Here is a 55864-nt window from a genome sequence, read left to right on the forward strand (position 1 = left end):
GAGAGCGGGGCCACCGTGCTTCCCGGCGTGCCGTCCGTGGCCGACCGGCTGGCGTGGCTGTTGCGGCGCGGCTCCGGCGGGGCGGCGGGCGGGCGGCTGCCGAGGCTGCGGCTGCTCACCAACACCGGCGCGGCGCTGTCGGACACCACGATGGCCGCGTTGCGCGGCGCGCTGCCGGGGCTGCGGATCCAGGTGATGTACGGCCTCACCGAGTGCAAGCGCACCGCGATCATGCCGCCCGACGGCGACCTCGCCCGGCCCGGCTCGTGCGGTCTGCCGCTGCCCGGCACCGAGGTGTTCGTCGTCGGGGACCGCGGCGAACGGCTGCCGGCCGGGGAGATCGGGCAGTTCGTGGTGCGCGGACCGCATGTGATGGCCGGCTACTGGCGGCGCCCCGACCTGACCGCCGAGCGCTTCCCGCGCGCCGAGGGGCTCTTCCCCGAACTGCGCACCGGCGACTACGGCAGGCAGGACGAGGACGGCTACCTGTACTTCGCCGGGCGCCGGGACGACCTCTACAAGGAGCGCGGCTTCCGGCTCAGCGCCACCGAGGTGGAGGCGGCGGCATCCCGTGTCGAGGGTGTCGTGTCCGCCGCCGTCCTGCCGCCCGACGGGCAGCGGTCCGCGGTGCTCGCCGTGGTCACGGACCTCCCGGCGGAGGAGGTGCGCGAGCGCATGCGCGACCTGATCGAGCCCTTCAAGATCCCCCGCCGCTGTGTCCGCCTCGACGCGCTCCCCGTGAACGGCAACGGAAAGGTCGACCGCAAGGCCCTGGCCACCCTGGTCGCCTCGCCGGACTCCCTCACCCCCGCACCGGCTCACTGAGTTCTCCCACCCACCCACCTCACCCCACCCCGAAGCCCGAACCGGAAACCCGAAACCGGAAAGCGGAAACCCAAAACCCGAAGGACAGGCACATGAACCGTCAGAACGTCGTCTCCGCGCTCGAGAACGCCCTCACCCACGTCCTCGAACGTCCCGTCACCGGCCTCCACGGCGACATCCGCCTCTTCGACGACCTGCACCTGGACTCGACCACGATGCTGGAGATGCTGATGGCCCTGGAGGACTCCATAGGCCTGGTCGTCGACCCGGAGGAGCTCGACGCGGACGACTTCGTCTCCGTGGACACCTTCACCGACTTCGTCCTCGCCTCGGGCGCCACGGCGGACATCCCCGAGCGGGCCGCCGTATGACCATCGCCCCGCCCGACCTGAGCGTCTTCGAGACCCTGGAGTCGGAGGTCCGGAGCTACTGCCGTGGCTGGCCCACCGTCTTCGACCGGGCCAGGGGCAGCCGGCTGTACGACGAGGACGGCCACTCGTACCTGGACTTCTTCGCGGGCGCCGGTTCCCTCAACTACGGGCACAACAACCCCGTACTGAAGCGGGCGTTGCTCGACCACCTGGAGCGGGACGGGGTCACCCAGGGCCTCGACATGGCGACCACGGCCAAGCGGACGTTCCTGGAGACGTTCCAGCACCTCGTCCTCAGGCCACGTGATCTGCCGTACAAGGTGATGTTCCCGGGGCCGACCGGCACCAACGCGGTGGAGGCCGCGCTGAAGCTGGCGCGGAAGGTGACGGGCCGGGAGACGGTCGTCTCCTTCACCAACGCCTTCCACGGCATGTCCCTCGGCTCGCTCGCCGTCACCGGCAACGCCTTCAAGCGGGCGGGAGCCGGAGTGCCCCTGGCGCACGCCGTACGACTGCCGTACGACAGTTACCTCGACGGACGTGGCGACGACGCTCCCGAACTGCTCTGGTTCGAGCGGCTGTTGGAGGACAGTGGCTCGGGGGTGGACACGCCCGCCGCGGTGATCGTCGAGACCGTGCAGGGCGAGGGCGGCGTCAACGTCGCCCGCCCCGAGTGGCTGCGCGCGCTGGCCGTGCTGTGCGAACGGCACGACATGCTGCTCATCGTCGACGACATCCAGATGGGCTGCGGGCGGACCGGCGCCTTCTTCTCGTTCGAGGAGGCGGGCATCACGCCCGACATCGTCACCCTCTCCAAGTCGATCAGCGGGTACGGCCTGCCGATGTCGCTGACGCTGTGCAAACCGGAGTGGGACGTCTGGGAGCCCGGCGAGCACAACGGCACCTTCCGCGGCAACAACCCCGCGTTCGTCACCGCGTCCGCCGCGCTGGCCGCGTACTGGGGCGACGACCAGACCGAGAAGCAGACCCTCGCCCGCGGCGAGCAGGTCGAACAGGCGCTGCTCGCCCTGGTCGACGAGCACCGGGACGCCGCCCACCGGGGGCGCGGCCTGGTCTGGGGCGTCGAGTTCACCGACCGGGGCCGGGCCTCGGCCGTCTGCCGGCGCGCCTTCGAACTCGGTCTGCTCCTGGAGACCTCGGGTCCCGAGGACGAGGTCGTCAAGCTGCTGCCGCCGCTGACCGTGACCCCCGAGGAACTGGACGAAGGGCTGAGCGTCCTGGCCCGAGCCGTCCGCGAGACCGTCTGACCACTGAAAGGCTGAACTCACCGTGATCGTCCGATCGTTCAAGGACATCGAGAACACCGACCGTCATGTGAGGGCGGAGTCGGGCACCTGGGAGAGCAAGCGCATCGTGCTCGCCAAGGAGCAGGTCGGCTTCTCCCTGCACGAGACCACCGTCTACGCCGGCACCGAGACGACCATGTGGTACGCCCACCACATCGAGGCCGTGCTGTGCGTGGAGGGCGAGTCCGAGCTCACCGACGAGGAGACCGGCGAGAAGCACTGGATCACACCGGGCACGATGTACCTCCTCGACGGCCATGAGCGGCACACGCTCCGCCCGAGGACGGACTCCCGTTACGTCTGCGTCTTCAACCCGCCGGTCACCGGCGCGGAGGACCACGACGCGAGCGGCGCGTACCCGCTGCTGACCGAGACGCCCGTGCCGACCGAGGCGCCCGGCCTGACCCCCGAGGGGGTGGGCCGGCCGTGACCAGCCCCACCACCACCGAGAACCGGGCGCGGCCCGTCATCCCCTCCCCCGAACCGACCCGCCGGGCCGTCTTCCGCGAGCCCCGCCCCGAAGACGGCTTCGCCGTCTGGGAGTTGGTCAAGGACACACCCGGCCTGGACACCAACAGCCCCTACTCCTACGTCCTGTGGTTCCGGGACTTCGCCGACTGCTCGCTGCTCGCCACCGTGAACGGTGAGATCGTCGGCTTCCTCACCGGCTACCGCCGCCCGGACGAGCCCGACACGTACTTCGTCTGGCAGACGGCCGTCAGCCCCCGGCACGGCATCCCGTTCCTCGGCGTACGGCTCTTCGAGGCGGCGGCCGAGCGGCAGCGCGAGCGCGGTGCCCGCCATGTCGAGGCCACCGTCTCCGCGGACAACAAGGCCATCCAGATGGTCCTCAAGCAGTACGCCCGCAAGCGGTCGGCCGAGGTCACCGAACGCGTGCTGTTCCCGGCCGCGTGGCTCGGCGACGGCCACCACGACGAGGTCCTGCACCGCATCGGCCCCCTCGCCGGCCCTCTCACGGACCCGGTCACGGGCACCCTCACCACCGGCACGACCACCCACCCCGAGAAGGAGAAGAAGGCATGACCACCGCCACCACCCCCTCGACCGCCACCACCTCTCGCACCTCCGCGAACGCCTCCACGAACGCCTCCACCGACACCTCCACCCGCCCCGACCACTACCCGACCCGGGTCACCGGTGAGGCCGTCGCCCAGCCGCGCGTCGACCCGGTCGTGTGGGGCACCCGGGAGGGGCCGCTGAGCGGGCGGGAGCTGGAGCGCTACGAGGCCGACGGCTTCCACGTCTTCGACGCCCTGCTCAGCGAGCAGGAGGTCCAGCTCTACCGCGCGGAGCTCCAGCGGCTGAGCGAGGACCCGGCGATCCTGGCGGGCGACCGCGTGGTGCTGGAGCCGGACTCCGACCGTCTGCGTTCCGTGTTCGAGGTGGAGAAGGTCAGCGAGGTCTTCGCGGACCTGCTCACCTCGCCCCGGCTGATGGACGTGGCCCGGCAGGTGCTGGGCTCGGAGGTGTACGTCCACCAGAGCCGCGTCAACTACAAGCCCGGCTTCGGCGGCGCCCAGTTCGACTGGCACTCGGACTTCGAGACCTGGCACGCCGAGGACGGGATGCCCCGGCCGCGCGCGTTCAGCGTGTCCATCGCGCTGAGCGAGAACTACGAGTTCAACGGGCCGCTCATGGTCATGCCGGGGACGCACCGGACCTTCGTCCCGTCGGTCGGCGAGACGCCCCCCGACTTCCACAAGGAGTCCCTGCGGGTGCACCGGATCACCGTCGGCTCGCCCGGCCCCGAGCAGCTGACGCGGATGGCGCAGGAGCACGGCATCCGGCAGATCGCCGGGCCCGCCGGGTCCGCGGTGATGTTCGACTCCAACCTGATGCACGGCTCGAACGGCAACATCACCCCGTTCGCGCGCTCCAACATCTTCATCGTCTACAACAGCGTGGAGAACACCCTGGAGGAGCCGTACGCGGCGCCCGTGCCCCGCCCGCAGCACCTGGGCAACCGGGAGTTCCCGCGCGGCATGTGAGCGACGGTACGACCGTACGACCTGGGGCGGCCCCTTCGTGAAGGGGCCGCCCCGCTCGGCGTCCGGCAGCTCACGCACCCAGGTCACGCAGGTCACGCAGGTCACGCAGGTCACGCTCCGCGGAACGTCGTCCGGTACGCGCTCGGGGACGTGCCCAGCGCCTCCTGGAAGTGCCGGCGCAGGTTGGCCGCCGTGCCGAGGCCGGTGCGGGCCGCGATCTGGTCGACCGGGAGGTCGGACTCCTCCAGCAACTCCCGCGCCCGCTCGACGCGTTGTCCGGTGAGCCAGTTCATCGGCGTCGTTCCCACCTCGTCGCGGAACCGCCGGTTGAAGTTGCGCACGCTCATCGCCTCCCGGGCCGCCAACTGCCCCAGGGTGACCGGCTCGTGGAGGTGCCGCAGCGCCCATTCGCGGGCGGCGGAGGTGGCGGGCGCCGCGACGGCGGGCACGGGGCGCCGTACGTACTGGACCTGGCCGCCCTCGCGGTGCGGGGGAACGACCGTGCGGCGGGCCACGTCGCCCGCGACGGCCGTGCCGTGGTCGCGGCGGATCATGTGCAGGCACAGGTCGATGCCGGAGGCACAGCCGGCCGAGGTCAGGACGTCACCGCCGTCGGTGTAGAGGACGTCGGGGTCCAGCTCGACCCGGGGGAACAGCCGGGCGAACAGGTCGGTGTACCGCCAGTGCGTGGTGGCCGTGTGCCCGTCGAGCAGTCCGGCGGAGGCGAGGACGAACGCGCCGGTGCAGATGGAGGCCATCCGGGTGCCGGGGCGGATGCGGGCGAGGGCTTCGGTGAGCGGGGCGGTGAGGTCGGGGGTGTCCTGGACGTAGTCCTCGTGGGACGAGAGGACGATGACGGTGTCCGCCTCGGCCAACGCCTCCGGGCCGTGAGGCACGTCGACCGTGAAGTCGCCGTCCGTGCGGGTGACACCGGCACGCAGCCCGCAGGTGACGACCTCGTACAGCGGCTCCCCCTCCGCCGTCGCGCCCTCTCTCGCCTGCCCGAACAGCTGGTGCACGATGCCCAGTTCGATGGGCAGGAGCATCTGACGGGCCAGTACGGCGACGCGGTGGCGTCCGGGATGGGCGAAGACAGACATGGCCACATTCTTGCGCACCTGGTCCATCTGGCCACTCGTGGGGGCGGCCCCGGCCCAGCAGGCTGGACCCATGGCTGAGCTGACGACCCGGACGACAGACCCCGAGCACGCCACCGAGTACGCCACCGAACAGGGGCCTGAACTCACTCCCGAACCCACTCCTGGACACGAGCGGACCGAGGCCCACGAGGGCGGGAGGGCCGGCCCCCCGGGCCCCCGTCTCCACCGCGCCTGGGCCGTGGCCCTCGCCGCCGGGGCCGCCATCGTCACCGCCGGGGCCTTCACCACCGTTCCCGGGCTGCTCGTGACCCCGCTGCACGAGAGCTACGCCTGGGACCGGGGCCAGATCGCCCTCGCCGCCTCGGTGAACATGGTGCTCTTCGGTCTCACGGCCCCCTTCGCCGCCGCGCTGATGGACCGGGTCGGCATCCGGCGGGTGGTCGTCGGCGCCCTGCTGCTCGTGACGGCGGGCGCGCTGCTCACCAGCGTGATGGCCCAGCCCTGGCAACTGACCGCCTACTGGGGCGTGTTGATCGGGCTCGGCAGCGGATGCCTCACCATGACGTTCGCCGCGAGCGTCACCGGCAACTGGTTCGAGCGGCGGCGCGGACTGGTCACCGGAGTGCTCAGTTCCTCCAGTCACCTGGGCCAGCTCCTCTTCCTGCCGCTGCTCGCCTGGGGCGTGGACCGGCACGGCTGGCGCCCGCCGGTGGTGACGATGGCGTTCGTCGCCCTCGCGGTGACCGCCCTGGTCCTCCTGCTGCTGCGCGACCACCCGGCGGACGTGGGCGCGAAGCCTTACGGGGCGCGGGAGTTCGTGCCGAAGCCGCCGCCGGCGTCGGGGGCGGCGCGGCGGGCCCTGACGGTGCTGTTCGACGCCGCGCGGACCGGGCCGTTCTGGGTCCTGGCCGGGATGTTCGTCATCTGCGGCGCCTCGACCAACGGGATCATGTGGAGCAACTGGGCGCCGGCCGCTCACGACCACGGCATGCGCGCCACCGCCGCCGCGTCGCTGCTCTCGCTGATCGGCGTGTTCTCCGCGCTGGGCGCGGTCTTCTCCGGCTGGCTCACCGACCGCTTCGACCCGAGCCGGCTGCTCTCCGCGTACTTCGCGGTCCGCGCGCTCACCCTGCTGGCGCTGCCGATGGTGTTCTCGTCCAACGTCACCCCCACGATGATCGTCTTCGTCGTGGTCTACGGCCTCGTCGACGTCGCCACCGTCCCGCCCGTCATCGCCCTCAGCGACCGCGTCTACGGCGAGAACGGCCCGATCGTCTTCGGCTGGGTCAACTCCGCCCACCAACTCGGCGCGGGCGCCTCCGCGTTCCTCGGCGCCACCGCCCGCGATCTCTTCGGCGCGTACGACGTCGTCTGGACCAGCCTCAGCGCGGTCTGCCTGGCCGCATCCCTGCTGGCCGTGGTCGTACGGGGGCCTCGGGGCGCCCGGCGGGTGAGGGCGCAGTAGCCTCGGGCGCGACGGACCTGGCGCAGGACACGGGAGGCAGTGATGGCGAGGGTTCCCACGGCGGCGGTGGCCGCGAGCGGGCTCATCGGCGGGTACGGGGTGGCTCGCTGGACGAAGAAGCGGCCGCTGGGCGGGGCGGTGCTCGCGGTGGCGGGTGCCGCGGCGGCCCAGCAGTGGCAGAAGGCGGCCGGGGGCAGGGCCGCGGGCGCGCTGACCGCCGGGTACGTGGCCGCGTTCGCGGGGTCGCATCCGCTGGCGAAAAAGGTGGGGGCCTGGCCGGCGGTGTTCGGGGTCGCCGGGGTGGTGGCGCTGGCGTCCTGGGTGGTGGCCGACCGGAAGGGGTAGCCGCCCCCGGAAGGGGTAGGGGGTCCGGCCGGTTGGGAGCCGCGGGTCGTCCGTGGTTGCTCGCGCAGTTCCCCGCGCCCCTGACGGGGCGGAGCACGGCCCCCGTTCATCAGCGACCCGTCGGCGTACTCCCCTCCCCCCGGAACGCCCGCCGGTACGCCTGCGGGCTCGTGCCCACCACCCTCTTGAAGCGGTCCCGGAAGGCCGTCGGGGAGCCGAAGCCGGCCTGGGCGGCGATGCGGTCGACCGTGTGGTCGGTGGACTCCAGCAGGTACTGGGACCGCCGCACCCTCGCCCGGTTCAGCCACTGCAACGGCGTCGTGCCCGTCTGTGCACGGAAGCGGCGGTTGAGCGTACGGGCGCTGGTGCCCGCGCGCAGGGCGATGTCGTCCAGGGTCAGATCCCGCTCCACGTTCTCCTCCATCCAGCGCAGCAGGGGCTCCATCGTGGCGCCGGCGGGAGCCGGAGGCTGGTCCTGCACGATGAACTGCGCCTGGCCGCCCTCCCGTTCGAGAGGCATCACGCACATCCGCGCGGTGAACGCGGCGACCGCCGAGCCGTGGTCCTTGCGGATCATGTGCAGGCACATGTCCATGGCCGCGGCGGCACCCGCCGACGTCAGGAACTGCCCGTTGTCGACGTAGAGGACGTTCGGGTCGACGGTGATTCCCGGGTGGCGGGCCGCCAGATCGGGGGCCGCGATCCAGTGCGTGGTGGCGCGCAGCCCGTCCAGCAGCCCCGTCGCGGCGAAGATGAACGCGCCCACGCAGATCGACGCGATCCGCGTCCCGCTCGCCGCCGCGGCGTGCAGCGCCTCCGTCACCCCCGGCGGCAACGGCAGGGTCGGGTCGGCCGTCCCCGGCAGGATGATGGTGTCCGCCTCGGCCAGCGCCTCCAGCCCGTACGGGGCCCGCACGCTGAACGGCCCCGCCTTCACGACCCCGTCCCCCGCCGCCGAGCAGACCCGCACCTGGTACGCCTCCCGCCCGTCCGGCAGCCGCGCCCAGCCGAAGGTGTCGACGGGGGCCGACATGTCGAAGGGGATCACGTCGTCGAGCGCCAGTACGGCCACGGTGTGCATGGCGGGAGCGTAGGCCCCCACCGGTTTCCCGCCAGCAGGACCCGGGTGTCCCCTGCCCCACCGTGACAGTGCTGGCGAGAATCAGTTGGGGCCTGGCAATCCTGCCACTCCTGTGTGGCCCTTCCCCGGCCTACCGTCCCCTCGTGACCAAGTTCCTCCTCTCCCTCCACGTCCTCGCCGCGATCATCGCCGTCGGGCCCGTCACCGTCGCGGCCAGCATGTTCCCGCCGAGCGCCCGCACGGCGCTGGCCGAGCCCGACAGCGAGCGGGCGGTGTCTGCCGTACGGCTGCTGCACCGGATCTGCCGGGTCTACGGTGGTGTGGGCATCGCCGTGCCCGTGCTCGGGTTCGCCACGGCGATGAGCATGGGGGTGCTGAAGGACGCCTGGCTGATCGTGTCGATGCTGCTGACCGCCCTCGCGGCCATGGTCCTGCTGGCGCTGGTGCTGCCCCGGCAGGAGGAGATCCTGGAGGGGATCGGGGGCACCGCCGTCGACACCCGCAGCACTGCCCGACTCGCCATGTTCACGGGCATGTTCAACCTGCTGTGGGCGACGGTCACGATCCTGATGATCGTGCGCCCGGGTTCGACCACGGGCGCCTGACTTCCCAGCACGGCTGGAGCGGGTGCATGATCCGGCCATGCATCCACAACACTCGCCCTCCCAGGCCTACCTCTCCTCCTTGGCCGCCCGTCTCGCCGCCGACGAATGCCGTACGTGGTGGGAGGAGTGGGCCGGGGTACCCGTGCTCGTCGGGCGCCGGGCCGACTTCCGGTGGAGCTGGATGGGGACCAAGCTGCACCTGTTCACGGTCGCGGCGGCGGTCCAGGAGATAACCATCCCCACCATCGAGACCTTCACCGACCAGGTGCTGACGTACGCGAAGAAGACCAAGGGCGGCCTGCCGGTCGGCCTCCAGAACGGTGTCGCCGCGTTCCCGGTGCTGGTCAGCGAGCGAGTGGACCCGGCGGCGGTCCGCTGGGCGGAGGCCCAGCAGCGCAACAAGTGGGCGTGCATGGCCCGGCCCGTGGTGGTCGACAGCACCCGTCTGTACGTGGGCTCGTACCGGGGCACCCCGGCCATCGGCCTCGTCTACTCGTCGTACTTCGAGAACAAGGCCCACCGGTACTTCTACGGCTGACCGGCGGCCGAACGACCCACCGGCCGGTCCGCCGAGCGGTCCCCCGAGCGGTCCTGGGACCGGCTGTGGATCAGCCACCGTTCGTCCACCGGGTCCGTCCGGAACCGGCGTGCGACCGAGGACACGACCAGCACCCACGCGCCCAGTACCAGCGTGAAGAAGGCCCAGGACAGAGGCCAGACAGCCGCGTCCGGCGGCTCGGTGTGGGCGTGGAAGGCGAGGTACATCAGCGCGGACGGTGGCACGGCGACCAGGAGCAGCGGCCAGGCCAGGGCGTCGCGGTGGCCGAAGTAGGCCGCCAGGACCAGCAGGACGAGGGCGAGGACGACGACCCCCGTGACGGTGACGGGGGTCGCCTTCGTGAGGGATCCCTCCAGTTCGGGCCGGTCACGCAGGTCCCAGGGGAGACAGAGGCGGTACGCGGCCGCGGCGAGCGCGGCGCCGAGCAGGCGGGTCAGCCAGCGTTCCGGCCAGGGCCGCGTGCGCAGGGGGCGGAGCAGCTTCTCGGTCATGCGTACGAGGTTTCCCGCACGGAAGCCGAGCCGACAGAGTACGGATACTCAGACCGCCCCCGCATATCCAGAAAGACGCCGGCCGAAGCCGCGCCCGTGAGGGGCGCGGGGAACTGCGCGACCAGCCCCACGGCGCCGCAGCCGACGAACAACGCACCCCGGCCGCCCCTGGCTAGGCGGAGGCGGCAGCCACGAAGAACGCAATGGCGATGAGGAAGCGGCTGGCCTCGGTGCGTCGGCGCTGTTCGGCGAGCCGCATGCGTCTGGGGCGGCTCACGGGTGTGCAACCCGGTCAGCTCGGCAACGGAGGTACCTTCGGGCCCGCGGCACACTCCCTCCTCCGCTCGCCCGGCAGCCCGGATCGGCGTCCTTTCGTGGCACGGCGACCGGAGGGCGACTCGCTCGTCCGCGCTCAGGCGGGACGGGGCGGGGCGGTGGAGTTGCGCACCACGAGTTCGGTGCCCATCTCGATGTGCCGCATAAGCAGGTTCTGCCCTTGGATGAGAGACAGCAGCGCGCGGGCCGCCTTCTGGCCCATGTCGTGCAGTGGCTGACGCACGGTGGTCAGGCCGGGGAAGCTCTGTCCCGCCTGCGGCAGGTCGTCGAAACCGACGACCGAGAAGTCCGAGGGCACGTCGAGGCCGCGCGCCCGCGCGGCGTCTATGGCGCCGAGCGCCATCAGGTCGGCGCCGGCGACGAGCGCCGTCGGATGGTGATCGTCGATCAGGCGGGTGGCAGCGCGGAAACCGCTGGCATAGGAGAAGTCACAGGACGCGACGAGGCGTTCGTCGACCTCCAGCCCGGCGAGCCGCATCGCGTCCTGGAAGCCCTGGAAACGGATGGACGTGCTGTCGAGGTCGTCCAAGCCGCGGAGGTAGGCGATACGGGTGTGCCCGAGGTCGATCAGGTGCCGGGTGCCCAACCGCATGCCGTGGTAGTTGTCGACGGTCAGCCGGGGCAGAGGTACATCCTGGCGCCGGGGATCGATGATGACGCAGGGCAGTGTCCGCCGGCTCAGCAGCTCCAGTGTCTCGCTCTCCAGGACGGGAGCGATCATGAGGATGCCGTCGACGAGACCCCGGCCCAGGAACTCGACCCGGTCCTTCTCCCGTACGGCGTCGTGATAGGTGGCGTTGACGAGCAGTTCCTGCTCCGCACTGGCCAGTTCGTCGGCGACGCCCCGCAGGATCTCAAGTCCGTACTGGCTGGTGAGGTCGAGCGCGACGAGGCCGACGAGTCCGCTGCGGCCGGCCTTGAGGTTGCGGGCCGAGACGTTCGGCCGGTAGCCAAGTCGCTTGGCCACCTCCATGACCCGGCGCCGGGTCTCCTCCGAGGCCCCCGGCTTGCCGTTCACGACATTGGACACGGTCATCGCGGAGACGCCGGCCTCCTCGGCCACCTGCGCGATGGTCACCCGCCCTGCCATCCTCCACTCCCCCTTCCGGCTGCCGTATGCGGCGCCGGCCCGTCCCGCCTACCAGTCCCCGAAACTGTAACGATAAGTCTGAGGCGGCGTCAACGAAAGAACCGTGTCAGCGGGAAGCCTGGCAGCCCGGATCCAATCCGATCGGACACGGAAAGTTACGTATAGATGTCGCCTAAGTTTTGCGTTACAGTCCCGGCCATCGGCACGTAAAGTTCGTCGCCAACCGGGTCGACTGGGCCCTTTCCATATGAGTCAGCGCTGTACCCACACGGAACCAGACTGACCGTTTCAAACCTTTCAGACATGACAAGTCGGTCGTACCGACGATGGGTGAGGTGTGCAATGAAGCGTTCCGGGAGACGGCTCACGGTCGCCACCACGGTCGCCGCCATGGCGATGTCCCTGGCCGCGTGCGGAGGCGGATCGTCCGACACCTCCGCCGACGGCAAGGTGACCATTCACGTGCAGGCGTGGAAGGGCGGCGGTGCGGAGCCCGCGAACGTCGCCGAGATCAACAAGGCGTTCGAGAAGGCGCACCCGGACATCAAGGTCGACTTCGAGTACATCACCGCGAACGACACCTACGTCCAGAAGCTCCAGCCCGAACTGCTCGGCGGCAAGGCCGGGGACGTGATCATGGTCGACACGGACAAGATGAAGAAGTGGGGTGCCTCCGGTTATCTGGCCGACCTGTCCGGGGAGTCGTGGGCGAGCGGGATAGCCCCCGACGCCAAGCCCTTCGCACAGGTCGACGGCAAGACCCTCGCGATGCCGATGGAGCTGATCGGCATCGGCCTCTACGCCAACATGGACCTGCTGAAGAAGGCGGGCATCACCGCGGTCCCCGCCGACTGGCCGACGTTCCTCAAGGACCTCGCCAAGGTCAAGAAGGCCGGCATCAACCCCCTGTCCCTGCCCGACAAGAGCGGCTGGACCGGAAGTTCCGTCTTCCAGGCGAGCGGTTCGACCCTCGTCTACCAGAAGAACAAGCAGTGGGACGCCGAGTTCCTGGACGGCAAGGCCTCGTTCGACCCTGACTGGAAGGCGTCGCTGGAGCAGTTGAAGACCCTGGAGGACAAGGGGTACGTCAACTGGAAGAACGAACTCGGCACCGACGAGTGGTCGCAGGGTCCCCAGGACTTCAGCGCCGGCAAGAGCGCCTTCTGGTACCAGGGCGCGTGGCAGGTCTCCAACATCAAGAAGGCCGGCTTCCCTGTCTCCTTCGCTCCCTGGCCGGGCGGCGCCGAGGGCACCAAGCCCAACGGAATGCTCTTCTCCGGCACGATGTGGGGCGTCAACTCCCAGTCGAAGCAGGGTGACGCAGCCCGCGAGTACGTGAAGTTCTGGTCACAGAGCGAGAACCTCGCCAAGTACCTGGAGGCCGAGAACGCGGCGTCGCCCTTCACGGACGGCACCACGCCGGAGGCCACCGAGACCACGGCCTTCACCACCGCCTTCGAGGATGGCCGTTACCGGATTCTGCCCTCCAACTCCTGGTACGCCGCCGCGCCCGAGACCGCGATCGGCTCCAAGATCCAGGCGTACCTCCTGGGCAAGGCGTCCGCCGCGCAGACCCTCAAGGACATCCAGACCGCGGCGTCCGCCAAGTAACCCACCACCCCGAGACCGCCGTGGCGGAGTACGGAAACGGCTCCCGACCTCCGCCACGGCCCCCAGGGCAAGAGGAGGACCCCCGTGTTCCACCGACGGCGCGCCACCATGGCCGCCTTCCTGCTCCCGGCGATCACCGTGTACGGCGTGTTCATGCTGTATCCGCTGGCCCGCGGCGTCTATCTGAGCATGACCGACAGCCTCGGCGGCCCGATCGCGAACTTCGTCGGAACCGAGCAGTACCGCGCCATGGCCGACGACCCGGCCGTCATCGCCGCCCTGTGGCACACCGTGCTGTACGCGGCCGTGGTCGTGGTCGTGCAGAACGGCCTGGGACTGCTCTTCGCGAGCATGCTGTTCCGCCGCCCGAAGGTCCGCAAGGTGCTCAACGTGGTGCTGCTGACGCCGACGCTGATCTCACCGGTGATGGCAGCCTTCATCTGGTCGTATCTGTTCGCCCCGAAGGGCGGCATCAACGGGCTCCTCGATCTGGTCGGCCTCGGCGGCCTCGGGCACGTGTGGCTCGGCGACACGTCCACCGCGCTGTACGCGGTGGCCGCCGTCAACATCTGGATGTTCACCGGCTACTCCTGCGCGATCTTCCTCGCCAGCTACATGAACATGCCGGCCGAACTGCTGGAGGCGGCCTCGCTGGACGGGGCCACCGGCTGGCGGCGCTTCTGGAACGTGGAGTGGCCGCTGCTCGCCCCCGCCCTCACCGTCAACGTGACCCTCAGCCTGATCGGCTCGCTGAAGGTGTTCGAGTTCCCGCTGGTGCTGACGAACGGCGGCCCGGCCGGTGCCACCGACACGCTGACCCTGCTGGTGTACCGCAACGTCTTCGGCGGCGGGAAGTTCGCCTACGGCATCGCGCTGTCGGTCGTCCTCCTCGTGACCGTGGTCGTCCTCTCCAGCGCCACCTCCTCCCTGCTCCGGCTGCGCGAGCGCCGCGTCTGACGGGGTTTCCCCCAGGAACTGACGGATCGCCACCATGACTTCAGACCTCTCCACACCCTCGGCCGCGCCCCGGCCCTCGCCCGTCCGGAAGACACCGGAACGGCCCTCGCCCCGCCCCCGTACGACGTCCGGGGACCCAGCCGCCGGGCTGCGCCGCCTCACCGGTGGCCTGGGCACCGTCCTGCTGTGCCTGGGCACGGTGCTGTTCGTCCTGCCGTTCCTCTTCACGGTCGTCACCTCGCTGCGTACCGCGGCGGACGTGGCCCGCTCGCCGCTGGGCATCCCGCACTCGCTGACGCTGAAGAACTTCTTCGACGCCTTCGGCCAGATCCACTACGGGTCCAGCACCCTCAACACTCTCCTCATCACCGGGCTGTCGTGCGCGGCCATCACCGTGATCGGCTCGCTCGCCGCCTATCCGCTGGCCCGCATCACCCAGCACTGGTCGACAGCTGTGTACCGGCTGTTCATCCTCGGTACGTCCGTCCCGGTGTTCGTCGTCGTGGCGCCGCTGTACCTGCTGATGCGTGACCTGAACCTGCTGGACAGCTACGCGGGTGTGGTGCTCATCTACACGGCCCTGAACCTCCCGGTGGCCGTGTTCTTCTACACCAGTTTCATCCGGTCGATCCCGGCCGATCTGGAGGAAGCCGCCGCGCTCGACGGCTGCGGCGCGCTGCGCACGTTCTTCACGATCATCCTGCCCCTGCTGCGACCGGTGACCAGCACCCTGCTGACCTTCATCGCCCTGCAGATCTGGAACGACCTGCTGGTTCCGCTGGTCTTCCTGCAGGACCCCGGCAAACGGACCGTCATGGTGAACGCCTACGCCTTCATCGACCCGCACACCGTGCAGCCGACCACGCTGTTCCCCGCCGCCCTGCTCGGTGTCCTGCCGCTGCTGGTGATCTTTGTCTTCTTCCAGCGCCAGGTGGTCGCCGGCATGTCCGCCGGAGCGGTCAAGTAACGACGCCCGGGTACGGCCGAGCCTCGGCCGTACCCGCGGGTCTCCACCGATGCGCGCACGTCCGTCCGCTCCCTGGAGCACGCGTGCGACGACCCCACCTCCAAGGGTGTCCCCACACCCCCACACCCCAACGCCCTCTCATCAGACATCGCGGAAGGACCGACCCACCGATGTACGTGGTCTCCTACTTCACCAGTGCCGACGAGGCACTGCACCTGGCCTACAGCCACGACGGCCGGGTATTCGCGACGGTGAACGAGGGCCGGCCGGTGCTGCGGGGCACGGTCGGCACCGGCAGGCTGCGGGACCCGTTCGTCGGGGCGGGTCCCGACGGCCTGTTCCATCTGCTGGCCACCGATGGCTGGACGAGCCCGTACATCGTCCACGCCACCTCGTCCGACCTGCTCACGTGGTCGGGCCAGGAACTCATCCCGGTGATGGCGGGGGTGGAGGGGGCCCACAACGCCTGGGCTCCGGAGTTCTTCCACGACCGAGCGAGCGGGCTGTACCACCTCATCTGGTCGTCGGTCGTCGAGTCCGGGACCACGGCGGAGGGCCGCGACTTCGAGCACAACAGTCAGAACCACCGCATCTGGCACTGCACCACCCGGGATTTCCGGACCTTTTCGGACCCCGACGTCTTCTTCGACCCGGGCCACTCCGTCATCGACGCCACTGTGCGGGAACTGGACGGCGGCGGTTTCCTCATGGCTTTCAAGGACGAACGCGGCACCAACGACCCGAGCACCGCGCACAAGGACATCCACGTGACCACGTTCGCCCACCCCGGCGGTCCGTTCGTCTCCCCCACCAGCCCGGTCACGCCCTCGTTGGTGGAGGGGCCGTCGCTGTTCCGCCGCGACGACGAATGGGTCATGATCTTCGACCATTTCCTGGAGGGGAGGTACGGGGCGGCCCGCAGCAGGGACGGTGTGGCCTGGGAGCCCATCTCCCTTGCGCTGCCGCCGGGCATGCGGCACGCCTCCGTCCTCGAAACGTCTCTCCCGACGGCCCTGCCCACATCACTCACGGAGTGCCGGGAGTCACCTCTGCCTACGGCGTGACCGTCCCCATGGATTCCGGGCAGGTCCGCTCCGGCCACCCCTGCCCGGTGCAGGAACATCCGCGTCGCAGCCCGTGACGCGGAGGGCACCTTCACTCAGCAAGGAGCGTCGCGATGAAGCGTCGCAGATCAGACCGCCCCATACACCGGGCATCCCGCGTCCTGACCCTGCTCGCCACCCTGACGGGCGCGGTCGTCCTGCCCGCTCAGGCCGCCATGGCCGCGAACACCACGTACTACGTGGACTGCTCGGCGTCGGCCAACGGCAGTGGCACCCAGTCCAGCCCCTGGAACTCCGTCAGCGGCGTCAACGGCACCACCTTCGGCCCCGGTGACAAGATCCTCTTCGCGGCCGGCACGACCTGCACCGGTCAGCTCAGTCCCGGTGGCTCGGGCGCCTCCGGCAGCCCCATCACCATGGGCGCGTACGGCACCGGCGCCAAGCCGGTGATCGACGCCCAGGGCGCCGTCGGCCCCGTCATCCACCTGCTCAACCAGGAGTACTGGGAGATCAGCGGGCTGGAGCTCACCAACGCGGCATCCTCGCCCAACTACCGCTCAGGTGTCCTCGCCGAGAACGCGTCCGGCGGTGTCCTGCACCACATCCGGGTGCACGACATGAACATCCACCACATCAGCGGCTACTCGGGCGGCTGGTACGCCACCAACGCGGGCGTCGGCGTCCAGACCAACCACACCACGCCGGAGTCCAAGTGGGACGACGTCGTGATCGAGGACAACACCTTCGACCACGTCGACCGCATAGCCGTCGCCGTCACCCCGGACGGGGACGGCCAGGGCACCGCCCAGACCACGAACACGGTCATCCGCGACAACACGATCACCTACAGCGGCGCCGACGACATCCTCGTCGTCAAGAACGACGGCGCGCTCATCGAGGGCAACAAGGCCGGCTACGGCGGCGCGAAGGAGAACTGCCCGCCCTCCGGCCAGTACTGCAACCGGGCCTCGGCCGGCATCTGGATGTCCGGCAGCAACGACACCGTGGTCCAGAACAACGAGGTCTACTGTCACGTCGACGGCGCCGACGGCACCGGCTTCGACGTGGACTGGGGCAACCACAACACCACGTTCCAGTACAACTACAGCCACCAGAACATCGGCGGCTTCATGCTGGTCATGCCGCCCTTCAGTATCGCCAACGAGCCGACCTCGACCGTCCCCAGCGACGGCACGGTGATCCGCTACAACATCAGCGAGAACGACGGCACCAACGAGGGCTGCCCCATGGCCGGCACCCCGACCCACGGCACAGGCGTCTTCCACTTCGTCGGCAACATCCCCAACAAGAGCGGAAGCGCGGTCGCCGTCCCGCAGATCTACAACAACAGCATCTACGTCAACAAGAGCGGCCTGAACACCCCGATCCTGTACTCGCGCAAGGGCGGCAGCGTCACCGGGACGCTGTCCTTCCGCAACAACGCGGTGTTCAACTACGGCACGGGCGGCTACTTCACCACCAGCTCCGGGTCCGTCTACTCCAACAACCTCTTCTACGGCAACCACCCGTCGTCCGAGCCCGCCGACACGGCGAAGGTCACGGCCGACCCGCAGTTCCGCAACCCCGGCAACGCGAACACCTCCTCCACCTTCACCGGCACCGACGCCTACCAGGTGCACCCTTCCTCACCCGTGATCCGGGCGGGCGCGGTCATCTCCGGCAACGGCGGCAAGGACGCCTTCGGCAACACGGTCTCCGCCACGGCCGCGCCCAACATCGGCGCCTACAACGGCACCGGCGGCAACCTGCTCTCCAACGCCGGTTTCGAGACGGGCTCGATGAGCCCCTGGGTGAACAGCGGGGCAGCCCCGTCCGTCACGTCCTCGAACGCCCGCACCGGCACCTACGCGCTGACCACCCAGGCCAACGGCAGCGGCGCCAACCAGAACCTGACTGGGCTGAGCCCCAACACCACCTATGTGCTCACTGGTTGGGCCAAGGTCGCGAACGCAGGCGAAACCCTCGCCCTGGGCGTCAAGAACTTCGGTGGCACCGAGACGTTCACCAACGTGGCGACGACGTCGTACACCCAGGCCGCGGTCCTCTTCACCACCGGCTCCTCCAGCACCACGGCCACCGTCTACTGCTGGAAGAACACCGGTGGCACGGGGCCCGGCTACTGCGACGACCTCGCGGTGGAGGCGCTGCCTTCCGCGACCAACAAGGTCACCAACCCGGGCTTCGAAACCGGCTCCCTGAGCCCCTGGGCGCAGAGCACGGGGACGGCGTCCAGCGTGGTCAACTCGAACGCCCGCACGGGCACGTACGCCCTGCGGACCGCGGCGAGCGCCAGCGGCGCGATCCAGACGGTGGGCGGGCTCACCTCCAGCGGCACCTACCTGCTGGCGGGCTGGGCCAAGGTGGCCACCGCCGGTGAGGAGGTGGCGGTCGGCGTGAAGAGCTTCGGCGGTACGGAGACGTACTTGCGTGCCTCGGCCACGTCCTACGCCCAGCAGCCGATCTTCTTCACCACGGGCGCCACCGCCACGTCGGCCGACCTGTACTGCTACAAGAACTCCGGCTCGTCCGCCGGATACTGCGACGACTACATGCTGATCAAGCTTCCCTGACCCCTCACCGGTGCCCCGTAAGCGGTAACTCCCCGCCTGGGCGGGCCGGGTTCACCCGGCCCGCCCAGGCCGCGAAGCGGGGGTCCCAGGTCAGCTACGCAGTGTCTGCGTGGCTGACCCTGCGCATGAGGCCCTGTGTCGACCGGGTCAAACCCACGTAACGGTGGCCTCCGGGAGGGGAATGTGCTGGGCACCCCGGACGAGGTGAACGACCTGCTCGACGGCGACGATCGGGATCCACTGCGGGTCAGGGGCAGGAGGCCGAGGCCGCTGTCCTGGGCCAAGGCGCCTTCAGCAAAGTCGGCGGTGGTCTGGTTCGTGGCGGTGTGGCTGCGTCCGGCCACCCTTGGTTCGCCCATGGGCCGGCCGCTCCTCACCGAAGCGCGTTCACTGTCTCCTGACGTCGCCAGCACCACCAGTGCGGCTGGGCTTCGGCCGATCCGGAAGAACCGATCCCATGTACATCACCACAGCCGTCCTCAGTGCACTCCTGGCGCTGGCCACTCTCTCGGTCGGGGCGCCCAAGACCGTGTTCAAGGGGCCGTACTCCGCCAGTCTCACATGGGGCTGGGTTCCGGGCTGGTCCGCTTCATCGGGCTGGCCGAGGTCGCTGGTTCCGTCGGTCTGATCATCGGTCTCTTCTGGCAGCCCCTGGGCATCGCCGCGGCCACCGGCTTCGCGGTCCTGATGGTCGGTGCGGCCGTCTTCCACGGCAGACCCGGCGACTTCGCCACCCCCGACACCCGCGCGAACGCGATGGGCCCCATGGTGCTGTGCCTGATCTCCGCCGCGACAGCCGTCGCCTGACTCTGGCCATGTGACCCCTCACCCCCGGGGACCGGGCGGGGGAGTGGCGCTACGGCCTGGCGCCGCCGTAGCCGGATCCGGACGAGCCAGTACGCGCGGGGGCTACTCCGTGAGTGCGCCCATCGCGCGGTCGACCAGCACGGCCAGCGGCACAGTGCCCTCACAGGCCACCCAGCCCGTCGAAGACACGTCGAGGCAGGCGAGGGCGGCTGCGACCAGGACACGTGGCCTGGGATCCTCCGGCTGGTCAGGACTGGTCCCGGAGTCGCCGGGCGATCTGCGGGACCCTCATGTCCTGCTCCCTCTTCGGCTGGGGCTTCGCCAGGTAACCGGGCGGAGCCCTACGCGGAGCCCTTCGCCGACAGCGGCTCCGCGATGTCCTCCAGCGACCTCCGCTCCGCGCGCACCGCGAGGAACGCCGCCACCAGCCCCGCCGCACACATCAGACCCGCGCCGATCTGGAAGGCGAGGACGGTGTCGGAGACGACGCCGGACTCCGTCAGCTCGGCGAAGATCAGCGGGCCGCTGATCCCGCCGGCGGCCGTGCCGATGGCGTAGAAGAAGGCGATGGCCATGGCCCTGGTCTCCATCGGGAAGACCTCGGAGACGGTGAGATAGGCACTGCTCGCCCCGGCCGAGGCGAAGAACAGCACCACGCACCAACAGGCCGTCAGGGTCACCCCGTCGAGCGCGCCCCGGTCGAACAGCCAGGCCGTGCCGAAGAGCAGCGCACCGGAGAGCAGATACGTCCCCGAGATCATGATCCGGCGGCCGACCGTGTCGAACAGCTTGCCGAGCAGCAGTGGGCCCATGAAGTTGCCGGCGGCGATGAAGACGAAGTAGTAGCCGGTGTCGGAGGTCGGGACGTCGTAGAACGTGGTGAGGATCGCGCCGAAGCCGAAGGTGATCGCGTTGTAGAGGAACGCCTGTCCGATGAAGAGGGAGAAGCCGAGGACGGCGCGGCGCCGGTAGCGCGAGAAGACCGTACGGGCGATCAGACCGAAGCCGACGCTGCCCCGCTGATGGATGGTCATCTCCTGGTCGGCCGCCGGCAGCGGGCGCCCCGTCTCCTGCTCGACCTGCTCCTCGACCTCCGCCACCAGCCGTTCCGCCTCCTGTTCCCGGCCGTGGATCAGCAGCCAGCGGGGGCTCTCGGGGACGTTGCGGCGCACCAGCAGGATCACCAGGCCCAGCACCACGCCGAGGGCGAAGGTCAGCCGCCAGCCGACGTTCGCCGGGAACAGGTCGGTGTTCAGGGCGACGATCGACAGCAGCGAGCCGCCGATCGCGCCGAGCCAGAAGCTGCCGTTGATGACGATGTCGACACGGCCCCGGTACTTGGAGGGGATCAGCTCGTCGATCGCGGAGTTGATGGCCGCGTACTCGCCGCCGATGCCGAAGCCGGTGAGGAAGCGGAAGAGGAAGAACCACCAGGTGGAGAAGGAGACGGCGGTCAGCGCGGTCGCCGCCAGATAGACCACCAGCGTCACCATGAACAGCTTCTTGCGGCCGAACCGGTCGGTCATGTGGCCGAAGAAAAGGGCGCCCGCACAGGCGCCGGCGACATACAGGGCGGCCGCTATGCCCGTGACCTGCGCGGACGAGATCGGCAGCCCGCTTCCCTCCTCGGAGAGCCGGCCCGCGATGTTGCCGACGACGGTCACTTCCAGACCGTCGAGGATCCACACGGTGCCGAGGCCGATCACGATCGTCCAGTGCCAGCGCGACCAGGGTAGACGGTCCAGGCGCGCCGGTACGGCGGTGGTGATCACACCCGGTGACTTCGGGGTTGTGACGGACATGGGCTGGGGCTCCCTCCACTCCGAGCGAACCCGACCCGAGTGCCCTCCCGAGCAGCGATCACGCCCGGCCGCCGCCACAGCACCCGAACTGCCCCGAACGGCACCCGAACTGCCTCGAACGGCCTACGCCCCCAGCGCCCGCGACACCGTGTAGATCAGCAGCCCGGCGAGCGAACCGACCACCGTGCCGTTGATACGGATGAACTGCAGGTCGCGGCCGATGTTGGCCTCGATCTTCTTCGTCGTGTGCTCGGCGTCCCAGCCGGCGACGGTCTCGGTGATGAGCGAGGTGATCTCGGCGCGGTAGGTGGTGACGACGTGCACGGCCGCGCCCTCCACCCACCTGTCCACCTTGGCCTGCGCGTTCGGCTCGGTGGCCATCCGGGTCCCCAACGACAGCAGGGACGCGCGGACCCGCAGCCGCAGCTCGCTGCGCTCGTCCTCGGCGGCGGACACGATCATCGACCGTACGGCCGTCCAGGCGGAGGCGATCAGGTCCTGGACCTCGCCCCGGCCCAGCACCTCGCCCTTCAGCCGCTCCACCCGCGCCCGGGTCTCCGTGTCGGACTGGAGGTCGGTGGCGAAGTCGGTGAGGAAACGGTCGAGGGCGCCGCGCGCCGGATGCGTGGGCGAGTCACGCATCTCGGTGGCGAAGCGGAGCAGCTCCTTGTAGACCCGCTCGCCGACCTTGCGGTCCACGAACCGGGGGGTCCAGCCGGGGGCGCCGCCCTCGACGGCGTCCATGACCTGGGTGTCGTGCAGGACCAGCCAGTCGTGGGCGCGGGTGCAGATCAGGTCGACGACCCGCCGGTGGCCGCCGTCGGTGACGACCCGCTCCAGCATCTTGCCGATGCCGGGCGCGATCTCCTGGGCGTTCGCCCGCCGGGTGATCGCCTCCCCGACCACGGCCTGGACGTCGGAGTCGCGCAGCACGGTCAGCGCGCCCCTGAGCGCGGTCGCCAGTTCGGCCGTCACCCGGTCGGCGTTCTGCGGCTCGGCGAGCCACGCGCCGAGCCGGCTGCCGATGCCGACGGCCCGCAGCCGCTGCCGTACGACATCCTGGGAGAGGAAGTTCTCGCCGACGAACTCACCGAGCGACACGCCCAGTTGGTCCTTCTTGATGGGGATGATCGCGGTGTGCGGGATGGGCAGGCCGAGCGGATGCCGGAACAGCGCGGTCACCGCGAACCAGTCGGCCAGCGCGCCGACCATGCCCGCCTCGGCCGCCGCCGCGACATAGCCCGCCCAGGCACCCGCACCCTCGTGCGAGGCCCACTTGGCCAGCACGTAGACCAGCGCCACGAAGAGCAGCAGCCCGGCCGCGATGAGCTTCATCTGCCGGACGCCGCGCTGCTTCTCCTCGTCGGCGGCGCTGAAGGTGGTCATGGTGCGGTGCGAGGCACGCGCCCCGGAGTTCACCGCCGCCTCGGGCTGCGCTTCTTCCGCTTTCGTACGGTCCATTCACTCCACCCGTTCCCTGTCCCCCGTACACATTGTCCGCTTCCTCATCTCTTCACCGCTCGGTGACGTGACCCACTCCATGACGTACTCCCGGAACGGAACAGGAGTTCCCCGCGTCTGTCCGGGCGGGGGAACCGATGGGGGTTCTCGCAAGCGACCCCACCCCATGCCGCATCATGGGGTGATCACATCGGAGCCTCGGGGCTCCACAGCCCGAGGAGTAACACACCGCATGACCAAGCAGCACGGTTATGCACTTCTGGCGGCCATGGCCGCCCTGATCGTGGCCATCTCGGCCGCGATATACGTCGGCGTCGGCATCGACGACGGCACCCCGCGGCAGGAGACCTTCGCCCGCGCGCCCCAGAACAGCGCCGCCCCCGCCTCCACCGGCGTGTGGGTCGGAGCCTGGGGCGCCTCGCCGAACGGGTCCGAGCCGGGTACCGAGCGGGACGGCCTCGCCGGTCGCTCGGTACGCAACGTGGTGCACACGACCGCCGCCGGAACGAGTGCCCGCGTCACCCTGTCCAATCTCTACGGCCAGCAGCCGCTGACCATCAGTCACGCCTCGCTCGCCGTCGCCGCGTCGAGCGACACCCCGGCCGCGGCGGCCGAGACCATGCGCCGCCTCACCTTCGCCGGCAACCCGACGGTCGTCATCGCGGCCGGCCGACAGGTGGTCAGCGACGCCGTACGGGTGCCGATCCCGCACGACAGCGACGTACTGATCACCACCTACTCCCCAACCCCCTCCGGCCCGGCGACCTACCACGCGCACGCGCGGCAGATCTCCTACACCGCCGAGGGCGACCAGGTCGCGGACGTCACCGGTGAGCCGTACACCACACAGTCACTGCACTGGCGGTACGTCACCGCGCTGGACGTGCTGAGCAACGAGTCGGCGGGCACGGTCGTGGTCCTCGGTGACTCGCTCACCGACGGCGTCACCTCCACCGTCGGCGAGAACCGGCGCTGGACGGACGTCCTCGCCGGACGGCTCCGCGCGGCCGCCGGCTCCTCCGACACGCCCCGCTACAGCGTCGTCAACGAGGGCATCAGCGGCAACCGCGTCCTGACCGACGGCAACGGACGGCCCGCCGAGAACCCCAGCGGCCTCAACCGCTTCCAGCGGGACGTGCTCGGCCGTACGGGTGTCAAGGCCGTCGTCATCGACCTGGGCGTCAACGACATCCTCAAGAACCCCGGCCGGACCGACCCCGAGGCCGTCACCACCGGCCTCCGCCGACTCGTCGACCAGGCCCACGCCCGCGGCCTGCGCGTCGTCGGCGCCACGCTGATGCCGTTCCACGGCCACCGCGGCTACTCCGACCAGCGCGAGTCCGTCCGCCAGGCCATCAACGCCACCATCCGCTCGGGCACCGTCTTCGACTCCTACGTCGACTTCGACAAGGCCCTGCGCGACCCGTACGACCCCCGCAGTCTGCGTCCCGACTACGACTCGGGCGACCACCTGCACCCCAGCGACAAGGGCTACGCCCGTATGGCGGACTTTTTCGACCTGGAGAAGCTGAAGGGGTCTGCACCGGCGAAGCTGTGAAGGTCGGCCCGGTTCAGGGGAGCGGCCCGTAAGGGGCGCGGGGAAGCGCGAGCAACCACGACGAACCCGCACCCGGCGGACGGCCTACCGCTCCCCACCCCTACGCCGCTCCCGCTCCCGGTCCCGCTCACGCCGCATCCCATGCACCTGCTCACGATGGGCCGCATGCAACTCACGCCGGGCTTCACGGCGTTCCAACCGCTCCTGCCGCCGGGCCTCCTTCAGCCGCTGCCGCTCGGCCTTGGGCACCTTGCGCTCGACCCCTACGCCGCCCCAGAACGCGAACCCGGTGATGATCACCCGAGGCGCCCCGGGGTCCCCCGGCACGCCCTCCTCGCTGTGGTCGAACCCGCCCATCACCCCGACGCCCCGGACCACGACCTCCACCCCGGGCGGCACGACCACATTGATCCCGCCCATGATCGCCACGCAGTTGATGGTGACCTCACGCTCCGCGAAGTACGCGTCCCGCAGGTCCAGTTCGCCGCCGCCCCAGAACGCGAAGCAGTCGAACCGCTCGGGCACGGTCCACCGCCCCTTGCGCTCGAACCCGGACATGATCGCCACACCCCAGGTGGACGACCCGTCGCCCCCGACGATCCGTTCCGGCCAACTCGCGTGCTCCGCAGGCCCCTTGACCAACGACACGGATGGCTGCGGCACGACGGCCGGCGGCGCCACGGCCCCCGCGCCGGGCAGGTCCCGGGTGATCGGCGCCAACTCGCCGTACGTCCGCGCCTTGTACGTCGCGTCCAGCCGCTCCTCGAACTCCTCCATGTCGAGCCGCCCCTCCGCGAGGGCGTCCCGCAGTTGCTCGGAGACTCGTTCACGATCGGCGTCGGAGGCACGAAGGTCCGCGGCGGCCGGAAGATCCGGCAGGTCGTCCGTCATACGGAGCAGCGTACGAGGAACCCCCCACGGCGGGCTACGACACGGCCGCCCCCGGCTCCCCCGCCTCTCCCCCCACCCGCTCCGCCTGCTGCGCGTACATCTGGGCGATCACGGCCTCGATGTCCGGCTCCCGCACGGACAGGTCCACCAGCGGATACGCGGACGCGATCCGGGCCACCAGCGGGGCCGCCGACTCCGACGCCGGGAACGCCAGCCACTGCCGGGGCCCCTCCACCCGTACGACCCGGGCCGGCGCGGCCTCGATCGGCGGCAGCTCCCGCTCCAGGTCCACGACGAGCGTCCGCTCGCTCTCGCCCACCTCGTGCAGCCCCGTCAGCGGCCCGTCGTACATCAGGCGCCCGTGGTCGATGACCATCACCCGGCGGCACAACTGCTCGATGTCCTGGAGGTCGTGCGTGGTGAGCAGCACGGTCGTGCCCCGCTCGGTGTTGAGGTCCTTGAGGAACTCGCGGACCCTGGCCTTGCTGATGACGTCGAGCCCGATCGTCGGCTCGTCCAGGTACAGCACCTCGGGGTCGTGCAGCAGGGCGGCCGCGATGTCCCCGCGCATCCGCTGCCCGAGCGACAGCTGCCGTACGGGGACGTCCAACAGCTCGCCCAGTTCGAGGAGTTCGACGCACCGGTCGAGGTTCTCGCGGTAACGGGCGTCGGGGATGCGGTACATGCGGTGCATCAACGCGTACGAGTCGATGAGGGGCAGGTCCCACCACAGGGTCGTCCGCTGCCCGAACACCACCCCGATCCGCCGGGCCAGCCGCGTCCGTTCCCGGGAGGGGTCGATGCCGGCCACCCGCAGTCGGCCCCCGCTCGGGGTCAGGATCCCCGTCAGCATCTTGATGGTGGTGGACTTCCCGGCCCCGTTCGGCCCGATGTAGCCGACCATCTCGCCGCGCGCCACCGTGAACGAGAGGGAGTCGACCGCCCGCACCTCACGCCGCTCCCGGCGCAGGAACCCGGTCTTCTTGCGGACGTCGAAGACCTTCTCGACGCGGTCGAGTTCGATGAACGCGCCGTCTGTCGCGAATGCGTTGTCCGCCACGAATGCGTTGTCTGCCACGCTCAGCTCCCTGTACTCCGATACGAACGCAGGCCCGCCCGCCAGGCCACCCCCGCCAGGGCGCAGCAGGCCACCCCGACCAGCGGGGGCGCGAAGGCCAGCCAGTCCGGCAGGTCGAGGGGGTAGGGGCGGCCCAGGACGTACAGTCCGGGCACCCAGTTGACGAAGGCGAGCGGCAGGACGAAGGTCACCCCGCGCAGCAGGTCCTTGGCGAAGAGGGCCGGCGGGTACTGCAGCAGGGTCGCGCCGCCGTACGTGAAGGCGTTCTGCACCTCGGAGGCGTCCTGCGCGACGAACTGGAAGGCCGCGCCCCCGATGAACACCGCGGCGAAGATCAGCCCCCCGCTGCCCACCATCAGCGGGATCATCAGCACCTTGACCGGGGTCCAGGCGATGTCGAGCGTGGCCAGGGCGTAGCCGAGGACGAACAGCCCCTGGGTGACCCGGCCGAGGCGGCGCAGCGCGAACTTGTCGGCGGCGACCTGGGCGAGCACCGGCACGGGGCGTACGAGGAGGGTGTCCAGCGTGCCGTCGCGGACCCGGCGCCCGAGCCGGTCCATCGAGCCGATCATCAGGTCGGCGAGACCGAAGGCGACGGCGGAGGTGCCGTAGAGCAGGGCGATCTCGGGCAGGGCGAACCCGCCCAACTCGTCGACCTGGGAGAACATCAGCAGGATCGCGACGAAGTCGAAGGAGGTCGCCGCGAAGTTCCCGAAGGTCGTCATGGCGAAGGAGGCGCGGTAGGCCATCGTGGAGCGGATCCACATGGCGGCGATCATGCGGTAGGCGCGCAGCCCGTCCCGGGCGCGGCTGGTCAGGCCGTACTCGCCGAAGGGGTGCTCCCCGGCCGCCCCGTCTCCCGCCCTCCCGTCGGCGGTGCGCCCGGCGCTCCCGGCCGAGGGCCGCTCGTCGAGGTCAGCCACCCTGGACCACCACCTTCCGGGTGGCCGCCGACTGGATCAGCCGTCCGACCGCGAGCAGGGCCGCGGCCCAGGCGAGCTGGAAGGCGTACGTCCCCAGCGGGTCGGCCTCGCCGAGCAGGACGTCCGCCGGGGCCTGGAGCAGCGCGGACCAGGGCAGGACGCGGGCGAGGTCGCCGAGTGCGCCGGGGAAGACGTTCAGCGGGAGGAGCATCCCGGAGAAGAAGACTCCGGTGAGCCAGGTGATCTGCATCGCTCCGGCGCCGTCGAGGAGCCAGAAGGCCCACAGCGCCACGATGTAACGGATCGCGAAGCTGACGAGGGCGCCGAGGGCGACCGCGACGAGACAGGCGAGCCAGGGCAGCGGGCCGGAGGGCAGCGTCAGGTCGAAGAAGAGGGCGCCGCACACCATGGGCACGACACCGCGTCCCAGCAGCTGGAACAGGGCGCGGCCCATGTCGGCGGCGAGCCACCACAGCTGGAGGTCGACGGGCCGGTACAGGTCGACCGCGATGTCGCCCGTTCGGATCCGCTCGATCAACTCCTCCTCGAAGCCGACGCTTCCCAGCACCATGACCGCGAACATGGCCTGGCCGACCCAGACATAGGTGAGGGCCTGCCCTTGGTCGTAGCCGCCGAGGTGGGGCTTCTCGTGCCAGAGGGCCATGTAGGTGTATGCGAGGATGAAGCCGAAGACGGTGTTGGTGAACACCCCCGCGGCGGTGGCCACCCGATATGTCGCGTACCGCCTGAAACCACCGGCGGCGACGGCGGCGTACAACCGCCCTGTGCCCACGAGGAAACCCCCATCCGCTGCGAAGAGTTAGGCGAAAGGCCGAGGCCTGGACCGATTCGGGCCGAAGCGAAGAAGCCTAGTCCGCGGCCGGAGTGGCCTGCCACACGTTTTCGGGGCGGACCACGGGGCGGACGGGGCACGTGCCGTGATCCGGGAACGGATCGCACGGTACGAGAGTCTTCACTCAGGGGCGCAGAACCGGCCCGGAGTGGGCGCAAAGCGTACGAGTCCGTACGGAAATGAACGTACGACGCGGAAACAGGAGCACGGCAGCACGATGAGCGACGAGCCGCAGCCGAAGCGGAACGGCCCGGGCTGGGCACCGAGAGACCCGGAGCGACGCACTCCGGGCACACCTCCGGGGTCCGGCGCCGACGCCGCCAGGAAAACGCCCACCGGCGACCCCAGGCCCGACCCGACTCCGGGCAGCCGACCTGACGCGCCTTCCGCCGGACAGTCCGAAACACCTTCGGGCGGCCGGCCCGGCACGGCTTCCGGCGGACGGCCGGGCACGCCTTCCGGCGCACGGCCCGGCGAGACCTCCGGCGGACGACCCGGCCCGGCATCCGGCGAACAGTCCGGCACAGCTTCCGGCGCACGGCCCGGCACGCCTTCGGGCGCACGGCCCGGCGAGACCTCCGGCGGACGACCCGGCTCGGCTTCCGGCGGACGCCCCGGCACCCCGTCAGGCGGACGCCCCGGCGAGACATCCGGCGGACGCCCGGCCACGCCTTCCGGCTCACGGCCTGACGCGGCTCCCGATGGACGGCCCGGCGCGACAACCGGCGGACAGTCCGGCACAGCTTCCGGCCCACGGCCCGGCACGCCTTCCGGCGGACGCCCCGGCGAGACCTCCGGCGCACGGCCTGACGCGACTTCCGGCGGAAAGCCCACCCGCTCGTCCGACGCGTCGCAGGGCGGTCGGCCCGGTGGGGTGTCCGGCGGCCGCTCGGCGGCGGCGCCCAGCGCTCGGGCCGGGGAGTCGTCGGACGGCGGGCCCGGAGCAGCCTCCGACAGGCGGTCCGGAGCACGTCCGGACGTGCCGCCCGCGGCAGCGCCCGGCAATCGGCCCGGTGCCGTGCCCGGCGGCAGGCCCGGCGGGTCGGCCGGGGGCCAGGTCGGCTCCACTCCGCCCGGCTCGGCATCCGGTGCGAAGTCCGGTGTCGCGGGTGGACGCGCGGCGCAGGGCGAGTCCGTGTCGCCCTCCCGAGACGGCCAGGCCGGCGCAGTCAGCGGCGACCAGGACGGCAGCGGGCGTGGCGGTGACTCCACCGGCGCTCCTGAGGCCGGGCGCGACGGCAAGGCGGCCGGCGTACCGGACGCCAGGGCGGCGAGGGCCGCCCGCGCGGCCCGCGCCGCCAAGGCCGCCGGGATCACCGGATCCGCCGGTGCGGCCGCGGCCGCCGGTGCCGCCACATCCTCCGGTGCTCCCGGCGCCGCAGGGTCCTCCAGCGCTGCCGGCACTGCCGGTGGCAAGCAAGCCGGGTCCCGGGGCTCCAGCCCAGCCTCGGCCTCCGGCGCCGAGGCCGCCGGCCCCCGCACCCCCCGTACACCCGGCGCGGCAGCGGGCGGCGGTGTCGACGACACGCCCACCACCACCCTGGGGATCACCCCGGCCGCCCGGAAGCCGGCGGCCCCCGCGTCCGCGCGGCCCGTCGCCGACACGCCCACGCAGGCGCTCGGCGTCGTCCCCGCCGACAAGGCCGCCCCCAGGACGGGCACCACGACCGCCGCCGCGACGGCCTCCGCCGCCGCACCCGCCGCCGCGCCCGACATCACCCCCGCCCCCGCGGGCGGCGGCAAGGGCAAGAAGCCCAAGCGGCCCAAGCGCACCGGCTTCCGGCGGCTGATCCCCACCTGGCGCATGGTGCTCGGCACCGTCGTGGTCGGCCTCATGCTGATCGCCGGCGCCTTCGTGCTGGGCTACAACATGGTCCACATCCCCAAGCCGCAGGACGCCGCGACCAAGCAGTCCAACGTCTACCTGTACGCGGACGGCACCCAGATCGCCCGCGACGGCGAGGTCAACCGCGAGAACGTCCCGCTGTCGAAGGTCTCCAAGGCCGCCCAGCACGCCGTACTGGCCGCCGAGGACCGCGACTTCTACTCCGAACCGGCCATCGACCTCAAGGCGATGGTCCGGGCCGCCTGGAACACCGCGACCGGCAAGGGCAAGCAGTCCGGCTCCACCATCACCCAGCAGTACGTGAAGAACTACTACCTGGCCCAGGACCAGACCGTCACCCGCAAGGTGAAGGAGTTCTTCATCGCGATCAAGCTGGACCGCGAGGTCACCAAGGACGAGATCCTGGAGGGCTACCTCAACACCAGCTTCTTCGGCCGCAACGCCTACGGCATCCAGGCCGCCGCCCAGGCCTACTACGGCGTGGACGCCGACGAACTCACCGCCGAGCAGGGCGCCTACCTCGCCGCCCTGGTCAACGCGCCGAGCATGTACGACGTCGTCGCGCACCCCGAGAACAAGGGCGCCGCGGTCGCCCGCTGGAACTACGTCCTGGACGGCATGGTCAAGGAGGGCTGGCTCAAGCAGTCCGAGCGGACCGGCGCCAAGTTCCCGATGCCGAAGCAGGCCACCACCTCGACCGCCTTCTCCGGCCAGCGCGGCTACCTCGTCGAGGCCATCAAGTCGTACCTGTACGACCACAAGATCATCGACGAGGAGGCGCTGGAGAACGGCGGTGGCTACCGCATCACCACCACCATCCAGCCCAAGATGCAGGACGCCTTCATCAAGGCCGTCGACGACCAGCTGATGGACAAGCTCGACAAGAAGAACCGCAAGGCCGACAACTACGTCCGCGCCGGCGGGGTCTCCATCGACCCGAAGACCGGCAAGGTCATCGCGATGTACGGCGGCATCGACTACACCAAGCAGTACGTCAACAACGCGACCCGCCGCGACTTCCAGGTCGGCTCCACCTTCAAGCCGTTCGTGTTCACCTCCGCCGTGGAGAACGCCTCCAACACCCAGAGCGGCCAGGCGATCACCCCCAACACCGTCTACGACGGCACCAACAAGCGCCCCGTGGTGGGCTGGCCCGGCCCGGTGTACAACCCCGAGAACGAGGACTACGTCAACTACGGCAACATCTCCGTCCGCCAGGCCACCCAGAGCTCGGTGAACTCGGTGTACGCGCAGATGGCCGTGGACGTCGGCCCCGAGAAGGTCGAGAAGACCGCGATCGACCTCGGACTGCCCAAGAACACCCCGGACATGAACCCGTACCCGTCCATCGCCCTGGGCACCGCCACCGCGAGCGTTCTCGACATGACGGAGGCGTACGCCACGCTCGCCAACCACGGCAAGCACGGCACGTACACGATGATCGAGAAGATCAGCAAGGACGGCGAGGTCGTCAAGCTCCCGACCACGGAGTCCACGCAGGCCGTCAGCCGCAAGGCCGCCGACACCACCACCTCCATCCTGCAGAGCGTCGTGCAGAGCGGCACCGCCACCGCGGCGCAGGCCTCCGGCCACCCGGTCGCCGGCAAGACCGGCACCGCCGAGGAGGACAAGGCCGCCTGGTTCGCCGGCTACACCCCCGACCTCGCCACCGTCGTCTCCGTGATGGGCCAGGACCCCAAGACGGGCGCCCACAAGCCGCTCTACGGCGCGATGGGCCTGCCCCGTATCAACGGCGGTGGGGCGCCCACCGAGATCTGGGCGCAGTTCACCAAGACCGCGCTGAAGGGCAAGAAGGTCAAGGAGTTCGACCTCGACCTCCAGGTCGGCGCGGACGTCGTGATCACCCCGCCCAGCACCCCGGCCGATGAGCCGGACGCCACCGGCGACGAGGAGACCACCGGCGACCCCACGGGCGGCGAGGAGACCGCCGACCCGACGGACAGCGGCGGCACCGACGACGGAGCGACCGACGGCGGCACACCCACGACCGACGGCGGCGCGTCCGCCACGGGCGGCACGGCGACGGACGGCGGAGCCACCGCCGACGGAGGAGCCACCGCCGACGGCGGGGCCGCGAACGGCGGAGCCACGGCGGACGGAGGGGCCTCGGACGGCGGCGCCACCGCCGACGGAGGAGCGGCGCAGGGCGGAGGGACCTCGGAGGGCGACACCTCGGTGGGGCCGTTCGGGTAGCCGCGGCTGCTCAGTGACCGGAGGTGGCCTTCAGACCCACCACGGCCACGAGCAGCAGACAGACGAAGAAGATCCGGGCGGCGGTGGCCGGCTCCCCCAGCCACACCATGCCGAACACCGCCGCCCCGGCCGCCCCGATGCCCACCCACACGCCGTACGCCGTGCCGATGGGCAGGGTGCGGGCGGCGTAGGAGAGCAGCAGCATGCTGGCGACGATCCCGACACCGGTCAGCACACTGGGCAGCGGGCGGGTGAATCCGTCGGTGTACTTCATCCCGATCGACCAGCCGACTTCGAGCAGACCGGCGACGACGAGCAGAACCCAGGCCACGACGAGCACCTCCGTGAGAGATCAACGGGTGAGTGCGTCGTCTTTCTCTCCTGGCGGACCCGGTACGGCGCGTCTCGTCGGGTTCCTTCAAACATAGCAAGCAGACGCCGTGAGGGGCTGGTGACCATGGTCACCAGCCCCTCACGCCTATGAAAGCAATGCCTACAGATACAGGCCCGTGGAATCCTCCGACCCCTCGAACCGGTCCGCGGCCACGGCGTGCAGGTCGCGCTCCCGCATCAGGACGTACGCCACGCCCCGGACCTCGACCTCCGCGCGGTCCTCCGGGTCGTAGAGGACCCGGTCGCCGGGCTCGACGGTGCGGACGTTCTGGCCGACCGCGACGACCTCGGCCCAGGCGAGACGCCGGCCGACGGCCGCCGTCGCGGGGATCAGGATGCCGCCGCCGGAACGCCGCTCGCCCTCGGCCGTGTCCTGCCGCACGAGCACACGGTCGTGCAGCATCCGGATGGGCAACTTGTCGTGCTGGGTCTTCTCGCTCACGCCCCGAACCTACCTGTCCCCGTCAGACCCTACGACGCCGAGTACCGAGCGCGAGGAGCCCGACGACGGCGACGACCGCGAGAGCGACGGGCACGATGCGCTCGACCCGGGGCACGCCGTCCTCGTCGACGAACTGCCCGCGGACGTCGCTGACCACACGGTTGACCGAGACGTACGCCGCGCCGAGGGTGTGGTCGATGTTGGAGACGACCTTGGCCTTCGCGTCGCCCACGATGGTCCTGGGATGGACCCGGACGCCGATCTCGTCGAGCGTCTCGGCGAGGGTGTCGCGGCGGCGCTTGATGTCCGCCTCGATCTCGGCCGGGGTCCTGATGTCCGAGCTCTCCGCCACCGCGCGGCCTCCCGTAGTCGGTTGTCCCTGAAATCCCTTGGTTACGGACAGTCTGTCAGCTCCACCCGGCGCGGCACCGCCAGGGCCCGCCATTACGCTGGACCGATGAGCGAGCGACTCCAGCCCGGCGACGTGGCCCCCGCCTTCACCCTCCCGGACGCCGACGGCAACGAGGTGTCCCTGTCCGACCACAAGGGCCGCAAGGTCATCGTCTACTTCTACCCGGCCGCCCTGACCCCTGGCTGCACCAAGCAGGCCTGCGACTTCACCGACAACCTGGAGCTCCTCGCGAACGCCGGGTACGACGTCATCGGCATCTCCCCCGACAAGCCCGAGAAGCTCGCCAAGTTCCGCGAGAAGGAGTCCCTGAAGGTCACCCTTCTCGGCGACCCCGACAAGACGGTGCTGGACGCCTACGCGGCCTTCGGCGAGAAGAAGAACTACGGCAAGACCTACATGGGCGTCATCCGCTCCACGATCATCGTCGACGAGGAGGGCAAGGTGGAACACGCCCTCTACAACGTCCGCGCCACGGGTCACGTAGCCAAGATCATCAAGGACCTGGGCATCTGAGTCCCACGCCCCGCCGACCGAGAACGGCCCGTACCACGTCACCGGTACGGGCCGTTCCGCATTCCGGACGCAACTGTCCGACCATCGGCTCGTTACTCCGTACGAGGTCGCGAACAGATGACCGGAACGGAGGGGTTCGATGGGGTCGAGCGGCTACACCAGGAGCGACTGGAGGAGGCGGCTCGGGGGGGGGCACGGACGCTGTCGGAGGCGCTGGGGAGGCTGGGGGTGGATCCGAAGAGCTCGACGCGACGGTACGTCTTCGATCGGATGAAGAAACTGGGGGTGGATGTCTCGCACTTCGAGCGGGAGGGTGCGAAGTGGACGCGGGAGATCCTCCAGGAGGCCGTCACGGCCTCGACCAACATGTGCGAGGTCCTTCGACATCTCGGGCTTGAGGTCGTCGGCGGGCAGCATACGCACATCAGCCGCCGGATCAAGGCGTACGGCATCGACATCTCGCACTTCCAGGTGCCGACCCAGCGGGGCAAGGCATGGCGTCCCCGAACGACAGAAGGCCTGCTCGTCGAGCAGCAGACCGGCCAGGCTCGACGCATCCCGAGCGATCGGCTCAAGTGGGCGATGACGACCACCGGCGTACCGGAGCGATGCGCCATGTGCGGTACGGACGCGATGTGGCGAGGGCAGCCGCTCCCCCTGGAGGTCGACCACATCAACGGCGACTGGCGCGACAACCGCATCGAGAACCTGCGATTGCTGTGCCCCAACTGCCACTCGACGACGGACAGTTACCGGGGCCGCGGCAAAGGTCGTGCTTCGTGAGCAGCGGTGTGCGGTACACCCGGGAGCGGCTGGAGGAAGCAGCGGCGCAGTGCTCCGACATCGAGGAGGTCATCGCCTTCTTCGGCACACCGCCCTATGGCCAACTGCGCCGCCATCTCTTTCGCCGCTTCGACCGGTTCGGGATCGATGTGTCCCACATGCCGCGGCAGGGGCGAGCGAGAACGACCCCCGGCAGGCCCCCCGCCGCCGACCTGCGCCGAGCCGTCGAGGAAGCGACCAGCCTGGCAGGCGCTCTCCGCGCTCTGGGGATGGAGCCCTACAACACCAGGTTGCGCGCCCAGCTCCGCTGCTGGATGACCGAGGCCGGCCTGGACACCTCCCACTTCTTGGGCCAGGCGCACCAGCGTGGCGGGCCGGGCACCACACCACTCAGGAGCGCCGAGGACATCCTGATCCGGCACGATGGCGCACGTCGGACGAGAACGCACCTGCTACGAAGGGCGCTCGCGGAAGTGGGCGAACCCGAGAAGTGCGCGGAGTGCGGTATCGGCCCCGAATGGCTCGGCCGGCCCATGACCTTGGAGGTCGACCACGTCAACGGGGACTGGCGGGACGATCGGCGGCAGAATCTGCGGCTGCTGTGCCCCAACTGCCATGCGATCACCAGCACCTGGTGCCGAGGTGGACGACGACGCTCCGCCCAGCGTACGCCGCCATACCGGTAGCATGGCGGCGTACGCGGCCGTGGCGGAATTGGCCTACGCGCAACACTTAGGATGTTGTGGGAGAAATCCCTTGAGGGTTCGAGTCCCTCCGGCCGCACACCATTGATTCGAAGGCCCGCCTCCACCAAGGCGGGCCTTCGTCATCAGCCCAACAGCTCCCGCAGCACCGGCACCAAGCCCCGGAACGCCTTGCCCCGGTGGCTGATCGCGTTCTTCTCCTCCGCCGTCAGCTGGGCGCAGGTGCGGGTGTCGCCCTCCGGCTGGAGGATCGGGTCGTAGCCGAAGCCGTTCGTGCCCACCGGCGCATGCCGTAGGAGGCCCCTCAGCTGCCCCTCGACCACCCGTTCCGTGCCGTCCGGCAGGGCCAGGGCCGCCGCGCAGTTGAAGTGGGCGCCGCGGTGTTCGTCGGCGATGTCGCCGAGCTGGGCCAGGAGCAACTCCAGGTTGGCCTTGTCGTCGCCGTGGCGGCCTGCCCAGCGGGCGGAGAAGATGCCGGGGGCGCCGTTCAGGACGTCGACGCAGAGGCCGGAGTCGTCGGCGATGGCGGGGAAGCCGGTGGCGCGGGCGAGGGCGTGGGCCTTCAGCAGCGCGTTCTCGGCGAAGGTGACGCCGGTTTCCTTGACGTCGGGGATGTCCGGGTAGGCGTCCGCGCCGACGAGGTCGTGGGTCAGACCGGCGTCGGCGAGGATGGCCTTCAGCTCGGTGAGCTTGCCGGCGTTGCGGGTGGCGAGGATCAGGCGGGTCATGCCCCCAGTATCGCGATCCCCGCCGCCCGGCTCCGCCGAGTACCGCCGGGTTACGACGTGCAGACCTTCGTCAGTTCGCCCGCCGCGTCCGTGATGCCGCTGATGTCGGGGGTCGTGTCGCCGTTCTCCACGGCGGTCTGGGTGTCGGTGACGGCCTTCTGGAGCGAGTCGACGGCCTTGTTGACGTCGGCGTTGTCGGTCTTGTCGCCGATGTCGTCGAGGTTCTTGTCGATGGAGGCGAGGGACTCCTCCAGCTGCGTGGGGTCGTCCGCCGCGGTCTGGACGGCCTGCTGGAGGTCGTCCACGCTCTGGGCGATGGCGTCGGCGGTCTGGACGCAGTCCAGGGCCTTGTTCACGGCGTCGCAGCCGGTGGTGAGCCCGGCCGTCAGCGCGACGGCGGCTACGGCTCCGGCGATGGTGGTCATACGACGTCGTCGGCTCGCGGCCATGGAACGGTCCTCCTGATGGACTGGTTGCAGGCCTGACGGCCCCCTGTGTGATGCACGAACGGCTACTGCGGTGTGGCCGGGCGCACGGTGGTGTGCCGTGCGCCCGTGTCTGCAAGGACGCGGACGGGGTCGCCGCGGTTGCCACCGGCGGCCTCGCCCTTGGTGCGCCCTTTACCCTTCTTTACCTTTCGAGGACCGTATCAAGTGCCTTGCGCTGAAGGGCGGCCAGTTCGTCGCAGCCGGAAACGGCCAGGTCCAGCAGGGAGTTGAGCTCCTCGCGGGCGAACGGCTCGGCCTCGGCGGTGCCCTGGACCTCGACGAAGCGGCCGTCGCCGGTGCAGACGACGTTCATGTCGGTGTCGGCCTTCACGTCCTCCTCGTAGCGGAGGTCGAGGAGCGGGACACCGCCGACGATGCCGACGGAGACGGCCGAGACGGTGCCGGTGAGGGGCTGCCGGTTGGCCTTGATCAGCTTCCTGCCCTGGGCCCAGGCGACGGCGTCGGCCAGCGCGACGTACGCGCCGGTGATGGCTGCCGTACGGGTGCCGCCGTCGGCCTGGAGGACGTCGCAGTCGAGGACGATCGTGTTCTCGCCGAGCGCCTTGTAGTCGATGACGGCGCGCAGGGAGCGGCCGATGAGGCGGGAGATCTCGTGGGTGCGGCCGCCGATCTTGCCGCGCACGGACTCCCGGTCGCCGCGGGTGTTGGTGGCGCGGGGGAGCATGGAGTACTCGGCGGTCACCCAGCCCTCGCCGCTGCCCTTGCGCCAGCGGGGGACGCCTTCGGTGACGGAGGCGGTGCAGAAGACCTTCGTGTCGCCGAAGGAGATGAGGACGGAGCCCTCGGCGTGCTTGCTCCACCCGCGTTCGATGGTGACCGGGCGGAGCTGTTCGGGCGTGCGGCCGTCGATTCGAGACATGCCGCTGAGCTTAGGGGGTGTCGTGGGACACCCCCTCACCGCACCGGGGCGCTACATCATGTCCTCGATCTCGGCGGCGATGGGGTCGGCGTCGGTGCCGATGACGACCTGGATCGCGGTGCCCATCTTGACGACGCCGTGGGCGCCGGCGGCCTTGAGGGCGGCCTCGTCGACGAGGGAGGCGTCGTGGACCTCGGTACGCAGGCGGGTGATGCAGCCCTCGACCTCGTCGATGTTGTCGAGGCCGCCGAGCCCGGCGACGATCTTCTCAGCCTTGGTGGCCATGGCGCTTCTCCCTGATGACCGTGTGGATCCGGTGGATCGCGTGACCCGTGTGGACCGTGTGGACCGTTGCGAGTCGTTGCGAATCGTTGGCGACTGGTCTACACCACGCGGGGGGCGCCCGCCAAGCGCGGGGCCCGTCGGGCGGCGCGAACGGGAGGCGGAGCGGGGGTGACATCACGAAGGCATAAAACGGGAATCGCGGGTTCCTTGGCTGCCCCCGGCCGTGCTACAACAGGTCTACACCACTGAATGGTGTAGACCTCTCCCGTGCTGCCCTCCCCCACACTCCCGTCCCTGGGTGGCGCCCTGCTCTCATGGAGGAAGTTGTGACCACGGCCAGCGCCGCTCCCGCGGCCGCAGACAACAAGGGCCCCGGCTGGGGCTCCCGCACCATGGCTGTGCTGCAGCGTATCGGCCGCAGCCTGATGCTGCCGGTCGCCGTTCTGCCGGCCGCCGCCCTGCTCGTCCGGCTCGGCACCGACGACATGCTGGGCAGCAAGTCGCTCCCCTGGTTCATCACCAAGTTCGCGGGCTTCATGGCCGCCGGCGGCGGTGCCATCCTCGACAACATGCCGCTGCTGTTCGCGGTCGGCATCGCGATCGGCTTCGCGAAGAAGTCGGACGGCTCGACCGCCCTCGCCGCGGTCGTCGGCTATCTCGTCTTCCAGAAGGTCCTCGGCACCTTCACCGACGCGAACCTCCCCCAGGTGGGCACGGTCGTCGACGGCAAGGTCGTGATGGTGGACGCGTCCGTCAACGCCGGTGTCCTCGGCGGTGTGGTGATGGGCCTGGTCGTCGCCCTGCTCTACCAGCGCTTCTACCGCACCAAGCTGCCCGACTGGGCCGGCTTCTTCGGCGGCCGCCGCCTGGTGCCCATCCTGGCCGCCTTCGCGGGCCTGCTCATCGGCATCGTCTTCGGTTACATCTGGCCGGTCCTCGGCGCGGGTCTGCACCACTTCGGCGAGTGGCTGGTCGGCTCCGGCGCGGTCGGCGCGGGCATCTTCGGTGTGGCCAACCGCGCGCTGATCCCGGTCGGCATGCACCACCTGCTGAACTCCTTCCCGTGGTTCCAGGCCGGTTCGTACGAGGGCAAGAGCGGTGACATCGCGCGCTTCCTGGCCGGCGACCCGACCGCCGGACAGTTCATGACCGGCTTCTTCCCGATCATGATGTTCGGCCTGCCGGCCGTCTGTCTCGCGATCTACCACACGGCCCGCCCCGAGCGCCGCGCGGTGGTCGGCGGCATGATGTTCTCGATGGCGCTGACCTCGTTCGTGACCGGTGTCACCGAGCCGATCGAGTTCACGTTCATGTTCATCGCCCCCGTCCTGTACGCCATCCACGCCGTGCTCACCGGCATCTCCCTGGCTCTGACCTGGGCGCTCGGCATGAAGGACGGCTTCGGCTTCTCGGCGGGCGTGATCGACTTCGGCCTCAACCTGGGCATCGCCACGAAGCCCTGGGCCCTGCTCCTGGTGGGCGTGTGCTTCGGCGCCCTCTACTACGTGATCTTCCGGTTCGCGATCGTCCGCTTCAACCTGCCGACCCCGGGCCGGGAGTCGGACGAAGAGCTGGCGGAGCTGCAGAAGGCGGAGGCCAAGTAGCCGCCGCGGCTCCCCCGAGCACGAGGAAGGCCCCCGGAGTCCGCTCCGGGGGCCTTCCTCGTACGACGTGCTCGCATCCGTACACCTGCTCGGACCACGTACGGCGTCCTCAGATCTCGTACGACCTCCTGGGCACCGCCAGCTCCACCGGGCCGTCGTACACCGCGCGGGCGTCGACCAGGTTGACCTGGGGGTCCGTCCACGGCGGGACATGGGTGAGGAGGAGACGGCGGGCGCCTGCCCGGGCGGCCGTCTCACCGGCCTCGCGGCCGTTGAGGTGGAGGTCCGGGATGTTCTCCTTGCCGTGCGTGAAGGCGGCCTCGCACAGGAACAGGTCGGCGTCGCGGGCCAGTTCGTCCAGGGTGTCGGTGACGCCGGTGTCCCCGGAGTACGTCAGGACCCGGCCGGCGTGTTCGATCCGGATGCCGTAGGCCTCGACGGGGTGGGCGACCCGTTCCGTGTGGACGGTGAACGGGCCGATCTCGAACGTGCTCGGCTTGACCGTGTGGAAGTCGAAGACCTCGCTCATGGAGGAGGCGGACGGGGTGTCGGCGTAGGCCGTGGTCAGGCGCTGCTCGGTGCCCTCGGGTCCGTAGACCGGGATGGGGTCGCAGCGGCCGCCGTCGTGCCGGTAGTACCGTGCGACGAAGTACGCGCACATGTCGATGCAGTGGTCGGCGTGCAGATGGCTGAGGAAGATCGCGTCGAGGTCGTAGAGACCGCAGTGGCGCTGCAACTCGCCCAGGGCACCGTTGCCCATGTCGAGGAGCAGCCGGAAGCCGTCGGCCTCTACGAGGTAGCTCGAGCAGGCCGATTCCGCGGAAGGGAACGACCCCGAGCAGCCGACGACGGTGAGCTTCATAGGAGCTGTAACCTCCGCGCTGGCGTGAAGTCGTGACAGTCGTGTCAGTCGTGACGTGCAGACGGGTTGCGGATTGCAGTTGGCGGGGTTGCGAAGGACGGACATGGGTGCAACACGAGTGGTGCGGTCCGTTGAGCGTAAGGCGCAAAAGGGTGCGTCGCTCCTCCGCCAGGGGCCGTTGTGGGCGAACTCACCTGTGCTGTCACCGGTTCGGCTGGTGGTGGGCCTTCGCGGCGCACACGCGTGCGACGAGGGCGGCGTGAGGAGGGTGCGTTGTCGGGTGCGGGTGAGGAGGGTGCGTTGTCGGGTGCGGGTGCGTGGGGCTTCTCGCGCAGTTCCCCGCGCCCCTGAAAAGCAGGGGCTGCGCCCCGTGCTTTTCAGGGGCGCGGGGCCTGGTCTTTCAGGGGCGCGGGGAACTGCGCGACCAGCCCCCACGCACCCGCACCCGACAACGCACCCGCACCCGCCGACGAAACAGGCGCCCCCGAGCCATGAGGCGCCGGCGCCCTATGCCCAGAGCTGGCCCTGCAACGTCTCGATGGCCTCTTCCGTCGTCGCGGCGGTGTAGACGCCCGTCGACAGGTACTTCCAACCGCCGTCGGCGACGACGAAGACGATGTCGGCCGGCTCGCCGGACTTGACCGCCTTGTTGCCGACTCCGATCGCGGCATGCAGCGCGGCCCCCGTGGAGACGCCCGCGAAGATCCCCTCCTGCTGGAGCAGCTCCCGCGTGCGCGTCACCGCGTCGGCGGAGCCGACGGAGAAGCGGGTGGTGAGGACGGACGCGTCGTAGAGCTCCGGCACGAACCCCTCGTCGAGGTTGCGCAGGCCGTACACGAGGTCGTCGTAGCGCGGTTCGGCGGCGACGATCCTGACGTCCGGCTTCTGCTCGCGGAGGTAGCGGCCCACGCCCATCAGGGTGCCGGTGGTGCCGAGCCCCGCCACGAAGTGCGTGATGGAGGGCAGGTCCGCGAGGATCTCCGGGCCGGTCGTCGCGTAGTGGGCACCCGCGTTGTCGGGGTTGCCGTACTGGTAGAGCATCACCCAGTCGGGGTGCTCGGCGGAGAGTTCCTTGGCGACGCGTACGGCCGTGTTGGAGCCGCCTGCGGCCGGGGACGGGATGATCTCGGCGCCCCACATGCCGAGCAGCTCACGCCGCTCCTGTGAGGTGTTCTCGGGCATGACGCAGACCATGCGGTAGCCCTTGAGCTTGGCCGCCATGGCGAGGGAGATGCCCGTGTTGCCCGAGGTGGGCTCCAGGATCGTGCAGCCGGGGGTCAGCCGTCCGTCCTTCTCCGCCTGTTCGATCATGTGCAGGGCGGGCCGGTCCTTGACCGAACCCGTCGGGTTGCGGTCCTCCAGCTTCGCCCAGATCCGGACGTCGGCGGACGGCGACAGCCGCGGCAGGCACACCAGAGGGGTGTTGCCCACCGCGGCCAGCGGGGAGTCGTAGCGCATGGGTGATCAGGCCATGCCGCCGGCCACCGCCGGCAGGATCGTCACGTTGTCGCCGTCGGACAGCTTGGTGTTGATGCCCTCCAGGAAGCGGACGTCCTCGTCGTTGAGGTAGACGTTGACGAAGCGGCGCAGTTCACCGCCGTCCACGATGCGGGCGTGGATGCCCGTGTGGCGGCTCTCCAGGTCGGTGAACAGCTCGGCGAGGGTGGCACCGGCCCCCTCCACCGCCTTCTGACCGTCGGTGTACTGGCGGAGGATGGTGGGGATGCGGACCTCGATGGCCATGGTGTGCGGCTCCTGTCGGGAGTGGTCGGGGCGGTGGGCGCGCGGCGGCGCGACGCGCGGTGGTCACACGGGTGAGGGCGCCGCGGCTCACGGCCGTACGGCGGCAGGATCGGCGTCAACAGATGGCGCTGGCAAGCCTGCACAGGTCGACGTGCAGCCGCGCCACGAGCAGTGCGCCCGGCGTCTTCTCGCTCACGTCGTCAAGAACCATGGGCTCATCGTATCGATTCCCGCTCCGGGTCCCGGAATGTGATCCCACATGCCGGACGGTTTCGGGCCGGGGAGCGAGACGCCGCACCTCAGCGGCCGTACGGCTTCAGGCGGAGCGCCGTACGACGAGTCGCGTCGGGGTGACCACCGACGACTGGGGTCCGGGGGCTGTCGCCCCGCCGGGCGTCGGGTTGTCGTCGGTGGGGCCGAACAGCAGGCGGGCCATCAGCCGGCCCATGCCCTCGATGTCCTGGTGGACGGTGGTCAGTGGCGGATCGGTGTGCTCGGCGATGGGCGCGAGGTCGTCGAAGCCGACGACGGCCACGTCGTCCGGCACGCGGCGGCCCCGCTCGCGCAGCACCTGGAGCGCGCCGGAGGCCATGAGGTCGGAGCCGACGAAGACGGCGTCCAGGTCGGGGCAGCGGTGAAGGAGCGCGGTCATCGCGTCGACGCCGCCCTGCCGGGTGTAGTCGGAGTGTTCGACCAGGAGGGGCGAGGCGTCCGGCAGGACGTCCCGGTAGCCGTCCAGGCGGTCGACCGCCGAGGCCTCCTGGTCGACGGGGCCGGTGATGGTGGCGACGCGCTCGCGGCCCAGGGCGACCAGGTGGCGGACGGCCTCGCGGGCGCCGCCGCGGTTGTCGGCGTCGACGTACACGCGGTCGTGGGCGGGCTCTCCGTCGCGGACCAGCGGCCGGCCGCCGAAGACGGCGGGCAGGCCGAGCCGGTCGATCATGCCGGGCAGCGGATCGTCGGCGCGCAGGGAGAAGAGCAGGGCGCCGTCGACGTGACCGCCGCCGAGGAAGTCGCCGACCCGTGGGTACTCCTCGGGTTCCTCCAGGAAGAGCAGGACGGGCTGGGCGCCGTGGGCCACCAGTTCCTTGCGGATGCCGCGGAGGTGGAGGTCGAAGAAGGGGTCGATGAAGAGGCGGTTCTGCGGCTGGCTGGCGACGACGGCGATGGCGTTGTTGCGGCGGGTGACCAGCTGGCGGGCGGCGGAGTTCGGTACGTAGCCCAGTTCGTCGATGACCTCCCGGACCCGTTCGACGACCTCCGCGCGCACCTTGTCCTCGCCGTTGATCACCCGCGAGACGGTGGACTTCGAGACCCCCGAGCCGCGTGCCACGTCGTCGAGGGTGGGGCGCCGGCCGGGCAGTCGTCGCGTCTGTCGTGTCAACACCGTCTCCGTCGCGGGCCGTTGGGTGCGTGCGCGTGCGTACGCATGGGCACGACCACCGTAGCCGCGAACGGGGTCCGCCGACGGTTCAGTACGCGTCGACGATCCGCACTTCCTCCTCGGTGACCTCGCCCTCGACGATCCGGTACGAGCGGAACTGGAAGTCCCCGAGGCCGTCGGTGTCGGCGGTGGAGACGAGGACGTAGTGAGCGCCGGGCTCGTTCGCGTAGGAGATGTCCGTACGGGAGGGGTAGGCCTCGGTCGCCGTGTGGGAGTGGTAGATGACCACCGGCTCCTCGTCGCGGTCGTCCATCTCGCGGTAGAGCTTGAGCAGGTCGCCCGAGTCGAACTCGTAGAACGTGGGCGACATGGCCGCGTTCAGCATCGGGATGAAGCGCTCGGGGCGGTCCGAGCCGGCCGGTCCGGCGACGACGCCGCACGCCTCGTCGGGGTGGTCCTTGCGCGCGTGGGCGACGATCTGGTCGACGAGGGCCTGGGTGATGGTCAGCATGCTCGTCAGCATATGCAGAAGGGCTGTTCCGTACCGGGGGGTGGTACGGAACAGCCCACATGCTGGGACCCGGGGCGCGCACCCCTGGGGCGTGCCGGGTCAGCCGACCTTCTCGAACTCCGGGTCGCGGCGCTCGGTGACCTCCGGGTTGCGGCTCTTCAGCACGGCCCAGCCGATGCCGAGGGCCGCGGCCCAGCCCGCCATGACGTAGAGGCAGACGCGGGAGTCGGCGTCGTAGGCGATGAGGCCGGTGACGAAGAGCAGGAAGACGATGGCGACCCAGCTGCACTTCGCGCCGCCGGGGGCCGGGAAGGAGGAGGCGGGCAGGCGGCCGGCGTCGACCGCGCGGCGGTAGAGGACGTGGCTGATCAGGATCATCAGCCAGGTCCAGATGCCGGCGGCGGTGGCGACGGAGACGACGTAGCCGAAGGCCTTCTCCGGGACGATGTAGTTCAGGATCACGCCGATGCCCATGAAGAGCACGGAGACGGTGATGCCGAACGCCGGGGTCTTCGTCGACGAGAGCTTGCTGAAGACGCGCGGGGCCTCGCCGTTGTCCGCGAGGGTGCGGAGCATACGGCCGGTGGAGTACATGCCCGAGTTGCAGGAGGACAGGGCCGCCGTCAGCACGACGAAGTTGACGATGGCCGCTCCGGCCGGGATGCCGATCTTGGCGAAGGCGGCGACGAAGGGGCTCACACCGGGCGCGAACTCGGTCCACTTGACCACGCAGAGGATGACGGTGAGGGCACCGACGTAGAAGAGCGCGATCCGCCAGGGCAGGGTGTTGATCGCCTTGGGGAGGGTCTTCTCCGGGTTCTCCGACTCGCCGGCCGTGACACCGACCAGCTCGACGGCGAGGTAGGCGAACATCACGCCCTGGAGGGTCATCAGGGAGGAGCCGATGCCCTTGGGGAAGAAGCCGTCGAAGGCCCAGAGGTTGGAGACGGCGGCGGTGTCACCGGCGGCGCTGAAGCCGAAGGTGAGGACGCCGAGGCCGATCACGATCATGCCGATCAGGGCGGTGACCTTGACCATCGAGAACCAGAACTCGATCTCGCCGAAGATCTTCACCGAGATCAGGTTGGCGGCGAACAGGACCACCAGGAAGACCAGGGCGGTGACCCACCGCGGGATCTCCGGCCACCAGTAGTTGACGTAGATCGCGGCGGCCGTGAGTTCGGCCATGCCGGTGACGACCCACATCAGCCAGTACGTCCAGCCGGTGAAGTAGCCGAAGAACGGGCCGAGGAACTCGCGGGAGTACTCCGCGAAGGAGCCCGAGACCGGGCGGTAGAGCAGCAGCTCGCCGAGCGCCCGCATGATGAAGAAGATGATGACGCCGGCGAGGGCGTACATGAAGATCAGGCTGGGGCCGGCCTTGGCGATGTTCGCCCCGGCTCCCAGGAAGAGGCCGACGCCGATGGCGCCGCCGATCGCGATCATCTGGACCTGACGGCTGCCGAGCCCGCGCTCGTACCCCTCTTCGGGTGCGTCGCCGCGTACGGCTTCGTCGCCGTTCTTGCTGACCTGAGCGGAGGTCATTGTGTGGTGCGCCTTTCTCCACGCTGGGCCGATCCGAGCCGTTCGTCGACCCCGGATCGGGTTCCGATCCCCCCGGATGTGATGGAGCTGTGCCTGGTCGGCGATGGCCGACTCGGTGGCGCACCCGAGCGGACATGGGTGGCGTCCGTCGGGCGGTCTGGAAGATTTAACACGGCCGCAACAGTGATCGGCCGGACGTCGTGTGGCGCACGGCACAGGGAGAAGCGGACAAAGAACACCCGCGAGGGCATCCCTCGCGGGTGCGGTGACACGATCGTTATCCGGATTTGAGTGTCCTCTGAGCGAACACGGAACGAATCCGGAGGGCCCCGAAACCAAACGAAAGGGGGATGGAAGGGGCCCTGGAAGGGACTCAGGCCATCAAGGTCGCGACGAGCGAGTCCTGGAGGCCGCCCAGCCACAGGTACGCCATCACCATCGGCTTGCGCGGGTCCTCGTCCGGGAGCCGGTAGAGGAGGTCGGTGTCCTCCTCGTCGACGACGTCGAGCCGGGAGCCGATGGCCAGACGCAGGTCGTTGAGGCAGCCGAGCCACTGCCGGGACTCCTCCGCCGACAGCTTGAGCACGGCGCCGCCCTCACCGGCCGCGGCCAGCGCGTCCAGGGAGTGGATCACCGCGAGGGCGTGGTCGCGCTTGCCGGCCCGCAGGTCGTTCTCGGTGAAGCGGCGGAACTCCGAGGAGTACGCCCGCTGCTCCTCCGCCTGCCGGGCCGTCGGGGTGCCCTCGGGGTCGATGTAGGCGTCCGGGAACAGCCGGAGCAGGACGGGATCCTTCGGCGGTTCGCTCGGGCCCTCGGCGAAGAGTTCGGCGAGCGGGTCGTCGCCCGCGTCCTCCGCCGGTCCCGGTCCGATCAGCTCCAGGAGCTGCACCGCCAGCGAGCGGATGATGGAGATCTCGACCTCGTCGAGCGCGACGGCCGCGCCGCCGCCGGGGAGCGATTCGAATTGTCCTGGCATCAGGTGCGTCGCTACTTCCGGTCCTGCTGGAGGGTGGCCCACAGGCCGTAGCCGTGCATGGCCTGCACGTCGCGTTCCATCTCCTCGCGTGTTCCGCTGGAGACGACCGCGCGGCCCTTGTGGTGGACGTCGAGCATGAGCTTGGTGGCCTTGTCCTTGGAGTACCCGAAGTACGTCTGGAAGACGTACGTCACGTAGCTCATCAGGTTCACCGGGTCGTTGTGGACGATCGTCACCCACGGCACGTCGGGTTCGGGTACGGCGAAGACCTCCTCCGCCGACTCGGTCTTCTCGATCTCCATGGGTACGGCTGCCGTCACACGGCCCATGCTGCCACCACAGGGGGGTGCCCGCACAAATGCGGGCCCGTGACCTGGGCCGACGAGAAACGACTCGCCGGAGTCCCGACGAAGATCCCCCAGAAATCGTCAGACTGACGAAATGGGAGTACGATCCCTTGCCATGAACACTGCGGACCTCGGTTTGCCGGTCGACGTCCCCTCGACCGCGCTCTTCACGGACCACTACGAACTCACGATGCTGCAGGCCGCGTTGAAGGCGGGCACGGCCGAGCGGCGATCGGTGTTCGAGGTCTTCACCCGGCGGCTGCCGGAGGGACGCCGGTACGGCGTGGTGGCCGGCACGGGACGGGTGCTGGACGCGGTCGAGAACTTCCGTTTCGACCCGGCCGTCCTCACCTTCCTGCGCGAACGCTCCGTCGTCGACGCGCAGACCCTCGACTGGCTCGCCGGCTACCGCTTCGGCGGCGACGTGTGGGGCTACCAGGAGGGCGAGGTCTACTTCCCGGGCTCGCCGATCATGCGAGTCGAGGGCACCTTCGCGGAGTGCGTGCTGCTGGAGACCGTGATCCTGTCCATCCTCAACCACGACTCGGCGATCGCGGCCGCCGCCTCCCGGATGTCCAGCGCCGCCGGGGAGCGCCCGCTGATCGAGATGGGCGCCCGGCGCACGCACGAGCTGGCCGCCGTGGCCGCCTCGCGCGCCGCATACGTCGGCGGCTTCACCTCCACCTCGGACCTGGCCGCCGGCTTCCGCTACGGCATTCCGACGGTCGGCACCAGCGCCCACGCCTTCACTCTGCTCCACGACCGCGAGCGGGACGCCTTTCAGGCCCAGGTGGACTCCCTCGGCCGCGACACCACGCTGCTAGTCGACACCTACGACGTCACCGAGGCCGTCCGCACGGCCGTGGACATCGCCGGGCCCGAGCTGGGCGCCGTGCGCATCGACTCCGGCGATCTGCTCCTCGTCGCCCACCGGGTGCGGCAGCAGCTGGACGAGCTGGGCGCGACGAACACCCGGATCATCGTGACCTCGGACCTCGACGAGTACGCCATCGCCTCGCTGGCGGCGGCGCCGGTGGACGCCTACGGCGTCGGGACGCAGCTGGTGACCGGCTCCGGGCACCCCACCTGCTCGATGGTCTACAAGCTGGTCGCCCGCGCGGAGTCCGCCGACCCCACGGAACCGCTGGTGCCGGTGGCGAAGAGGTCCAGCGGCGGGAAGACCTCCGTCGGGGGCCGCAAGTGGGCGGCCCGGCGGGTGGACGAGCACGGCGTGGCGGAGGCCGAGGTGATCGGCACCGGGCCGGTGCCGGACGACCTCCAGGAGCGTCAGCTGCTCGTCCCGCTGATCGAGGGCGGCCGGGTGCTCTCCCGGGAGCCCCTGGACGTCGTGCGCGAACGGCACGCGACCGCGCGGGCCGCCCTGCCGCTGTCGGCGACACAGCTGTCGCGCGGGGAGGCGGTCATTCCGACGGAGTACGTCTGAGCCGCCCTGGCACGTGCGGGAGGGTCAGCGGGGGCACGCTGGGGGTGAGCCGGAGTGAACGGGGCCGGCACGCTCCACCGCGAGCCCCCGAGCGCCCGCGCGACGGGCCCGTGCTCCGGTCCGCGCATCGGGCGAGCGCCGGATGCCCCCTCCCGAACAGCTCCCGAAGTCTCTAGGCTCGGAAGTTCGCAGTTTCCGACCGCATCCCGTCCCCACCCCACACCCGAGAACCGAAGAGTCGAAGGACACCGACACCATGCGCCGCGCCTTGATCGTCGTCGACGTGCAGAACGACTTCTGCGAGGGGGGCAGCCTCGCGGTGGCCGGCGGTGCCGATGTGGCCGCCGCCGTCACCGAACTGATCGGCCAGGCGGCCGGTCCCGGCTACCAGCACGTGGTGGCCACCCGTGACCACCACATCGCACCCGGTGGCCACTTCTCCGACAACCCCGACTACGTCCACTCCTGGCCCGCGCACTGCGTCGCCGGCACGGAGGGGGTGGGCTTCCACCCGAACTTCGCCCCGGCGATCGCCTCCGGCGCGGTGGACGCCGTGTTCGACAAGGGGGCGTACGAGGCGGCGTACAGCGGCTTCGAGGGCGCCGACGAGAACGGCACCTCCCTCGCCGACTGGCTCCGGGCCCGTGACATCACCGAGGTCGACGTCGTCGGCATCGCCACGGACCACTGCGTACGCGCCACCGCGCTGGACGCCGCACGCGCGGGCTTCCGCACCCAGGTCCTGCTGGACCTGACCGCCGGTGTGGCCGAGGAGACCACGGAGCGGGCCCTGGAGGAGCTGCGCGAGGCGGGCGTGGAGCTGTCGGGCAAGCCGGTCGTGTAGCCCCCGAGGGGGCTCTGCCGGGTCACACCCGCACCGTCGGCCTCCTCAGCAGCGCTCTGATCGGGTGCCACAGCTCCGGGGTCGTCGAGGCCGGGCAGACCCGGGACGTGCGCCATATCAGGCCGTCCGGGTGGTGCAGGACGGCCGTGATCTCGTCCAGGGTCGGGGGCGCCGCGTTGCCGCGGAGGTAGATCGCTCGCATGCCCAGGTTACGCAGGCGGGTCAGGGCCCTGGCGCGGTTCGCGGCCAGGACGAGCACCCGGACGGAGCCGTCGTCCGGCGGCGCCCACGGCGTGCCCGGAGTGGTCGCCCCGGGCAGGTTCAGGGCGACGACGACATTGCCGTCCGGCAGTTTGCAGAAACCTCCTGCGGCCATGCAGGTCACACCCCCGTGCGCGTCAGTGTCAATAAGAAGGCCACACCACGCACCTAAACACGTCCGGCCGCGACCCGCCAAGAGGGTCACGGCCGAACATGCTCTGACCTGCGGAAATACTGTTTACTTCACCGCGGGGCCGACCTGGACCGAGATCGTGGAGCCGTCCTCGGCCTCCTTGACGATCTTGATCTTGGTGTTGGTGTCAGTGATCTTGACACCGGCGAGCGGGGTCGCCTCGTCGTAGTAGGTGCTGGTCCGGTCGTTGAACGTGGACACACCCTTCGACGACGGGATCCTCGTCAGCACGTCCGCCTTGTGCAGCTTCAGACCGTCCGTGCGGTAGAGGCTGAAGGGCGAGTCGTAGGACTGGATCCGGCTGCGCATCACCGTGCCGTCGGCCCACTTCAGCGCCGCCGGGTGCGAGTCGACCGGCAGGACGAGACCCGTACCGGGGTGCACGCTGGTGTTGTTGTCCGCCTGCGAGGTGTCCCACTTCCAGATCAACAGACCGTTCTGGTAGGGGAAGTGCTCCACCCAGGACGGACGCGTGGTCGAGAAGCCGAAGTTGTACGGGCCGACCTTCAGGGTCTTGTCGTACGACACGTACTGACGGTTCTCGGCGATGTAGTACTGCGCGTACTCCTTGGCGAACGAAGCCCCGACGCGGGAGAAGCCCTTGGCGGTCCAGGCCGCGTCCGCGCTCTCCGCGTCGTCCGAGAAGACGGCGGAGCCGTCGGCGGTCACCGTGATCGCGTCGGCCGCGAAGCCCTTCGGGGCCACGCCGCCGTCCGTCTGGTAGCGGAAGCGGAGGTCGAACTTCTGGCCCGCGTAGGCGTCCAGGGAGTACGACAGCTTCTTGTACGCGGCGGAGGAACCGGTCAACGCGGGCTTGCCGCTGGCGTCGCGCGGGATCGCCGCGCCGTCCACCGTGCCGTCGACGGCGGTCCAGTTGGCGCCGCCGTCGGTCGACACCTCGGTGTAGAGGTAGTCGAACTCGGCCTCGATGTCGTACCAGCCGTCCAGGGTCAGCGCGGCCGAGGACTTGCCCGTGAGGTCCACGGAACGGGTCAGCGTGTTGGAGAGGTTGTCACCGCTGCCGCTCCACCACTGGGTCGACCCCTGCGCCGGCTCGACGATCTCGGTGGTGACCTCCTTCTTCGGGAGCTCCACCACCAGGGCCTGCTTGTCCTTGGTGTTGTACTCCGCCACCCCGAGCTTGTGCTTCGACTTCGTCGCGGCCTTCGCCGTGTCGTAGTTCAGCCAGCCGAGCTGCAGCTTGTCCCAGGCGGTCATGTCGCCGGGCAGGTCGCCGATGGCCTCCTTGCCGGTGCCGAGCCAGGAACCGGAGGACATCAGGGTCCAGAAGCCGGTGGAGTTGTCACCGCCGGCGGTGTCGTAGTGGTCCGGCAGACCGAGGTCGTGGCCGTACTCGTGGGCGAAGACACCGAGTCCGCCGTTCTCCGGCTGGATGGTGTAGTCGCCGACCCAGATGCCGGTGTCACCGATCTTGGCGCCGCCGAGCTTGTTGTCCGAAGGACCCGTCGCGCCCGCGTCGGTGCCGAACGCGTACCAGCGGTGCGCCCAGATGGCGTCCTCGCCCTGCGCGCCGCCGCCCGCGGACTCGTCCTCACCGGCGTGCACGATCTGGAAGTGGTCGACGTAGCCGTCCGGCTCGTTGAAGTCGCCGTCGCCGTCGAAGTCGTAGCGGTCCCACTGGTCGAACTCGGCGACGTCGGCCTTGATCTCCGCGTCGGTGCGCCCCGCTGCCTTCTGCTGGGCGACCCAGGACGTGAGACCGTCACTGACCACGTTCCACACGCTGGAGCAGTTGGTCTGGCCGCACTTGTTGTTGCCGTAGCGGGCCTCGTTGTAGGGGACCTTGACCCAGTCCGAGACCTCGCCCTCGATCGAGTAGCGGCCCGAGGACTGCTTCTCGTAGTACTTCTTCATCGACTCGGTCTTCTTGCCGGTGCCGAAGTACAGGTCCTGGAAGTGCTTCTGGTCGTAGTCCGCCTGCCAGGCCGTGGAGTTGTCCTGGGCGCGGTCCGGCTTGGCTATCTGGTTGTGCGCCGGGCCCGCGGTGCCGCCGTAGCGGCTGTCGACCTGGTCGCCGAACTCGACGAGGATCGTAAAGATCTTGTCGGTCTTCTCGCGGCCGAGCTCGACGTACTTGCTCTTGCCCTTCTTGCTCTTCAGCTGGACGACCTGCGAGCCGTCACGGTTCTTGACCGTGGCGTCGCCGGAGATGACCTGCTGAAGGGCTTCCTCGCGCTGGGCCTCCTGGGTCCTGCTCAGGGGGCCTTCGAGGTCGTGCTCGCCGGCGTGCTGGTGGTCCGACGGGTCGTGCCGGTCGACGGACGCCGCCGACGCGGTGTCGGCGGCCTGCGCCACGGTGAGGGCGGACAGGGTCGCCGCGGCCGTGGCGAGGGCGACACCGATCGCCGCCGCTCGAAACGTCCAGGGTCTGCTGGTCACTTGAGTTCCTCCCCCGCGTACCGTTCGCGCGGAAGGGGGATGGCCCCGATCGTGGAGGAGTCCGCGCGCGGTATACGCGTGTAGTCAAGTGGCGCCATTCGATCGGAGTTTCGACGCAAAAAACAGATCTTGACTTGGACAGGTCAAGTGGATTATCGGCGTCCAGGGGAAGCGCTTGTTCGTGATCCAGTCGTTATGCGCGCGGCCCGCCCGCCTCTCGAACCGGCGCGCATATGCGTCCACTTGCCGGACCCCATGAATCCGTGCGCCCCCTGTGCACCCGGCACCGTGTGTCAGGTCACGCTTACCCGTCGTTCCACTCGGGCACCCTGGCGAATAGAGTCGATTGGCGGAGCGCCGGAGGTCGGCAGAAGCCAAGCCGACCGCATTGCTTCACCTTCGATTCCCACTCCGAGGACACGATTGCCATGCCTCGTCCGACGACCGCACAGCTCGCCTACGGCTCCTGCACCGTGATCCTGTCCACCCTCGCCATGCTGCTGCTGTCACAGACGAGTTCCGGCGCGGGTATCGCGGTGATCGCCCTGTCCGCCCTGGCACTCGGCCTGCTCGTCGCGCTGACGGTGCCGCTGCCCAAGTCCGCGCCCGGCGCCGCCGCGCGCTCCAAGGCCTCCGCCGCCGCCCCGGCCCGGAGCCGGGTGACCGCGCGGTCCCAGGCCGTACGGGAACGCGTGCATGAGCGGATGGGTTCCTGACCCGGCACTGGGTGACAGTGTGCTGAAACGCTTCGGCGGGCCCGTGGTTCACGGACCCGCCGTCGTCGTGTGTGCGCCCCCGCGCTCGACCGGCCCGCACGAACCGATCCGCTCGACCGGCCCGCACGAACCGATCTTCTCGACCGGCCCGCACGAACCGATCCCCTCGACCGGCCCGCACGAACCGATCCCCTCGACCGGCCCGCACGAACCGATCCCCTCGACCGGCCCGCACGAACCGATTCCTCGACCGGCCCGCGCGACCGATCCCTCGACCGGCCCGCTCAAGCGGTGCTGACCACCACCGTCTTGGCCGCCTTGTCGTGCAGACCCTGTTTGTAGGGCTTGTCGAAGAAGCTCCAGCCGCCCGCGATCGCCGTCCAGATGCAGGCGCAGCAGAAGGCGAAGGGGATCCACAGCACGGCCGCGCGGATCAGCGCGGTCTGCACGGAGGGCGTGGAGCCGTCGTCGAGGTTCGCCACCCGCAGCTTCAGCAGCCTCTTGCCGAGGGTCTGGCCGTTCTTGACGGAGAAGTACGTGTCGTAGGCGATGTAGAGGACCGCCGCGAGCGCCTCCTGGGCGAAGGACTTGCCGAACTCGAAGTCGTCCGAGTCCACCGTGTACTGGCTGATCCGGAACGCCAAGGCCAGCAGCCCCACCACGATCCCCACCAGGATCATGTCGATGATCCGCGCGAGCACCCGCTTCCCGCTGTCGGCGAGCGGCGGCATGCCGGAGAGGGGGTCGTTGGGGTAGGGACGGCCGCCGTAGGGGTCACCACCGTACGGACCGCCGTCGTAGGGACCCCCGCCGTAGGGAGGCGGCTGGCCGCCAGGGGGCGGCTGACCGCCGTACGGCGGCTGCTGGGGCGGGGGGTCGTACGGGGAGCCGCCGCCCTGTGACGGTGGTGGCTGCTGCTTCCTGAACGGATCGTCGTCGGGTGACTGACCGGAGCCGGAGGGCGGCGGTTCGGTACTCATGGCCCGAGTCGACCGCGAACCCCCCGGCTCCGCATCCGGCACGGGGCCGTCCGGAGTACGGGGCCCGGGGGCGGCGGTCCGGGGGCGGCGGTCCGGTGCCCGCGGTGCCGCCCCGGACAGCCCCTAGTCGCCCGCCACGAAGGTGTGGGCCGCCTTGTCGTGCCAGCACTGGCGCCACGGCTTGTCCCACACGCACCACAGGACACCGACCACGCCGATGCCGAGCAGCCCGGAGACGGTGTGGACGAGCCAGCGGCGCAGGGAGCCCATGAACGACGGGGGCTCGTGGCCCTCGATGTCCCGGACCTCGATGCCGAACAGCCGCTTGCCGAGGGTGCGGCCCCACTTGGCGGTGGGCAGCACCTCGTACGCGGCGCTGACGAGGAACAGGACGCCCAGGATGATGCCCAGGTAGACGGAGGTCGTGCCGTCGACCAGCCAGACGGTGACCTTCTCGCCGGAGAGCTTGGCCGCGTCGATCTTCTCGTCGATGTGGTCGACCGCCTTGCCGCCGAACGGCACGGCCGCCACGGCCGTGACGCCGCCGACGACCAGGCTGTCCACCAGCCGGGCGGCCAGCCGTCTGCCGAGCCCCGCGGGCCTGGCCTCGGCCTGCCGGCGCGCGGCCGCCTGGAACGGGTCCTCGACGACCGGCTTCCACGGCGCGACCGGCTGCTCTCCGTCTCCCCCGGCCAGCCGGTGCACCTGCTGGGCCCAGGAGGGCTGCCCGCCGCCGATGCCGACGGCCATGGGGGTGTCGGCGGACTGCGGGGCCGCGGGCTGCTGGGGCACACCCGGCGTGAGCGGCGGGGCGGCGGCCTGCGGGGACGGGGTCTGGGCGGCCTGCGGGGCAGGTGGGAAGGCGCCGCCGAACGCGGGCTGCTGCGGGGCCGGGGCGGCAGGGGCCGCCGGGGCGACCGCCGAGGGAGCCGGAACGGAGGCCGCTGCCGCCGGGGCCGTGCCGCCCGACTGCGGACCCTGCTGCGGCACCGGAAGGTCCTGCGGTCCGGACGGTGCCGACGTGGGAGAGGAGGGCTGCGGGGCCAGGCCCAGGGCCTGCTGGGCGGCGACCTGGGCCGGGGACAGGTGCGCGCCGAAAGCGGCGGGGGCCGCGGGGGCCGCACCGTCCTGCTGTCCCGCGCGCGAGGAGGACGGACGGAACGTCATCGTGCCGTCCGTCGGGGCGGGTTCCGGGCCGGCGGCCGCCTCCGGGGGCCCGGAGCTGTTCGGTCGCCGGAAGAGCACCGTGCCCGGTGTGGACCCGGCCTCGTCGTCCGCCGGCGGGATGGTGGCCGTGCCGTCGGCGCTCGCCGTACGGCCGGGGTCACCGAACCCCGCGGCGCCGGGGTCACCGAACCCCGCGGCGCCGGTGGGGCCGGCCGGGCCACCGCCGCCGTCGGCGGAGCCACCCGCATCCCCCGTGCCGGTCGTGTCGGCCGTACCGGCCGAGAGGGAGAGGCGCGGGTCGGCGCCGGGGGCGGAACCCCAGGACACCCGGCGGTCCTTGTCGCCGCCGAAGCCGGTCTGGCGGGAGCGGTCGGCGCCCCACGCGGAGGCGGGCTCGGGGCGGGAGCCGTGCAGGGCGTTGTGGTCGGCGGCCGCCCTGGCCGCGTCGCCCGCGGGGTCCTCGTCGAAGAAGTGCGGGCCCGTCTCCTCCACGGCGCCGGACGAGCCGGAGCCGGGCGGCGGGGCGAGCGGCTCACCGTCGGAGGGCGCCGGACGGCTCGTACCCGGCACCCAGGCGGCACCGTTCCAGTACCGGACATATCCAGGAATGGACGGGTCCGGGTAATACCCTTCGCGGGGCCTGTCGTCACCGGGGGCCGGGGTTGGGGCGCTCATGTCCGTCGTCCCGTATCTGCTCGTGGGTTGGGTGGAGGCATCCAGATCTACCAGACGTCGGCACGGTCCATGACCGCTGCCTCCGGACCCGCCCCATTCGCGCACGGATCTGCTACGGGCGCGGCGGCCCGCCGGACGCGGCAGGAGGGTCGGTGGACTCGTCGGAAAAAAGTTTCGCGAACCCGCGTAATGCTTCGGGGCCCTGGCCCCTCTCACTCGTACGGGCCCGCCCACGGGCCCCGCCACGAGAGAGGAACGATCACCATGCGGCACACCGTCGTGGAGCGCGAGCTGGAGCTCAGACTCGTCCTGTCGCCCGAGCGCAGCGTCCCCGTGCCGGCCAAGCTGGCCTACCGCGGCGACGACCCGTACGCCGT

Annotated in this window: 56 protein-coding genes, 1 tRNA gene and 1 riboswitch (2 of these 58 only partly in view); of the genes, 27 read left to right on the plus strand and 30 right to left on the minus strand. The window is 70.4% G+C overall.

From position 1 onward, the window contains the following. The 6 genes from ACZ52C_RS24190 to thpD form a co-directional block, all read left to right on the plus strand. Positions 1-825, plus strand: the final stretch of a protein-coding gene (locus ACZ52C_RS24190) for a class I adenylate-forming enzyme family protein (RefSeq protein ID WP_469076700.1). 867 nt of this gene lie to the left of the window's left edge; only the last 825 of its 1692 coding nucleotides appear in the window; the start codon falls outside the window, past its left edge; its stop codon occupies positions 823-825. Between the two features lie 92 nt (positions 826-917). Continuing rightward, positions 918-1196 (plus strand): phosphopantetheine-binding protein, encoded by a 279-nt coding sequence (locus tag ACZ52C_RS24195; RefSeq protein WP_469076701.1) that lies wholly within the window; start codon positions 918-920, stop codon positions 1194-1196. Further along, positions 1193-2464 (plus strand): diaminobutyrate--2-oxoglutarate transaminase, encoded by a 1272-nt coding sequence (ectB, locus tag ACZ52C_RS24200; RefSeq protein ID WP_469076702.1) that lies wholly within the window; start codon positions 1193-1195, stop codon positions 2462-2464. The genes ACZ52C_RS24195 and ectB overlap by 4 nt, the downstream gene beginning before the upstream one ends. 22 nt (positions 2465-2486) lie before the next feature. Further along, positions 2487-2933: an ectoine synthase gene (locus ACZ52C_RS24205; protein WP_469076703.1), complete on the plus strand. Its 447-nt coding sequence runs from the start codon at positions 2487-2489 to the stop codon at positions 2931-2933. After that, positions 2930-3547, plus strand: coding sequence for a diaminobutyrate acetyltransferase (gene ectA / locus ACZ52C_RS24210; protein WP_469076704.1), 618 nt, complete (start codon positions 2930-2932; stop codon positions 3545-3547). The genes ACZ52C_RS24205 and ectA overlap by 4 nt, the downstream gene beginning before the upstream one ends. Continuing rightward, positions 3544-4512: an ectoine hydroxylase gene (gene thpD, locus ACZ52C_RS24215; protein ID WP_469076705.1), complete on the plus strand. Its 969-nt coding sequence runs from the start codon at positions 3544-3546 to the stop codon at positions 4510-4512. Before ectA ends, thpD begins: the two co-directional genes overlap by 4 nt. A 110-nt stretch (positions 4513-4622) precedes the next feature. On the opposite strand, the gene ACZ52C_RS24220 is transcribed toward thpD, so the two are convergent. Next, the gene (locus ACZ52C_RS24220; protein WP_469076706.1) at positions 4623-5612 is read right to left on the minus strand and encodes a GlxA family transcriptional regulator; all 990 of its coding nucleotides are present in this window, start codon (positions 5610-5612) and stop codon (positions 4623-4625) included. A 70-nt stretch (positions 5613-5682) separates the two neighbouring features. On the opposite strand from ACZ52C_RS24220, the gene ACZ52C_RS24225 reads away from it, so the two are divergent. Next, positions 5683-7077, plus strand: coding sequence for an MFS transporter (locus tag ACZ52C_RS24225; protein WP_469076707.1), 1395 nt, complete (start codon positions 5683-5685; stop codon positions 7075-7077). 42 nt (positions 7078-7119) lie between these two features. Beyond that, positions 7120-7422, plus strand: a complete 303-nt coding sequence (locus ACZ52C_RS24230) for a hypothetical protein (RefSeq protein WP_060887798.1) — start codon at positions 7120-7122, stop codon at positions 7420-7422. 109 nt (positions 7423-7531) lie between these two features. Here ACZ52C_RS24230 and ACZ52C_RS24235 read toward each other — a convergent pair whose 3' ends face one another. After that, the gene (locus tag ACZ52C_RS24235) at positions 7532-8503 is read right to left on the minus strand and encodes a GlxA family transcriptional regulator (RefSeq protein WP_469076708.1); all 972 of its coding nucleotides are present in this window, start codon (positions 8501-8503) and stop codon (positions 7532-7534) included. Between the two features lie 143 nt (positions 8504-8646). Here ACZ52C_RS24235 and ACZ52C_RS24240 point away from each other — a divergent pair, with 143 nt between their 5' ends. Both ACZ52C_RS24240 and ACZ52C_RS24245 read left to right on the plus strand, forming a co-directional pair. Beyond that, positions 8647-9108, plus strand: a complete 462-nt coding sequence (locus tag ACZ52C_RS24240; RefSeq protein ID WP_469076709.1) for a protease — start codon at positions 8647-8649, stop codon at positions 9106-9108. A 37-nt stretch (positions 9109-9145) separates the two neighbouring features. Beyond that, the gene (locus tag ACZ52C_RS24245) at positions 9146-9646 is read left to right on the plus strand and encodes a levansucrase (RefSeq protein WP_469076710.1); all 501 of its coding nucleotides are present in this window, start codon (positions 9146-9148) and stop codon (positions 9644-9646) included. Here the strand turns inward: ACZ52C_RS24245 and ACZ52C_RS24250 are convergent. Together ACZ52C_RS24250 and ACZ52C_RS24255 are read right to left on the minus strand one after the other, a co-directional pair. Further along, positions 9637-10158, minus strand: coding sequence for a hypothetical protein (locus ACZ52C_RS24250; RefSeq protein ID WP_469076711.1), 522 nt, complete (start codon positions 10156-10158; stop codon positions 9637-9639). The two genes, ACZ52C_RS24245 and ACZ52C_RS24250, sit on opposite strands and share 10 nt — an antisense overlap. 412 nt (positions 10159-10570) lie before the next feature. Then, the gene (locus tag ACZ52C_RS24255; RefSeq protein WP_469076712.1) at positions 10571-11572 is read right to left on the minus strand and encodes a LacI family DNA-binding transcriptional regulator; all 1002 of its coding nucleotides are present in this window, start codon (positions 11570-11572) and stop codon (positions 10571-10573) included. A 354-nt stretch (positions 11573-11926) separates the two neighbouring features. On the opposite strand from ACZ52C_RS24255, the gene ACZ52C_RS24260 reads away from it, so the two are divergent. The 6 genes from ACZ52C_RS24260 (at position 11927) to ACZ52C_RS24285 (ending at position 19581) form a co-directional block, all read left to right on the plus strand. Then, complete coding sequence (locus tag ACZ52C_RS24260) at positions 11927-13195, plus strand: ABC transporter substrate-binding protein (protein ID WP_469076713.1); 1269 nt, start codon at positions 11927-11929, stop codon at positions 13193-13195. A gap of 84 nt (positions 13196-13279) precedes the next feature. Continuing rightward, entirely contained in the window at positions 13280-14152 is an 873-nt protein-coding gene (locus ACZ52C_RS24265) for a carbohydrate ABC transporter permease (protein ID WP_469076714.1), read from the plus strand. Between the two features lie 34 nt (positions 14153-14186). Then, positions 14187-15119 carry a carbohydrate ABC transporter permease gene (locus ACZ52C_RS24270; RefSeq protein ID WP_469076715.1) on the plus strand — a complete coding sequence of 311 codons (933 nt, stop codon included), beginning with the start codon at positions 14187-14189 and terminating at the stop codon, positions 15117-15119. Positions 15120-15289: 170 nt separating this feature from the next. After that, positions 15290-16183, plus strand: coding sequence for a glycoside hydrolase family 43 protein (locus tag ACZ52C_RS24275; protein ID WP_469076716.1), 894 nt, complete (start codon positions 15290-15292; stop codon positions 16181-16183). A 113-nt stretch (positions 16184-16296) separates the two neighbouring features. Next, positions 16297-18774 (plus strand): carbohydrate binding domain-containing protein, encoded by a 2478-nt coding sequence (locus ACZ52C_RS24280; RefSeq protein WP_469076717.1) that lies wholly within the window; start codon positions 16297-16299, stop codon positions 18772-18774. Positions 18775-19335: 561 nt separating this feature from the next. Next, on the plus strand, positions 19336-19581 hold the full coding sequence (locus ACZ52C_RS24285; RefSeq protein WP_469076718.1) for a DoxX family protein: 246 nt from the start codon (positions 19336-19338) through the stop codon (positions 19579-19581). A 341-nt stretch (positions 19582-19922) separates the two neighbouring features. Here the strand turns inward: ACZ52C_RS24285 and ACZ52C_RS24290 are convergent, their stop codons facing one another. Next, the gene (locus ACZ52C_RS24290) at positions 19923-21383 is read right to left on the minus strand and encodes an MFS transporter (protein ID WP_469076719.1); all 1461 of its coding nucleotides are present in this window, start codon (positions 21381-21383) and stop codon (positions 19923-19925) included. 123 nt (positions 21384-21506) lie between these two features. Next, the gene (locus ACZ52C_RS24295; RefSeq protein WP_469076720.1) at positions 21507-22844 is read right to left on the minus strand and encodes a DUF445 domain-containing protein; all 1338 of its coding nucleotides are present in this window, start codon (positions 22842-22844) and stop codon (positions 21507-21509) included. A 232-nt stretch (positions 22845-23076) separates the two neighbouring features. Between ACZ52C_RS24295 and ACZ52C_RS24300 the strand changes: the two genes are divergently transcribed. Next, complete coding sequence (locus ACZ52C_RS24300; protein ID WP_469076721.1) at positions 23077-24402, plus strand: SGNH/GDSL hydrolase family protein; 1326 nt, start codon at positions 23077-23079, stop codon at positions 24400-24402. 84 nt (positions 24403-24486) lie between these two features. Here ACZ52C_RS24300 and ACZ52C_RS24305 read toward each other — a convergent pair whose 3' ends face one another. Genes ACZ52C_RS24305 through ACZ52C_RS24320 form a run of 4 tightly spaced genes read right to left on the minus strand, consistent with a single transcriptional unit; the run spans position 24487 to position 28087 of the window. Then, entirely contained in the window at positions 24487-25293 is an 807-nt protein-coding gene (locus ACZ52C_RS24305) for a DUF1707 SHOCT-like domain-containing protein (protein ID WP_469076722.1), read from the minus strand. A 34-nt stretch (positions 25294-25327) separates the two neighbouring features. After that, positions 25328-26371 (minus strand): ABC transporter ATP-binding protein, encoded by a 1044-nt coding sequence (locus tag ACZ52C_RS24310; protein ID WP_469076723.1) that lies wholly within the window; start codon positions 26369-26371, stop codon positions 25328-25330. A gap of 2 nt (positions 26372-26373) precedes the next feature. Beyond that, entirely contained in the window at positions 26374-27294 is a 921-nt protein-coding gene (locus ACZ52C_RS24315; protein WP_469076724.1) for an ABC transporter permease, read from the minus strand. Continuing rightward, positions 27287-28087, minus strand: coding sequence for an ABC transporter permease (locus tag ACZ52C_RS24320; protein WP_469076725.1), 801 nt, complete (start codon positions 28085-28087; stop codon positions 27287-27289). The genes ACZ52C_RS24315 and ACZ52C_RS24320 overlap by 8 nt, the downstream gene beginning before the upstream one ends. 1864 nt (positions 28088-29951) lie before the next feature. On the opposite strand from ACZ52C_RS24320, the gene ACZ52C_RS24325 reads away from it, so the two are divergent. Then, positions 29952-32207 (plus strand): transglycosylase domain-containing protein, encoded by a 2256-nt coding sequence (locus tag ACZ52C_RS24325; protein WP_469076834.1) that lies wholly within the window; start codon positions 29952-29954, stop codon positions 32205-32207. Positions 32208-32217: 10 nt separating this feature from the next. On the opposite strand, the gene ACZ52C_RS24330 is transcribed toward ACZ52C_RS24325, so the two are convergent. The 3 genes from ACZ52C_RS24330 to ACZ52C_RS24340 form a co-directional block, all read right to left on the minus strand. Continuing rightward, a complete protein-coding gene (locus ACZ52C_RS24330) occupies positions 32218-32538 on the minus strand; it encodes a DMT family transporter (RefSeq protein ID WP_469076726.1) in 321 nt (106 codons plus the stop codon). A gap of 31 nt (positions 32539-32569) precedes the next feature. Then, positions 32570-32644, minus strand: a riboswitch (guanidine-III (ykkC-III) riboswitch). A gap of 56 nt (positions 32645-32700) precedes the next feature. After that, on the minus strand, positions 32701-33042 hold the full coding sequence (locus tag ACZ52C_RS24335; RefSeq protein ID WP_033525031.1) for a GroES family chaperonin: 342 nt from the start codon (positions 33040-33042) through the stop codon (positions 32701-32703). A gap of 22 nt (positions 33043-33064) precedes the next feature. Then, positions 33065-33394: a DUF3618 domain-containing protein gene (locus ACZ52C_RS24340; RefSeq protein WP_469076727.1), complete on the minus strand. Its 330-nt coding sequence runs from the start codon at positions 33392-33394 to the stop codon at positions 33065-33067. A gap of 105 nt (positions 33395-33499) precedes the next feature. Here ACZ52C_RS24340 and bcp point away from each other — a divergent pair, with 105 nt between their 5' ends. The 4 genes from bcp (at position 33500) to ACZ52C_RS24360 (ending at position 35533) form a co-directional block, all read left to right on the plus strand. Continuing rightward, positions 33500-33967, plus strand: a complete 468-nt coding sequence (gene bcp / locus ACZ52C_RS24345) for a thioredoxin-dependent thiol peroxidase (RefSeq protein ID WP_060884539.1) — start codon at positions 33500-33502, stop codon at positions 33965-33967. 228 nt (positions 33968-34195) lie between these two features. After that, the gene (locus ACZ52C_RS24350; protein WP_469076728.1) at positions 34196-34750 is read left to right on the plus strand and encodes an HNH endonuclease; all 555 of its coding nucleotides are present in this window, start codon (positions 34196-34198) and stop codon (positions 34748-34750) included. Beyond that, entirely contained in the window at positions 34747-35436 is a 690-nt protein-coding gene (locus ACZ52C_RS24355; protein ID WP_469076729.1) for an HNH endonuclease, read from the plus strand. Before ACZ52C_RS24350 ends, ACZ52C_RS24355 begins: the two co-directional genes overlap by 4 nt. 13 nt (positions 35437-35449) lie before the next feature. Then, positions 35450-35533: transfer RNA gene (locus tag ACZ52C_RS24360), tRNA-Leu, on the plus strand. Between the two features lie 46 nt (positions 35534-35579). Here the strand turns inward: ACZ52C_RS24360 and rdgB are convergent. From rdgB to ACZ52C_RS24380, 4 genes are all read right to left on the minus strand, one after another. After that, positions 35580-36182 (minus strand): RdgB/HAM1 family non-canonical purine NTP pyrophosphatase, encoded by a 603-nt coding sequence (gene rdgB, locus ACZ52C_RS24365; protein ID WP_469076730.1) that lies wholly within the window; start codon positions 36180-36182, stop codon positions 35580-35582. Positions 36183-36232: 50 nt separating this feature from the next. After that, positions 36233-36631 carry a hypothetical protein gene (locus ACZ52C_RS24370; protein ID WP_469076731.1) on the minus strand — a complete coding sequence of 133 codons (399 nt, stop codon included), beginning with the start codon at positions 36629-36631 and terminating at the stop codon, positions 36233-36235. A 181-nt stretch (positions 36632-36812) separates the two neighbouring features. Beyond that, positions 36813-37550, minus strand: a complete 738-nt coding sequence (rph, locus tag ACZ52C_RS24375; protein ID WP_086798492.1) for a ribonuclease PH — start codon at positions 37548-37550, stop codon at positions 36813-36815. 51 nt (positions 37551-37601) lie between these two features. Next, a complete protein-coding gene (locus tag ACZ52C_RS24380) occupies positions 37602-37835 on the minus strand; it encodes a PTS sugar transporter subunit IIB (RefSeq protein ID WP_045560653.1) in 234 nt (77 codons plus the stop codon). A 326-nt stretch (positions 37836-38161) separates the two neighbouring features. Here ACZ52C_RS24380 and ACZ52C_RS24385 point away from each other — a divergent pair, with 326 nt between their 5' ends. Further along, the gene (locus ACZ52C_RS24385) at positions 38162-39439 is read left to right on the plus strand and encodes a PTS transporter subunit EIIC (protein WP_469076732.1); all 1278 of its coding nucleotides are present in this window, start codon (positions 38162-38164) and stop codon (positions 39437-39439) included. Between the two features lie 109 nt (positions 39440-39548). Here ACZ52C_RS24385 and ACZ52C_RS24390 read toward each other — a convergent pair whose 3' ends face one another. The 9 genes from ACZ52C_RS24390 to clpS all read right to left on the minus strand — a co-directional run bounded on the left by ACZ52C_RS24390 (position 39549) and on the right by clpS (position 46789). Then, positions 39549-40301 carry an MBL fold metallo-hydrolase gene (locus ACZ52C_RS24390; RefSeq protein WP_469076733.1) on the minus strand — a complete coding sequence of 251 codons (753 nt, stop codon included), beginning with the start codon at positions 40299-40301 and terminating at the stop codon, positions 39549-39551. Between the two features lie 507 nt (positions 40302-40808). Next, positions 40809-41759 (minus strand): PLP-dependent cysteine synthase family protein, encoded by a 951-nt coding sequence (locus ACZ52C_RS24395; protein ID WP_086798498.1) that lies wholly within the window; start codon positions 41757-41759, stop codon positions 40809-40811. A 6-nt stretch (positions 41760-41765) separates the two neighbouring features. Then, positions 41766-42044: a MoaD/ThiS family protein gene (locus ACZ52C_RS24400; protein WP_013003250.1), complete on the minus strand. Its 279-nt coding sequence runs from the start codon at positions 42042-42044 to the stop codon at positions 41766-41768. A 115-nt stretch (positions 42045-42159) separates the two neighbouring features. After that, positions 42160-42255: a putative leader peptide gene (locus tag ACZ52C_RS24405; protein WP_309474684.1), complete on the minus strand. Its 96-nt coding sequence runs from the start codon at positions 42253-42255 to the stop codon at positions 42160-42162. A gap of 105 nt (positions 42256-42360) precedes the next feature. After that, positions 42361-43428 carry a LacI family DNA-binding transcriptional regulator gene (locus tag ACZ52C_RS24410; protein ID WP_469076734.1) on the minus strand — a complete coding sequence of 356 codons (1068 nt, stop codon included), beginning with the start codon at positions 43426-43428 and terminating at the stop codon, positions 42361-42363. An 88-nt stretch (positions 43429-43516) separates the two neighbouring features. Next, positions 43517-43939, minus strand: coding sequence for a M67 family metallopeptidase (locus ACZ52C_RS24415; protein WP_045560658.1), 423 nt, complete (start codon positions 43937-43939; stop codon positions 43517-43519). A gap of 99 nt (positions 43940-44038) precedes the next feature. Beyond that, a complete protein-coding gene (locus tag ACZ52C_RS24420) occupies positions 44039-45484 on the minus strand; it encodes an amino acid permease (RefSeq protein WP_469076735.1) in 1446 nt (481 codons plus the stop codon). 373 nt (positions 45485-45857) lie between these two features. Further along, on the minus strand, positions 45858-46460 hold the full coding sequence (locus ACZ52C_RS24425) for a DUF2017 domain-containing protein (RefSeq protein WP_469076736.1): 603 nt from the start codon (positions 46458-46460) through the stop codon (positions 45858-45860). Between the two features lie 11 nt (positions 46461-46471). After that, a complete protein-coding gene (gene clpS / locus ACZ52C_RS24430; protein WP_220648502.1) occupies positions 46472-46789 on the minus strand; it encodes an ATP-dependent Clp protease adapter ClpS in 318 nt (105 codons plus the stop codon). Between the two features lie 133 nt (positions 46790-46922). Between clpS and ACZ52C_RS24435 the strand changes: the two genes are divergently transcribed. Together ACZ52C_RS24435 and ACZ52C_RS24440 are read left to right on the plus strand one after the other, a co-directional pair. Then, entirely contained in the window at positions 46923-48251 is a 1329-nt protein-coding gene (locus tag ACZ52C_RS24435) for a nicotinate phosphoribosyltransferase (RefSeq protein ID WP_469076737.1), read from the plus strand. A gap of 256 nt (positions 48252-48507) precedes the next feature. After that, positions 48508-49095 carry an isochorismatase family protein gene (locus ACZ52C_RS24440; protein ID WP_469076738.1) on the plus strand — a complete coding sequence of 196 codons (588 nt, stop codon included), beginning with the start codon at positions 48508-48510 and terminating at the stop codon, positions 49093-49095. Between the two features lie 22 nt (positions 49096-49117). On the opposite strand, the gene ACZ52C_RS24445 is transcribed toward ACZ52C_RS24440, so the two are convergent. Both ACZ52C_RS24445 and ACZ52C_RS24450 read right to left on the minus strand, forming a co-directional pair. Continuing rightward, entirely contained in the window at positions 49118-49471 is a 354-nt protein-coding gene (locus ACZ52C_RS24445; protein ID WP_045560664.1) for a hypothetical protein, read from the minus strand. A gap of 123 nt (positions 49472-49594) precedes the next feature. Beyond that, a complete protein-coding gene (locus ACZ52C_RS24450) occupies positions 49595-51949 on the minus strand; it encodes an immune inhibitor A domain-containing protein (protein WP_469076739.1) in 2355 nt (784 codons plus the stop codon). A 428-nt stretch (positions 51950-52377) separates the two neighbouring features. Here ACZ52C_RS24450 and ACZ52C_RS24455 point away from each other — a divergent pair, with 428 nt between their 5' ends. Continuing rightward, positions 52378-52665, plus strand: a complete 288-nt coding sequence (locus ACZ52C_RS24455) for a hypothetical protein (protein ID WP_469076740.1) — start codon at positions 52378-52380, stop codon at positions 52663-52665. Between the two features lie 284 nt (positions 52666-52949). On the opposite strand, the gene ACZ52C_RS24460 is transcribed toward ACZ52C_RS24455, so the two are convergent. Together ACZ52C_RS24460 and ACZ52C_RS24465 are read right to left on the minus strand one after the other, a co-directional pair. Continuing rightward, on the minus strand, positions 52950-53645 hold the full coding sequence (locus ACZ52C_RS24460; protein ID WP_469076741.1) for an RDD family protein: 696 nt from the start codon (positions 53643-53645) through the stop codon (positions 52950-52952). A 123-nt stretch (positions 53646-53768) separates the two neighbouring features. Continuing rightward, positions 53769-55487: an RDD family protein gene (locus tag ACZ52C_RS24465; protein ID WP_469076742.1), complete on the minus strand. Its 1719-nt coding sequence runs from the start codon at positions 55485-55487 to the stop codon at positions 53769-53771. A 264-nt stretch (positions 55488-55751) separates the two neighbouring features. On the opposite strand from ACZ52C_RS24465, the gene ACZ52C_RS24470 reads away from it, so the two are divergent. Beyond that, positions 55752-55864, plus strand: the 5' end (the start) of a protein-coding gene (locus tag ACZ52C_RS24470; protein WP_469076743.1) for an SsgA family sporulation/cell division regulator. The gene runs 301 nt beyond the window's last position; 113 of the gene's 414 nt are visible here — the first part of the coding sequence; it begins with the start codon at positions 55752-55754; its stop codon lies off the right edge, out of view.

The sequence above is a fragment of the Streptomyces sp. NPDC034049 genome (assembly GCF_055575575.1).

Bases quoted from the DNA above. Each gene is read 5' to 3' on its own strand.
- ACZ52C_RS24195 (WP_469076701.1), top strand. From the start codon at position 918: ATGAACCGTCAGAACGTCGTCTCCGCGCTCGAGAACGCCCTCACCCAC.
- ectB (WP_469076702.1), top strand. From the start codon at position 1,193: ATGACCATCGCCCCGCCCGACCTGAGCGTCTTCGAGACCCTGGAGTCG.
- thpD (WP_469076705.1), top strand. From the start codon at position 3,544: ATGACCACCGCCACCACCCCCTCGACCGCCACCACCTCTCGCACCTCC.
- ACZ52C_RS24220 (WP_469076706.1), bottom strand. From the start codon at position 5,612: ATGTCTGTCTTCGCCCATCCCGGACGCCACCGCGTCGCCGTACTGGCC.
- ACZ52C_RS24225 (WP_469076707.1), top strand. From the start codon at position 5,683: ATGGCTGAGCTGACGACCCGGACGACAGACCCCGAGCACGCCACCGAG.
- ACZ52C_RS24230 (WP_060887798.1), top strand. From the start codon at position 7,120: ATGGCGAGGGTTCCCACGGCGGCGGTGGCCGCGAGCGGGCTCATCGGC.
- ACZ52C_RS24235 (WP_469076708.1), bottom strand. From the start codon at position 8,503: ATGCACACCGTGGCCGTACTGGCGCTCGACGACGTGATCCCCTTCGAC.
- ACZ52C_RS24245 (WP_469076710.1), top strand. From the start codon at position 9,146: ATGCATCCACAACACTCGCCCTCCCAGGCCTACCTCTCCTCCTTGGCC.
- ACZ52C_RS24250 (WP_469076711.1), bottom strand. From the start codon at position 10,158: ATGACCGAGAAGCTGCTCCGCCCCCTGCGCACGCGGCCCTGGCCGGAA.
- ACZ52C_RS24260 (WP_469076713.1), top strand. From the start codon at position 11,927: ATGAAGCGTTCCGGGAGACGGCTCACGGTCGCCACCACGGTCGCCGCC.
- ACZ52C_RS24270 (WP_469076715.1), top strand. From the start codon at position 14,187: ATGACTTCAGACCTCTCCACACCCTCGGCCGCGCCCCGGCCCTCGCCC.
- ACZ52C_RS24275 (WP_469076716.1), top strand. From the start codon at position 15,290: ATGTACGTGGTCTCCTACTTCACCAGTGCCGACGAGGCACTGCACCTG.
- ACZ52C_RS24280 (WP_469076717.1), top strand. From the start codon at position 16,297: ATGAAGCGTCGCAGATCAGACCGCCCCATACACCGGGCATCCCGCGTC.
- ACZ52C_RS24285 (WP_469076718.1), top strand. From the start codon at position 19,336: ATGGGGCTGGGTTCCGGGCTGGTCCGCTTCATCGGGCTGGCCGAGGTC.
- ACZ52C_RS24290 (WP_469076719.1), bottom strand. From the start codon at position 21,383: ATGTCCGTCACAACCCCGAAGTCACCGGGTGTGATCACCACCGCCGTA.
- ACZ52C_RS24295 (WP_469076720.1), bottom strand. From the start codon at position 22,844: ATGGACCGTACGAAAGCGGAAGAAGCGCAGCCCGAGGCGGCGGTGAAC.
- ACZ52C_RS24300 (WP_469076721.1), top strand. From the start codon at position 23,077: ATGACCAAGCAGCACGGTTATGCACTTCTGGCGGCCATGGCCGCCCTG.
- ACZ52C_RS24305 (WP_469076722.1), bottom strand. From the start codon at position 25,293: ATGACGGACGACCTGCCGGATCTTCCGGCCGCCGCGGACCTTCGTGCC.
- ACZ52C_RS24325 (WP_469076834.1), top strand. From the start codon at position 29,952: ATGGTGCTCGGCACCGTCGTGGTCGGCCTCATGCTGATCGCCGGCGCC.
- bcp (WP_060884539.1), top strand. From the start codon at position 33,500: ATGAGCGAGCGACTCCAGCCCGGCGACGTGGCCCCCGCCTTCACCCTC.
- rdgB (WP_469076730.1), bottom strand. From the start codon at position 36,182: ATGACCCGCCTGATCCTCGCCACCCGCAACGCCGGCAAGCTCACCGAG.
- ACZ52C_RS24370 (WP_469076731.1), bottom strand. From the start codon at position 36,631: ATGGCCGCGAGCCGACGACGTCGTATGACCACCATCGCCGGAGCCGTA.
- rph (WP_086798492.1), bottom strand. From the start codon at position 37,550: ATGTCTCGAATCGACGGCCGCACGCCCGAACAGCTCCGCCCGGTCACC.
- ACZ52C_RS24380 (WP_045560653.1), bottom strand. From the start codon at position 37,835: ATGGCCACCAAGGCTGAGAAGATCGTCGCCGGGCTCGGCGGCCTCGAC.
- ACZ52C_RS24390 (WP_469076733.1), bottom strand. From the start codon at position 40,301: ATGAAGCTCACCGTCGTCGGCTGCTCGGGGTCGTTCCCTTCCGCGGAA.
- ACZ52C_RS24395 (WP_086798498.1), bottom strand. From the start codon at position 41,759: ATGCGCTACGACTCCCCGCTGGCCGCGGTGGGCAACACCCCTCTGGTG.
- ACZ52C_RS24400 (WP_013003250.1), bottom strand. From the start codon at position 42,044: ATGGCCATCGAGGTCCGCATCCCCACCATCCTCCGCCAGTACACCGAC.
- ACZ52C_RS24405 (WP_309474684.1), bottom strand. From the start codon at position 42,255: ATGGTTCTTGACGACGTGAGCGAGAAGACGCCGGGCGCACTGCTCGTG.
- ACZ52C_RS24415 (WP_045560658.1), bottom strand. From the start codon at position 43,939: ATGCTGACCATCACCCAGGCCCTCGTCGACCAGATCGTCGCCCACGCG.
- ACZ52C_RS24420 (WP_469076735.1), bottom strand. From the start codon at position 45,484: ATGACCTCCGCTCAGGTCAGCAAGAACGGCGACGAAGCCGTACGCGGC.
- ACZ52C_RS24425 (WP_469076736.1), bottom strand. From the start codon at position 46,460: ATGCCAGGACAATTCGAATCGCTCCCCGGCGGCGGCGCGGCCGTCGCG.
- clpS (WP_220648502.1), bottom strand. From the start codon at position 46,789: ATGGGCCGTGTGACGGCAGCCGTACCCATGGAGATCGAGAAGACCGAG.
- ACZ52C_RS24435 (WP_469076737.1), top strand. From the start codon at position 46,923: ATGAACACTGCGGACCTCGGTTTGCCGGTCGACGTCCCCTCGACCGCG.
- ACZ52C_RS24440 (WP_469076738.1), top strand. From the start codon at position 48,508: ATGCGCCGCGCCTTGATCGTCGTCGACGTGCAGAACGACTTCTGCGAG.
- ACZ52C_RS24445 (WP_045560664.1), bottom strand. From the start codon at position 49,471: ATGGCCGCAGGAGGTTTCTGCAAACTGCCGGACGGCAATGTCGTCGTC.
- ACZ52C_RS24455 (WP_469076740.1), top strand. From the start codon at position 52,378: ATGCCTCGTCCGACGACCGCACAGCTCGCCTACGGCTCCTGCACCGTG.
- ACZ52C_RS24460 (WP_469076741.1), bottom strand. From the start codon at position 53,645: ATGAGTACCGAACCGCCGCCCTCCGGCTCCGGTCAGTCACCCGACGAC.
- ACZ52C_RS24465 (WP_469076742.1), bottom strand. From the start codon at position 55,487: ATGAGCGCCCCAACCCCGGCCCCCGGTGACGACAGGCCCCGCGAAGGG.